At 62.6% G+C, this 41,098-nt stretch carries 33 protein-coding genes and 3 pseudogenes; 22 read left to right on the forward strand and 14 right to left on the reverse strand.

Annotation, left to right across the window (positions count from 1 at the left end; all coding sequences use genetic code 11):
* Positions 1 to 222 (forward strand): annotated as a pseudogene (locus M8523_RS30260) (transposase); the annotation flags it as partial.
* A gap of 93 nt (positions 223 to 315) precedes the next feature.
* On the opposite strand, the gene M8523_RS30265 reads toward M8523_RS30260, so the two are convergent.
* Positions 316 to 1,236: an aldo/keto reductase gene (locus M8523_RS30265; protein ID WP_282588575.1), complete on the reverse strand. Its 921-nt coding sequence runs from the start codon at positions 1,234 to 1,236 to the stop codon at positions 316 to 318.
* A 56-nt stretch (positions 1,237 to 1,292) separates the two neighbouring features.
* On the opposite strand from M8523_RS30265, the pseudogene M8523_RS36920 reads away from it, so the two are divergent.
* The 12 genes and pseudogenes from M8523_RS36920 to M8523_RS30325 form a co-directional block, all read left to right on the forward strand.
* Positions 1,293 to 1,511: pseudogene (locus M8523_RS36920) on the forward strand (helix-turn-helix domain-containing protein); the annotation flags it as partial.
* 585 nt (positions 1,512 to 2,096) lie between these two features.
* Positions 2,097 to 2,498 (forward strand): hypothetical protein, encoded by a 402-nt coding sequence (locus M8523_RS30275; RefSeq protein WP_282588576.1) that lies wholly within the window; start codon positions 2,097 to 2,099, stop codon positions 2,496 to 2,498.
* Positions 2,499 to 2,855: 357 nt separating this feature from the next.
* A complete protein-coding gene (locus M8523_RS30280) occupies positions 2,856 to 6,044 on the forward strand; it encodes an efflux RND transporter permease subunit (RefSeq protein ID WP_282588577.1) in 3,189 nt (1,062 codons plus the stop codon).
* Positions 6,041 to 7,354 carry an efflux RND transporter periplasmic adaptor subunit gene (locus M8523_RS30285; RefSeq protein ID WP_282588578.1) on the forward strand — a complete coding sequence of 438 codons (1,314 nt, stop codon included), beginning with the start codon at positions 6,041 to 6,043 and terminating at the stop codon, positions 7,352 to 7,354. Before M8523_RS30280 ends, M8523_RS30285 begins: the two co-directional genes overlap by 4 nt.
* A gap of 1,002 nt (positions 7,355 to 8,356) precedes the next feature.
* On the forward strand, positions 8,357 to 10,402 hold the full coding sequence (locus M8523_RS30290) for an APC family permease (RefSeq protein ID WP_282588579.1): 2,046 nt from the start codon (positions 8,357 to 8,359) through the stop codon (positions 10,400 to 10,402).
* Between the two features lie 77 nt (positions 10,403 to 10,479).
* Positions 10,480 to 11,424 (forward strand): cation diffusion facilitator family transporter, encoded by a 945-nt coding sequence (locus M8523_RS30295; RefSeq protein WP_282588580.1) that lies wholly within the window; start codon positions 10,480 to 10,482, stop codon positions 11,422 to 11,424.
* 77 nt (positions 11,425 to 11,501) lie between these two features.
* Complete coding sequence (locus M8523_RS30300) at positions 11,502 to 12,812, forward strand: cyclic nucleotide-binding domain-containing protein (RefSeq protein WP_282588581.1); 1,311 nt, start codon at positions 11,502 to 11,504, stop codon at positions 12,810 to 12,812.
* Between the two features lie 224 nt (positions 12,813 to 13,036).
* Positions 13,037 to 13,600 carry a hypothetical protein gene (locus tag M8523_RS30305; protein WP_282588582.1) on the forward strand — a complete coding sequence of 188 codons (564 nt, stop codon included), beginning with the start codon at positions 13,037 to 13,039 and terminating at the stop codon, positions 13,598 to 13,600.
* A gap of 340 nt (positions 13,601 to 13,940) precedes the next feature.
* On the forward strand, positions 13,941 to 15,293 hold the full coding sequence (gene hflX, locus M8523_RS30310) for a GTPase HflX (RefSeq protein WP_282588583.1): 1,353 nt from the start codon (positions 13,941 to 13,943) through the stop codon (positions 15,291 to 15,293).
* Positions 15,294 to 15,561: 268 nt separating this feature from the next.
* Positions 15,562 to 16,020: pseudogene (locus M8523_RS30315) on the forward strand (IS701 family transposase); the annotation flags it as partial.
* 262 nt (positions 16,021 to 16,282) lie between these two features.
* A complete protein-coding gene (locus M8523_RS30320) occupies positions 16,283 to 18,145 on the forward strand; it encodes a methyl-accepting chemotaxis protein (RefSeq protein WP_282588584.1) in 1,863 nt (620 codons plus the stop codon).
* Positions 18,146 to 18,213: 68 nt separating this feature from the next.
* Positions 18,214 to 18,675: a chemotaxis protein CheW gene (locus M8523_RS30325; protein ID WP_282588585.1), complete on the forward strand. Its 462-nt coding sequence runs from the start codon at positions 18,214 to 18,216 to the stop codon at positions 18,673 to 18,675.
* 385 nt (positions 18,676 to 19,060) lie between these two features.
* Here M8523_RS30325 and M8523_RS30330 read toward each other — a convergent pair whose 3' ends face one another.
* The 5 genes from M8523_RS30330 to M8523_RS30350 form a co-directional block, all read right to left on the reverse strand.
* A complete protein-coding gene (locus tag M8523_RS30330) occupies positions 19,061 to 20,131 on the reverse strand; it encodes a hypothetical protein (protein ID WP_282588586.1) in 1,071 nt (356 codons plus the stop codon).
* 70 nt (positions 20,132 to 20,201) lie between these two features.
* Positions 20,202 to 20,492, reverse strand: a complete 291-nt coding sequence (locus tag M8523_RS30335; RefSeq protein WP_282588587.1) for a substrate-binding domain-containing protein — start codon at positions 20,490 to 20,492, stop codon at positions 20,202 to 20,204.
* 30 nt (positions 20,493 to 20,522) lie between these two features.
* Positions 20,523 to 21,206 carry a GntR family transcriptional regulator gene (locus M8523_RS30340; RefSeq protein ID WP_282588588.1) on the reverse strand — a complete coding sequence of 228 codons (684 nt, stop codon included), beginning with the start codon at positions 21,204 to 21,206 and terminating at the stop codon, positions 20,523 to 20,525.
* 6 nt (positions 21,207 to 21,212) lie between these two features.
* Positions 21,213 to 21,767, reverse strand: a complete 555-nt coding sequence (locus M8523_RS30345) for a hypothetical protein (protein WP_282588589.1) — start codon at positions 21,765 to 21,767, stop codon at positions 21,213 to 21,215.
* A 74-nt stretch (positions 21,768 to 21,841) separates the two neighbouring features.
* On the reverse strand, positions 21,842 to 23,164 hold the full coding sequence (locus tag M8523_RS30350) for an MFS transporter (RefSeq protein ID WP_282588590.1): 1,323 nt from the start codon (positions 23,162 to 23,164) through the stop codon (positions 21,842 to 21,844).
* Between the two features lie 230 nt (positions 23,165 to 23,394).
* Here M8523_RS30350 and mdcA point away from each other — a divergent pair, with 230 nt between their 5' ends.
* The 7 genes from mdcA to M8523_RS30385 all read left to right on the forward strand — a co-directional run bounded on the left by mdcA (position 23,395) and on the right by M8523_RS30385 (position 29,465).
* Positions 23,395 to 25,041 carry a malonate decarboxylase subunit alpha gene (gene mdcA, locus M8523_RS30355; RefSeq protein ID WP_282588591.1) on the forward strand — a complete coding sequence of 549 codons (1,647 nt, stop codon included), beginning with the start codon at positions 23,395 to 23,397 and terminating at the stop codon, positions 25,039 to 25,041.
* 12 nt (positions 25,042 to 25,053) lie between these two features.
* A complete protein-coding gene (mdcC, locus tag M8523_RS30360) occupies positions 25,054 to 25,371 on the forward strand; it encodes a malonate decarboxylase acyl carrier protein (RefSeq protein ID WP_282588592.1) in 318 nt (105 codons plus the stop codon).
* Complete coding sequence (locus M8523_RS30365) at positions 25,368 to 26,306, forward strand: biotin-independent malonate decarboxylase subunit beta (RefSeq protein ID WP_282588593.1); 939 nt, start codon at positions 25,368 to 25,370, stop codon at positions 26,304 to 26,306. The genes mdcC and M8523_RS30365 overlap by 4 nt, the downstream gene beginning before the upstream one ends.
* Positions 26,293 to 27,021 (forward strand): biotin-independent malonate decarboxylase subunit gamma, encoded by a 729-nt coding sequence (locus M8523_RS30370; RefSeq protein WP_282588594.1) that lies wholly within the window; start codon positions 26,293 to 26,295, stop codon positions 27,019 to 27,021. The genes M8523_RS30365 and M8523_RS30370 overlap by 14 nt, the downstream gene beginning before the upstream one ends.
* Positions 27,014 to 27,676, forward strand: coding sequence for a malonate decarboxylase holo-[acyl-carrier-protein] synthase (gene mdcG / locus M8523_RS30375; RefSeq protein WP_282588595.1), 663 nt, complete (start codon positions 27,014 to 27,016; stop codon positions 27,674 to 27,676). The genes M8523_RS30370 and mdcG overlap by 8 nt, the downstream gene beginning before the upstream one ends.
* Positions 27,673 to 28,536, forward strand: coding sequence for a triphosphoribosyl-dephospho-CoA synthase MdcB (mdcB, locus tag M8523_RS30380; RefSeq protein ID WP_282588596.1), 864 nt, complete (start codon positions 27,673 to 27,675; stop codon positions 28,534 to 28,536). The genes mdcG and mdcB overlap by 4 nt, the downstream gene beginning before the upstream one ends.
* A 347-nt stretch (positions 28,537 to 28,883) precedes the next feature.
* A complete protein-coding gene (locus M8523_RS30385) occupies positions 28,884 to 29,465 on the forward strand; it encodes an ACP S-malonyltransferase (RefSeq protein WP_282588597.1) in 582 nt (193 codons plus the stop codon).
* Positions 29,466 to 29,870: 405 nt separating this feature from the next.
* Here the strand turns inward: M8523_RS30385 and M8523_RS30390 are convergent, their stop codons facing one another.
* The 8 genes from M8523_RS30390 to kdpF all read right to left on the reverse strand — a co-directional run bounded on the left by M8523_RS30390 (position 29,871) and on the right by kdpF (position 39,492).
* Positions 29,871 to 30,314, reverse strand: a complete 444-nt coding sequence (locus M8523_RS30390; protein ID WP_282588598.1) for a PTS sugar transporter subunit IIA — start codon at positions 30,312 to 30,314, stop codon at positions 29,871 to 29,873.
* A gap of 61 nt (positions 30,315 to 30,375) precedes the next feature.
* Positions 30,376 to 31,398, reverse strand: coding sequence for an SPFH domain-containing protein (locus M8523_RS30395; RefSeq protein WP_282588599.1), 1,023 nt, complete (start codon positions 31,396 to 31,398; stop codon positions 30,376 to 30,378).
* Positions 31,399 to 31,421: 23 nt separating this feature from the next.
* The gene (locus M8523_RS30400; protein ID WP_282588600.1) at positions 31,422 to 32,132 is read right to left on the reverse strand and encodes a response regulator; all 711 of its coding nucleotides are present in this window, start codon (positions 32,130 to 32,132) and stop codon (positions 31,422 to 31,424) included.
* Positions 32,101 to 34,851 carry a DUF4118 domain-containing protein gene (locus M8523_RS30405; RefSeq protein WP_282588601.1) on the reverse strand — a complete coding sequence of 917 codons (2,751 nt, stop codon included), beginning with the start codon at positions 34,849 to 34,851 and terminating at the stop codon, positions 32,101 to 32,103. Before M8523_RS30405 ends, M8523_RS30400 begins: the two co-directional genes overlap by 32 nt.
* 56 nt (positions 34,852 to 34,907) lie before the next feature.
* Entirely contained in the window at positions 34,908 to 35,585 is a 678-nt protein-coding gene (gene kdpC / locus M8523_RS30410; RefSeq protein ID WP_282588602.1) for a potassium-transporting ATPase subunit KdpC, read from the reverse strand.
* Positions 35,586 to 35,594: 9 nt separating this feature from the next.
* The gene (gene kdpB / locus M8523_RS30415) at positions 35,595 to 37,646 is read right to left on the reverse strand and encodes a potassium-transporting ATPase subunit KdpB (RefSeq protein WP_282588603.1); all 2,052 of its coding nucleotides are present in this window, start codon (positions 37,644 to 37,646) and stop codon (positions 35,595 to 35,597) included.
* Positions 37,647 to 37,657: 11 nt separating this feature from the next.
* Complete coding sequence (kdpA, locus tag M8523_RS30420) at positions 37,658 to 39,367, reverse strand: potassium-transporting ATPase subunit KdpA (RefSeq protein ID WP_282588604.1); 1,710 nt, start codon at positions 39,365 to 39,367, stop codon at positions 37,658 to 37,660.
* Positions 39,368 to 39,405: 38 nt separating this feature from the next.
* Entirely contained in the window at positions 39,406 to 39,492 is an 87-nt protein-coding gene (kdpF, locus tag M8523_RS36925; RefSeq protein ID WP_428351646.1) for a K(+)-transporting ATPase subunit F, read from the reverse strand.
* Between the two features lie 359 nt (positions 39,493 to 39,851).
* On the opposite strand from kdpF, the gene M8523_RS30425 reads away from it, so the two are divergent.
* On the forward strand, positions 39,852 to 40,079 hold the full coding sequence (locus tag M8523_RS30425) for a hypothetical protein (protein WP_282588605.1): 228 nt from the start codon (positions 39,852 to 39,854) through the stop codon (positions 40,077 to 40,079).
* A gap of 9 nt (positions 40,080 to 40,088) precedes the next feature.
* Positions 40,089 to 41,003 carry a hypothetical protein gene (locus M8523_RS30430; RefSeq protein ID WP_282588606.1) on the forward strand — a complete coding sequence of 305 codons (915 nt, stop codon included), beginning with the start codon at positions 40,089 to 40,091 and terminating at the stop codon, positions 41,001 to 41,003.
* The last annotated feature ends 95 nt before the right edge of the window (positions 41,004 to 41,098 follow it).

Here is a 41,098-nt window from a genome sequence, read left to right on the forward strand (position 1 = left end):
CAAAGCCAGTGGAAGTCGATCCGCACCTCGAATGCGATCGAACGGCTGCATGAGGAGTTCAAGCGACGGATCAAGACGCAAACCGTGCTGCCGGCCGCCGAGACCGCCGCCATGTTGTTCTGAGCATTGATGGCGTCAGGACAGATCACCATGCGGAAGGTCGACGGCTCGAAAACCCTCGCCGAAAAGCCATTCGATCAGCTCATTGACCTCGCCGCATGATCGGATAAGCCTCGTCACGCTGGAGATCGCGCCAAAAAGCAATTCCAACCAACTTCGCGACGGCACCTGTTGCGTTTGCGCAGATCGACTCCGCTAAACGGCAATGTCGCCTGGCGGGGGCGGATCAAAGGCGTCGAGTTTAGCAAGTACGTCAGGGGGAAGGTCCATCGCGGCCGCTGCGATGTTCTCCTCCAGGTGCCCGCGGTCGGCGGTGCCGGGGATGAGAAGGATGTTGGGCGCGTGAGCCAGCAGCCAGATCAGCCCGAGTTGGGTGGGCGTGACTCCGAGCTCTCCGGCGATCGCGACGATCTCGGGCTGTTCGACCACCTTGGGCATCCCTGGATACGCTCCGCCAAGCGGGAAGAAGGGGACCCAGGCGATATTCTCGCGGCGACATAGCGCCAGCACGTCCTCGAATTCCTGGTTCACCAGGCTGTAGGCGTTCTGGACGCAGGCGATGCGGGCCGGGATCGCCCGCTGGACAGTCGCCAGGCTCACCGCACTGAGCCCGATCGCGCCAATCTTGCCCTCGCTGCGAAGCGCGATCATCGCCGCGAGCTGGTCGTCGACATCGACCACCTGATCGCCCTCCGCGCGCAGGCCGGGTCCAACGTCGAGCCGCCGCAGGTTCACCACCGGGATATGGTCCAGCCCGAGGCTGCGCAGATTGTCCTCGACGCTGGCTCGCAGCTGCTCAGGTCTCTGCGCGGGCCGCATCGGCACCTTGCCGCCGGGGTTGGGATCGGCCCCAATCTTGCTCGCGACGGTGACACCCACATTCGATCGAGCCACGCGCCCGATCAGGGCATTGATCGCGCCGTCGCCGTAGAACTGCGCGGTGTCGAAATGGTCGACACCCAACGCGACGGCGCGCTCAAGCAGAGACGTGGCCTTCGCCGGTTCGGACGCGAGCTTGCGTAACTGCATCGCGCCGTAGCCCATCCGCGCGACAGATCGCTCACCCAGCTTATAGGTACCTGCGCGCGCAGCTGCTAACGGAGTCGGTGAGGTCATTGGACTTGCTCCTGTGATGGGAGTGAAACCGGAGGAGGCTCCGGCTGTTCCCTGAGGTGAAGAGACATCCCCAATTGTCAACTGCCGGGCCTCGTAGAGTCGATGCGCTCAAGAACCGCGAGCGGCTTGTGGCCGAGGCCGACGCGCTGTTCTCCCGCCTCGGCGGGCTGGTGACTCTGGACATGATTGCCAAGGCGGCCGGGGTCGGCATCGGCACGCTTTACCGCCATTTTGCGACGCGCGAGGCGCTGGTGGAGGCTGTGTATCGGCTAGAACCGCTCCGTCTTCCCTTGCCTCGCTGCTTGCCGTACGCGCCCCAGCGCCTGTGTCACGCGAGCCCGGCCCTGGGTCCGGTGCGTGCTTTGCCAGTTTGCGTTCCCCTTGGTTCCCGGCCTTGGCTCCGCCGGCTCCGCCTCCGGTTGCCCGGGTTTGTTCGTCGGCTTCGCAGCTACTATGCCGGGATCAGCCTTCTCCCGATCGTTCATTGGCGGCTACGGCTCCTCGCCTTCTCGCCACGGACTGACCGACCAGAACGGTCGTCGGCCGATCGGGAGATCTCCCGGTTCCCGTACAAGGAACGTCCGCACATGCCAGGGTATTCGACCACGCCGGGCCAGCCAGGCGCTCGCGTTGACGCGCCTGTCCGTCTCGCCTTCCGACTACTCAACGCCGTCGGCGCCCGGGATATGTAACTTTCGCGGCTCAATGGCTGGCCTGTACGCTCCCCTGCCGACGCTTCGCCGACGACCTCGCGGACGCCTGCGCACGGCTCGGGGCCGATGCGGTTCGCTAATGCTTCATCGTGACGGACTTTCACCATCTATTCCTCGCCAGTCTCCCGGCGCACTGGGTAATTACGTATGGATAGCCATACTCACAGTGTCCTGCCGAAACCATCAGCTCACAAGGCGGCCCACGGCGGATGGGTACGGAACGGCGCCAACTTCCCGGTCCAATACGCGGGGGCGAACGTGCCCCAGGCCTGGGCTGCCGGCAGCGTCTTTTTCCTCCTGCAGGCGATCGTCGGGTTTCAAACGCGGGCTGAGGACGGGTTGCTGTACCGCGACCCCTGGCTGCCGTCGTGGCTGCCCGACCTGACGCTGAAGGATCTGCGCATTGGTGCGGAGACCTTCGAGATCCGCATCGAGGGCAGCGGGGCGGACGTCGCGATCTCCGTCCTTGCAGGCGACGCCGGCAAGGTGCGGCGTCGGCCGATCGTCGACACGATGGTGCAGCTGCGGGTGGGCCGGCCGGTCGCTTAGCCGTTGTCAGAGGATGATGCGCGAGCCGATCGGCCTACCAGGGCATGTGGACTAAACGTCAATAGCGCCTATGCGCATTTGCAAGGCAGCCAAAGACGATGGCATGCGTTTCCAGTCGGAGCACTTGCCATTTAGTGGTTCGGGTGTCTGGTGAAACTTATATCAATGTCAATCGGCGCAAAGCTAATGTTTAGCCAGTAGAGCTTCCTTCAAGACAGATGGACGACTATTTTCGCTCAGCATAGAAGTTCTCGCACGCGTTTCTAATTTCCAAAATAGTTCGGAACACTCGGCGCTTTGTTGCCGACCGATAGGCGGCGGCTTTAGTACGCGCATGATAAGGCGCCGGGAGACTACATGAGTCTTGTCAAATTCGCCCTACGGTATCCCTATACGTTATATGTCCTCGCAGCGCTGATGGTGTTCTTGGGCGTAAGTGCCATCATCGTCACGCCGAAAGACATCTTTCCAGTCATCGACGTTCCGGTCGTCACCGTCATCTGGCAGTACACCGGGCTGACGCCGGAGGAAATGGAGCAGCGGGTCAGCACCTACAGCGAATATTCGATGAGTTCGAACGTCAGCGACATCAAGAATATCGAAAGCCAGACACTGGAGGGACTATCAGTCGAGAGGGTCTACTTCCAACCCAACGTGAACGTGAGCCTGGCGATCAGCCAGATCGTGTCGGCAACCAACGCGATCCGCGCCCTGATGCCAACCGGCATCGAACCTCCGATTATCGTCCAGTACAATGCGTCCAGCGTGCCCGTCCTCCAGATCAGCCTGACGTCCGACAAGCTCAACCAGCAGCAGCTCTACGATTACGGCCTCTACCAGATCCGTCAGGCCTTGGCGCCGATCCCCGGCCTGACTCTCCCGACCCCCTATGGCGGACAGTATCGCCAGATCATGGTCGACCTCGATCCCGACGCCATGCGGGCCAAGGGCGTGGCCCCGACCGACGTCGTCAACGCAGTCAACGCCCAGAGCCTGACGCTGCCCTCCGGCGACGCCAAGATGGGCGACAAGCAGATGATCGTCAGCCTCAACTCCTCCGCGAAATCGATCGAGTCGCTGAACGAGGTTCCAATACGCCAGGTGGGTGGCGTAACCGTCCTGTTGAGCGACGTGGCGCATGTGCGCGACGGTTGGGCGGTGCAGCAGAACGTTGTGCACGATAACGGCCACGCTTCTGTGCTGCTGACCATCATCAAGAATGGTGACGCCTCGACCCTGTCCGTCGTCAATGCCGTCAAGGCGGCCATCCCGGCGATCCAGAAGGCTGCGCCGGAGGGCATGAAAGTCAGCCTGCTGTTCGACCAGTCGATCTTCGTGAAGAACGCCATCACGGGCGTGCTGCGCGAGGGCGCGATCGCCGCCGGCTTGGCCGCGCTGATGATCCTGGTCTTCCTCGGCTCCTGGCGCTCCACCGTTGTCGTGATGGTCTCCATCCCGCTATCGATCCTCACCTCGATCGCCGTGCTCTCGGCCTTAGGGCAGACCCTCAACACCATGACGCTGGGGGGCCTCGCCCTGGCGGTCGGCATCCTGGTGGACGATTCTACAGTGACGATCGAGAACACGCACAGGCTTCTCGACGACAAGGTCCCCTTCGACGAGGCGGTGCTGGAAGGATCCGCCACCATCGCGATCCCGACCCTGATCTCGACTCTGGCGATCTGCTGCGTGTTCGTCGCGGTCTTCTTCCTGCAAGGCGCCGCCCGTTACCTGTTCACGCCGATGGCCATGGCCGTGGTGTTCGCCATGCTGACCTCCTACGGCCTTTCCCGCACGCTCACGCCAATCGTCATCCAGCTGATGGAGCGTTCGCAGTACACGGGTCCTGACGGGGGCAAGGCGCCGGGCTGGTTCGCACGATGGCATGCCGTCTTCAATCGCGGCTTCGACCGCTTCCGGGGTTTCTACGGCTACCTGCTCGCCACGATCCTGCGCCGCCGCATCGTCACGCCAATCGTGGCTTTGGTGCTGGTCGGCTTCGCCGGAGTCTTGAGCCTTCGGGTTGGCTCGGACTTCTTTCCGCCTGTCGATGCCGGTCTGATCCAGCTCCACGTCCGGGCGCCGGCGCGGACCCGCATCGAGCGGACCAGCAAGGACTTCGCCGCGATCGAGGACCGCATCCGCGAGATCATCCCGGCCAAGGATCTCGGCCTGGTGCTGGACGATATCGGCTTGCCCGCCATCGTCTACAACATGGCCTTCGGGGACGGCACGACCATCGGCGTGAACGACGGCGAGATCATGCTTCAGCTCAACGAGGGTCACCGCGAAACGGCGACCTACGTCAGCGCCTTGCGCCGCGAGCTGCCGATCGCCTTCCCCGAGATGTTGTTCTACTTTCAGCCGGCCGATCAGGTGACGCAGATCCTGAACTTCGGCGTGGCGTCGCAGGTCGACGTCCGCGTCGTCGGCAGGGATCGGCCCGGCAACCAGAAGGCGGCGGCAGAGATCAATCGCCGGCTCGCCGCGATCCCCGGCCTCGTCGACGTCCATGTCCAGCAGGAGCTGGATGCGCCGCAGCTCTTCTACACGGTCGACCGTACGCGTGCGCAGGAACTTGGGCTAACGGTGGGCCAGGTGACCAACAACCTCAACATCAGCCTGAGTTCGTCCAAGCAGGTCACCCCGAACTTCTGGACCGATCCCAAGAACGGCATTCCCTATTTCCTCGCCGTGCAGACCCCCGAGTACCGCATCCGGAACGTCAACGACGTCAACGAGACCCCGGTCACCAGTGCGATTGGAAGCACCGCGCCCATCCCCGGCCTGTTCGGCAACGTCGCCAGCTTCAAGCGGGTGGCCGTCCAGTCGGTCTTCAACCAGACCAACATCCAGTCGGTCTACGACGTCTACGGCAGCGTGCAGGATCGCGACCTCGGGGCCGTTTCGAAGGACATCAAGAAGGTGGTCGACGAGGTCCAGGCGAAGATGCAGGGCGGCAATCAGACCGTGGTCGCCGGTCAGATCCAGAGCATGAACGGCGCCTTCGCGAACCTGACCCTGGGGCTGCTCTTCGCCGCGGTGTTCGTCTACATGCTGATGGTCGTCAACTACCAGAGTTTCGTCGATCCGCTCGCGGTGGTGCTGGCGCTCCCCGGCGCCGGGTGTGGCATCATCCTGATGCTCTACGTCACAGGCACGACTTTCAGCGTGCCGTCGCTGATGGGCGCGATCATGTCGGTCGGCGTGGCCTCGGCGAACTCGATCCTGCTGGTCACCTTCGCGCGCGAGCAGCGCGAGAAGGGCATGTCCGCCGCCGAAGCGGCGCAGGCGGCCGGGATCACCCGGCTGCGTCCCGTGCTGATGACGGCGGCCGCGATGATGGTCGGGATGCTGCCGATGGCGATCGGCGGTCCCGGCGAGGAGCAAAACGCGGTGCTGGCCCGGGCCGTGATCGGCGGCATGCTGGTCGGCACGATCGCGACGCTGCTCTTTGTGCCGTACCTCTACTCCGTCTTCGGCGGCGTCAAGCGCGCGACGGCATCGGAGCCAGCTCGCACCCCCCAAGAAGGTCAAGCCGCATGAATGAGCACGTTCCGACCCCGGACACCGACGTCGCAAACGCACGGCAGGACCAGCGGCCAAACCCTGGCTCTTCGCCTGAGAAGCCTGCTAAGCTATCTTCAGGCGACGGGGATAGGCCGGATCCCCAGCAGGAGCGCGGCCGTTTCCGGATTGCGGTCAGTCTCGGCGTCGCCATGGTGATCCTGGTGGCCGGGCTGGTGGCCTGGGGCGTAAGAGGTCACGCGCTGACCGACGCGACTGCGCAGGAGGCACTCGGCCAGTTGCACGATGCGGTGCCGCAGGTGCGGATCGCGGCCGTCAAGATGCTGCCCGGCTCGCGCCGCATCGACCTTCCGGGAGACATGCAGCCCTTCAATGCCGCGACGATCTACGCGAGAGCCACCGGCTATATCAAGACGCGCTCCGTGGATATCGGCAGCAAGGTCCGCCAAGGTGACGTGCTGGCGGTGATCGCGGCGCCAGACCTCGACAAGCAGTTGGCCCAGGCCCAAGCGCAGCTGGACCAAGCCAGCAACTCTCATACGCAGGCGATGGCCAATCGAAAGCTGGCTGGGGCCACGGAAGGCCGCACGGCCGATCTCGTCGAGAAAGGCTGGGCCACGCGGCAGCAGGGCGACACCGATTCCGCTAACCTCGCTTCCAACAACGCCAATGTCGACGTGGCGAAGGCCACGATCAAGGCAGATAAGGCCAACGTTGGCCAGCTGACTGAACTTGTGGGATACGAGCAGGTCATGGCGCCGTTCGACGGGGTGATCACGGTCCGCGACATCGACGTCGGCAACCTCGTCGTGGCCAACAATCAGACGGGCACCCAAATGTTCTCGATCGCCAGCACGGATGTGCTGCGCGTCCAGATTTACGTGCCGCAGGAAGACTATTTTGGGGTCAAGGACGGCCAGGACGCGACCGTCACCGTGCCCGAGCTGCCTGGGCGGGAGTTCCATGGAAAGGTTACGCGCAACGCGAGCGCGCTTCAATCCGGGACCCGAACGCTCCTCGTCGAGGTCGACCTCGACAATCATGACGGCGCGCTGACGGCAGGGCTGTTTGGGATCGTCCACCTCGACGTGCCCCGCACGACGCCAGTAGCACTTGTCCCTTCGGAGGCCGTGATCTTCGACAAGGATGGCCTCAGCGCGGCGGTATTCGACAACGGCGTGCTGCGGCTGCGTCACCTCGACGTGCTGGTCGACAATGGCGCCGAGCTGGAGGCCAAGGCAGGGTTGAAGGAGGGAGACGAACTGATTCTCAACCCTCCGCGGCTCGCGACCGACGGGATGCGCGTAACGACGGTACCCGCGAAGTAGCGGGTCCCGCCTCTGTGCCGCCGCCATGCCGCGGCGCGGCGCGCGGGAACATCAGCAATCGCGAAGGAACTCAACTTAAGCGCGACTCCGCCTTTTAATTGAAAAACCATGGCTGAAATCTGACCACTCTGATCGACGGCCAGCAGATCCAGCCGCGCACCGGCCTCTTCGGCGTCGACCGCAGGCCACGGCGGGGCCCTGAGTGCCGACAATACCCGGCAGGGGCATTGGCCGCGAGCCTTTGGCCATCTTTTATACCTGCGATTCATTCGACACGCCCCCTACCACGCGGCCTCGGGCGCGACCTTCTTTACATTCATTTGCCATCCGGCAATGGTACAGAATTGGCGAAGACGTAGACCGAGCCCGGCCGATGCCCGGCCAAAGGCAGCAACCTTTCGAGCTTTCGATCTAGACCGTTCTGCCCTCATGATCGGGTGGAGGATTTTCACGAACGCCGAGCCTTTCGGACTGGCGAGATCCTCCGCGAAGGACCGTGCTCCGGGCGGTGACGACTGCCGTGTTGGAGCGAGCGTCTCGATAGGTCGCCCCGAACGTGGAGGCGGTCGGCTCGTCGTCGATGACCGGTGGAATGGTGCGAACCAAGAGCGTAACACCCGAGAGTTAAGACACCAGTCGAGGCTTGCCTTGAACGGTCGGAACGACGCTGGCGATATGACACTCACCTATTGAAGCGCCGGACCATTCCCTGCGTCATCAGCGGCTGCTCGGCCGAGAAGTTTGCGGCGCCGACGACGATCTCCAGGTTGAGAGCTCAATCGCGTTGCGCGCGCCCCCAGCGCCATCAGATCCTAACACCCCTCATCTATTTACGACATGTTTATGAAAAAACCGATCAACGCTCATGGAGAACATATGCCCCCAAGCCAATTCTGAGGTTGAATTGAGCGATTGAACGATGCGACCCTTGCTAAGCGGAGAGAGTGGATCGCGATCGTCCGAAGGCGCCCGACCAATTTCGGATGAGATTAGAGTGAACTCATGAGCGACCTGCGCCTCCGGCAGCCGGGCGAAACGCCCGCATTGGGTCGGTTTGTCGTTCCCGCGACCATCATGCTTTCGTTCGTTTCCTTCTGGCGCGCGTCCGCGATCGTGCTGAGCGATCTCGGGTCGTCCGCCTATTACGTCGGCGGCATCGCCGAGCAGAAGGTCGGCAAGGCCGCTCCGTGGTTTGTGCTCGGCATCATGCTGTTCTCCTACGCCGTGCGTGCGGTGTATATCGAGAGCTGCAGCATGTTCACGCGAGGCGGAGTCTACAAGGTCGTTCGCGAGGCGATGGGCGGAACGGCGGCGAAGTTCTCCGTCAGCGCCCTGATGTTCGACTACGTGCTGACTGGCCCCATCAGCGCGGTCAGCGCGGGGCTCTATCTCGCCAGCCTGCTCAACCAACTCGCCGGCGCTTTCGGAATGCCGCAGCTTCCCCTATCGCCGCCTTTGATAGCGGCCGCCTTCGCCATCTTGGTGATTTCATATTTCTGGTGGACCAACACGGTCGGCATTCCGTTTTCGAGCACCCGAGCTCTCAGGGTCATGCAGATCACGACCGTGATGGTCGTCATCCTGGTCTCCTGGTGCCTCCTGACGATCGCGATGAAGGGTTATCAGCCAGTCCCGGCGCCGACCCTGGCCAACCTCAAATTCAGCGACGATGCGCTGGGATGGTTGAAGGGGACGCCCTTTCCTGGCGTCGCTGTGATCGCGATCGGCATCGGCCTCGGTCATTCGCTTCTGGCCATGAGCGGCGAAGAAAGTCTGGCCCAGGTCTATCGCGAGATCGAGGCGCCAAAACGCAAGAACCTCATTCGCACGGGCCTGATCATCTTCGGCTACAGCCTGGTGTTCACGGCCCTCGTCTCGTTCTTCGCCGTCATGCTGATCCCCGACGATCAGCGGCAGCAAGTCCAGGACAACCTTATCAGCGGAATCGCAATGGTCCTAATCGGGCGGCACTGGCTGAAGCTGGCCTTCCAGTGCTTTGTCGTTCTCGTCGGGGTGCTGATCCTGTCCGCCGCGGTCAACACGTCGCTCATCGGATCGAATGGAGTCCTAAATCGCGTCGCCGAGGATGGGGTGTTGCCGGACTGGGTTTGTCAGCCACATAAAACCTACGGTACAAGCCACCGGCTCATCGCCATCGTCGCGGCGCTGCAGATCGCAACCGTTGTGCTCAGTCGCGGTGACGTGACGCTTCTGGGCGAAGCCTACGCGTTCGGCGTGGCTTGGAGCTTTGCCATGAAGGCGCTCGGGGTCACCGTCTTGCGCTTCACCCGGCCGGACGCCGAGCGCTGGCGTGTTCCGCTCAACATCAAGCTGGGCACGACCGAGCTGCCGCTAGGACTGATCATCATCACGACGATGCTGTTCATCCTCGCTGGCTTGAACCTATTCACCAAGGAAGCCGCCACCGTCGGCGGGGTCGCGTTCACGGTTGTCTTTTTCGTCCTGTTCACCGTGTCCGAGCACTATCACAAGCGCGGAGGCGAAGAAGGCAATACGGCGGATAATACCCTCGACCGGTTTCGCCTGGAGTGCCGAAGGAACCTGTCGCCCGAAGCCCTCGGAGTTCGTCCCGGTTCCATTCTTGTCGCCGTTCATGACGCGGATCAACTGGATCACCTGCAAAAGGCTCTCGCCCACCACGACCCCAGCGAAGCAGATGTCGTCGCGATTTCTGCAAGTGAAAGCGGACCGGGGGACAACGTCCCGGACGATCAAGCCGCACAGAAGATTGTCGATGCCTGGGAGACCCGTGTGTTCTCCCGCGCAGTTGCTGTTGCCGAGAAGGAGGGAAAGCCGATCTCGTTGATCGGGCTTGCCGCGGCCGATGGCTACTCCGCCCTTTTGGCGGCGGCAGCGACATTGCAGTGTTCCCGGCTGGTGCTCGCGGCCAGTACCAAAGAAAGCGTCCGTGAGCAGGAGCAGGATGTGCGGACGTCCTGGCGCAAACGCCAGATTCAAACGATGGAGCTTCCCGTCGAGATCATCTCCCGATCCGGGACGTTCACCAGTTTCACACTGGAACGATAAGCGTCGCTCGGACTTCAACAGAGCCAGTTAGCCAAGCAGGCCTTCGTCGTCCGCGCCCAAGCCTTTTTGGACCTCCTGTGGCCGAGTCTTCATCCAAGATCGTTATTTACGCTGCACTGGCCGGTAACATCCTTGTCACCGTCATGAAGTGTGTCGCGGCCAGCTTCACCGGGAGTTCCGCCATGCTGAGCGAGGCGGTGCATTCCGCCGTGGATTGCGGCAATCAACTCCTCATGCTGCTCGGGGTGCATCGGGCTGCCCGACCGGCCAGCGTGACTCACCCCTTCGGACATGGTCTGCAGCTCTACTTCTGGACCTTCGTCGTGGCGGTGCTGGTCTTCGATATCGGCGCGGGTGTGCCCGCGCTCGAAGGGATCGGAAAGATCTGGTCGCCGCAGCCGGTCGAGCATCCCTGGGCCAGCTACGTCGTCATCGCGCTCGGTCTGCTTTTCGGGGGAGTCACCTGGCTTGTCGCGGTGCGTGCTTTTAGAAAGGTCAAAGGCGACCGCGGCTGGATCGAGGCGGTACGCTTCAGCAACGACCCAACCGTCTTCACCGTACTGTTCGAGGACAGTGCGGCTCTTCTCGGCCTGGTCACGGCGCTCATAGGAATCTGGTGCAGCCAGGCATTAGGCATGCCCGTCCTCGACGGGGTCGCCTCGCTCATCATCGGCTTGATCTTGGCTGGAACAGCGGCCTTCCTGGCTTGGGAATGTCAGTCGCTTATGACCGGCGAGGCCGCTGCGCCCGAGGTCCGCAGAGGCATTCGCCAGATCGTCGGCGAAGCCGCCGCCGTTGCCCGCCCCAACGACATCTTGACCATGCATTTCGGCCCGCGCGACGTGTTGGCTGCGCTGAGCCTTGAATTCCAGCAGGATTGCCCTGCCGCAGAGGTCGAGGCCGCGGTCTCGCGCGTTAAGCAGCGGATCAAGGCCAACCATCCGGAAGTAACCCGCGTGTTCGTGGAAGCTCAGCGTGGCGAGGCGCACCGGCGCTCCCAAGACGCGCTCGTCCGCGAGTAGCGGGTTGAACGGGATCACCATGGCAAAGCCTTCTCTTTTGTTTAAGTCCATGCAGACAATGACGAGGGGCGACAAGCATGACCGGCATCGGTGAAATGCTAGCTGTCGCGCTTGTCGGCCTGGGCACCACCTCATCGTCAATGGCAGGGGCGGCGATCGGTCTCTACCTGCCGATCTCCAAGCGGCTGCTGGCGTGCATCCTGGCTTTCGCCGCCGGTGCGTTAATCAGTGCGCTTGCCATCGACCTCGGGTACGGAGGCGCCGTTGAGCTCCGGCACGCGAACTTTTCCAGCCGCTCAGCGTGGGGCTTCGTGGGCGGAGGCTTCGCAATCGGCGCGATTGTCTACTACCTCGCCTCTCTCTACCTCGAGAAGCGGGGAGCGGCCGTTCGCTTTCCGACCCGGTTCGAAGAATATGCACTCGGCCAGAAAAGGAAGAACAGCCGGGCGCTGATCAAGCTGCTCTCCACCTGCGATCTGCTTCGCCATCTCCCGGCTGAAGGGATCGAGGGAATCCTGCGCACGGTGAAAACCGTCCGGCTGCCAGCGGGCGAAGAGTTGTTTCATGTTGGCGATCCGGGCGATGCTCTGTTCATCGTCGCTGATGGGTCGGTGGAGATAACCTCGGAGACGGGAAGCCCTCTGGCCAGCCTTGGAGCGGGGCAAGCCTTTGGCGAAATGGCGCTTCTGAGCGGAGGCTTGCGCACTGCGACTGTGCGGGCAAAAGGCGCCACGGATCTGCTCAGGATTGATCGCGACGATTTCGAAGACATGATCGAGGCGGACCATCAGCTCGCGAGCGCCGCGCAACGCCTCAGCCACGAGCGGGCAATCAAGAACCTTGCCACGGGCGGCCCCAATCCCGGCAGATGGGCAAGGGTGGCACGAAGCAATCTGCACAACCTCAGCCGCGGCGAAGTCGCCAAGCTGCTGACCAAGACGGGTGATGGCGCCGGCATGGCGATCATCTTCGGAAACATTCTCGACACCATTCCGGGCTGCCTGGTCATAGGCGCGAAGTTCCACGGCTTCGCCAGCCTCTCGCTGACCCTGATGCTGGGGATGTTTTTCGGCGGCATACCGGAAGCGGCAGCGAGCGCCGCGATACTCGCGCGGGCGGGATACAAGCCCAGGAAGATCTTTGGGCTGTGGTCAACCGTGCTGGTTGCCGGGCTTCTGGCGGCAGTCGCCGGCAAGTTGTTCATCGGCAACCCGCACTCGCTTGCTGCGGTCTTCTGTCAAGCCATTGCCGGGGGTGCCGTGCTTGCACTGGTCGCCCACGCCATGATCCCGGAGGCTATCCACGAAGGCGGGTCTCTGGTGGTGCTGCCGACCGTCGCCGGCTTTCTGTTTGCGCTCTATCTCTCGCTTGCCGAGACGGTAACTTGATTGATCTTCGCTGACTGCAAAGGCTCGATAGCATACTGGACAGAACGAGCGGGAGTCATCGTAAAAGATTCAGATGCCAACATAAACGCGACGACAGTCCGATCTATATAAATTGATATGAATTGATCAGAACAAGTAAAAAAATTGATAATTTATGTTGAAACTGTCGTTCTATCTCCGCGTGACATTTCACACGCCTTCGCGCCACCGCATAGGAGATGTCATTGTTCAAGAAAATTGGAGTAGCTTTTCTGGTCGCGGCCGCAACACTCACCGCCGCTCCTGCTTTCGCTTTTGAGACCTTAGTTTCTCAGATCCATAAAAATCAGGATGGCTCACATACTTTCTATTTCGCCATCAAACTGGGGCCGGACGAGACACTGACACCGGGCGACAAGGCGAGCGCGGACTTCATGACTGTTTACAACTTCTACGGGCTCATCGATGGGTCGGCGAAATCGCCGGAAGGTTGGGAGTTCTCGTCCGAGCAGTTCGGCCGTACACCGACCATGAACGGGTATCCGACGGTAATGCCATTGGATGTTCCCAACACGCCCAATCTGACGTGGACGGTCACCAGCCGGTCGCGGCGGGCGCAGGTGGACGGCTTCACCGCAACGACCCGGGTGAACACGACGATCCAAGGGGAATACTCGGCGCAGGTTACGCGCAACCCATCGGCGGTCCAAGTCGAAGCCTCCAGCACACCTGCAGTGACCCGTCAGTCTTCGAAGCAGGCACTCATCGGAATGCTTCCGACGCCAAGCTTCCTCGCAGAGGTGAATTAGAAAACGTCATTGATCGCCGGGCAGCGCCTTCAAAGCTGCATTCTACGGCGGTCGTGCTGCAAGCGTGACGGTGAATGGCTGAGAGCGGACAGATTGAAAAAGGCCGACTTGCTGGTTCGACAGATCGTCCGACCTGCGGCTGCCGTTGTCAAAGACGGAATCTGTATCGTGGCATCGGGCAGGAACTCGTCCTCACGAGGGGCACCCATCCACTCGCTCCCCTCCGCGGCAGGACGGCTTCGTCAAGATGGCGTTCAACGCTGTTCGCAGAACGCAAACCGGTCAATGCTCAAGGCATTCTACTCGCCTTGCTGAGGCGGCACACGTGCTAGGGTGAGACATGGAAACTAAACCGCTTGTCCTGCGTGCGATCCTCGTCGGGATCCAGCTTCCTGGCGTCGACGACGTGACCCATGCCGCGAGCATCGAGGAACTGGGCCGTCTCGTGACGACGCTCGGCTACGAGGTCGGAGGCACCTTGTCTCAGAAGCGCGACGCCCTCGATAGTGCCACCGTACTCGGCAAGGGACGGCTTCACGAACTCGCGGCCATCACCGGCGGTACGGGCATGGTCGGAACCATGGCCACCGCGCCAAAATCGAAGGCTCGCGAGCGCTTCGAGGAGGGCAAGGGCAAGCCGGCCTCTGTTCAGATCGAGCCTGAGCCGGATGCGCTGCCGAGGGCGGATTTCGTCGTCGTTGACCACGAGATCTCCCCGAGCCAGGCCCGCAACCTGGAGCGAGCGACCGGGGCGGAAGTGCTTGATCGGACTGGCGTGATCGTGGAAATCTTCCATCGTCACGCCCGCAGCCGCGAGGCGCGGCTTCAGGTCGAGATGGCGAGGCTACAATATGTCTTTCCCCGCCTGCGGGAATCCTCGGCGGGCATTGGACGGCAGCGCGGCGTCGGCGCCGGTGAGTCCGACATCGATCTCGACCGTCGCAAGATCCGGGACCGCCGCGCGGAACTGAAGGGGCAACTGGACGAAATTCAACGAGGCGACGACCAGCGCCGGTCCGCGCGCAGGGATCAGCTCCGAGTTGCGCTGGTCGTCTACACCAACGCCGGAAAGTCCTCGCTCATGCGGGCTCTTACGGGCAGCGAAGTCTTGGTCGCTGACCAACTCTTCGCGACGCTCGACACGACGGTGCGGGTGATGCGGCCGGAAACGACGCCGCGGGTTCTCGTCTCGGACACGGTGGGTTTCATCAAGAAGCTCCCACACGACCTCGTTGCCTCGTTCCGGTCGACCTTGGCTGAAGCGCTCGACGCGTCGCTCTTGCTGTTTGTCGTCGACGCCTCCGATCCGACCTATGAGGCGCAGCTCGAAGTCACAAGGTCCGTTCTGGGCGAGATCGGAGCGGACGTCGTCTCCTCGCGCCTGCTCCTCAACAAGATCGACCGCGTAGGCGAGGTTGATCGCGCAGCGCTCCTGGCGAAGCACCCCGAGGCGATCTTCCTCTCGGCGAAGTCCGCCGAGGACGTGGCGGCGCTGCGCGAGACAATCGTCGCCTTCTTCGAGTCGGCGATGGTGGAGGAGCAGCTTACGTTGCCGTACGCCAAGCAGGGCTTCCTCGGCGATGTTTACGAGAACGCGCGCGTGCTTTCGGAGGACTTCGATGCGACCGGCCGAGTCCTGAACGTTCGCGGCCTGCCGGGAGGTATCGCGCGCCTGCGAAAACTCCTCGCTTGATCACCGACTCGGTGATTGTACCGGTGCTATGCCCACCTTCGTCCGCAACGCCCTGCGCGAGGACCACAAGCTCGGTCTGACCGAGGTCGAGGTCAGGCGCATGCGTCACCACCGCAAACTGCCAAACCGCATCTCGATCGCCAGCCAGATTGTGTCTCATGGCTGCGGCTGCAGGCTCAAAACAGCGACCAACGGGAGGGTGCAGATTTGCGCGGTCCACGAGATATCATTCTCATAAATCTCTGAGCGCCCCAACCCACAGGGCGGATGGCCCAACAGTGACGCCGATCCGATTAAGTATTGGCTCTCGACCATGCCCGTAGAGACATCGATCGACGACTTAGTCCAGACAACCAAGATGCGCTGGCGTATCGAACGAGACTATCAGGACCTCAAGCAAGACCTTGGATTGGGCCACTACGAGGGTCGAGGGTGGCGCGGCTACCACCATCATGCGAGCCTCTGCATCGCTGCCTATGGATTCTTGACCGCCCTTCGCGGGATGATTCCCCCCTCAGCTTCAGCCCGCACCAAGGGCGGCCCGATGCCTCACCTTCCCAGTGGTCGCCGACCCCGCGGCTCCCCCGGTCCGGCCCGAGCGCCACGTGCCCAACTCCATAACGACCATGCGGCGGCGGCTCACCCTCGCCCTCGTCCAGCGCCTCTCCGGATGTCCGTGCTGCAATCGACCCAACACACCCCATCATCTCATTTTATGACGCAGTAAGACTAGGTCATCATAGCCTGCCAGAACGCTACTGGTCTAATCGCTGTTCGCTTAAATAATCGTCCTCAAAATACCGGTGTTCCCGGACGCGGTTTGATGCACTTTCAAACGATATCTTAAGACGCGGCGCTCACAATCTCGTGATCATTTCGACGCTTCTCCTTTTGCTCCGAAATCAAAGGCTCGACCCAGCTTTACCTGTCGTGGATCGGGATCTGTCGATTGCAGTCTCAGGCGATCTTCGCTTGAAGAAAGGTCTTTCGTGTTCGCTTCTCTCGCCGCTTGGGCCACCGACGAAAAAGCTGTGCTCAAAGCTCTGGGCTGCTCGCTGGCCATCATCGAATTCGATCCTAGTGGGACCATCCTCACCGCCAACGAGAATTTTTGTAAGACCCTGGGTTACGATCTCGCCGAGATCAAAGGTCAGCATCACAGGATCTTTGTCGATCCTGCCGAGGCGAACGGCGGGGGCTACAAGGCGTTTTGGAGCAAGCTCGCTCGCGGCGAATTCCATGCGTGCGAGTACAAACGCAGCGCTAAAGGCGGTCGCGAAGTCTGGATCCAAGCCTCCTATAACCCCGTGATGAACGCCAAGGGCGTCGTGAACAAGGTGGTCAAGGTCGCAACCAATATTACGGCCGAGAAACTCAAGAACGCCGAGTTCGAAAGCAAGCTCAACGCGATCTCTCGTGTGCAAGCCGTCATCGAATTTAGCCCCGGCGGTGAGATCATCACCGCCAATGCGAATTTTCTGGCACTGCTCGGCTACCAGCTCGACGAGATCAAGGGTCAGCACCATCGGATGTTCGTCGCGCCGAGCGAGGGGCAGTCACCCGACTACGAGGCGTTCTGGCGTAAGCTGAACAGTGGCGAGGCTATCTCCGCCTCCTTCAAACGCATCGGCAAAGGCGGCAAGGAAGTCTGGATCCAGGCCTCCTACAATCCAATCTTCGACATGAACGGCAAGGTCACCAAGGTGGTAAAGTTCGCCAATGATATCACCGATCTCACGGAGATCGGTGCGGGCTTGGCCCGATTGGCGGATAACAAGATCGATCAGCGCATCGACAAGGCCTTTTCGCCAACCTTCGAGAAGCTTCGGGTCGACTTCAATATCGCCCATGACAAGCTGCAACAGGCTCTCCTGCATATTGCCGACGGTACGACGGCCATTCATGCCGGGGCTCTTCAGATTTCGACCGCAGCCGACGACCTGTCTCACCGAACGGAGCAACAGGCTGCAAGCCTTGAAGAAACCGCAGCGGCGCTCGATCAGATCACCGCAACGCTCAAGAAGTCAGCGGATGGGGCCACTCACGCCCGTGATGTCGTGAGCGCGGCCGACCGTGATGCAAAGACCAGCGCCATCGTTGTTCGTCAGGCGGTCGAAGCCATGGACGCGATCGCAACCTCCGCGCGTCAGATCAGCCAGATCATCGGTGTGATCGACGAGATCGCCTTCCAGACCAATCTCCTGGCGCTCAATGCCGGCGTCGAGGCGGCACGCGCAGGCGATGCGGGTCGCGGCTTTGCGGTTGTCGCCTCCGAAGTGCGGGCCTTGGCCCAGCGCTCAGCCGAGGCCGCCAAGGAGATCAAAAGCCTGATCTCAGCATCCTCCACGCAAGTCGACACCGGGGTCAAGCTGGTCGCAGAGACCGGCAAGTCGCTCGACCGCATCCTGGGCCAGGTCACCGAGATCAACGGCGTCATGGACGAGATCGCCTCAGGCGCCAAGGAACAGTCAGCAGGGCTCGCTGAGGTCAATATCGCGGTCAATCAGATGGATCAGGTGACACAGCAGAATGCAGCCATGGTCGAGGAAACCACGGCGGCAAGCCATTCTCTCTCTCAAGAGGCGATGCGACTATCAGGCCTGCTGGCAGAGTTTCAGATCGGCCGACCAGAAGGCGAACCATCGATCCGGAGCGCGCTTCAGAAGGCTGTACCTCACGCCTTTCGATCGACCGCAACGGGAATGAAGCCGAGTCGCGACGCTGGACCTGCAAAGAGAGCAGCGAGAGGCATCGCGAGCCGTAGCAACCCACAATCTGCTGCGACGTCCCAGACCAAGGTGGTCAATGGCGCCCCGCTCGAAAGCGGCAGTGGCGCATGGGAAGAGTTCTGAAGGCGAAACCGGTGGTTTGTGAACGGGATTGCGAGCTGCTTCGGTCTTGCAACAATGGGCATTGTCTAATGACGTCGAACGCTTCAAAAGAGACAGAACACCGGGAGCTGATCACCTTTCGATTCGACGCCCAGGAATTTTGTGTGGACGTGATGGTGGTGCGGGAAATCCGGGTGTGGACGCCGGCGACCCCGGTTGCGCATGCTCCGGACTTCATATGCGGCGTCATCAATCTCCGCGGGTCTGTCCTACCCATCATCGACTTCGGCGCACGGCTGGGCTTGCAACTCACAACACCCTCATCGCGACATGCGATTCTGGTCGTTGAAATCGGTTCTCAAATCGTCGGCCTGCTGGTCGAAGGGGTGTCAGAGATCCTCACCGTCCCGCCAAACCTGATCCAGCCTCTCCCAGACGTCGCGTTGCAGAGCGCGAAGGACTTCGTCAGCGGCATTGTGGCTGTCGAGGTGCGAATGATCAGTCTGATCGCGCTCGAAGCGATCCTGCCACCACTCGCAGAAGCGGCTTAAGGCTGGCCCGCGATGATGGGCTGATAACGTTCGGCAGCTTCATAAAAGGCTGAAACGTCTCACATTAGGCTCAAAGAGGATCTCTTGTCAGGATTTCGATTATGGCGACATGCTAAACAACTGTGCACCATCAAACGCAGCTGTCTTGCTTTGGACGGGTGATCAGACGGACTTATAATGCTCCCAAGGCGTGATCCGCTTATCGCCCGGCCGAACCCGCCGCATGCGGCTGGATGGAGCCTGGTTGACGAAGTGGCTCCTTGTCGCAAATTGACGACTTCTCCTCTGATGCTGCCCACTTGTCGGAAGAGTTCAAAGTGCCAAAGACATGCAGGACGAGCAGCGCGCCAAGCACTTAGAACCTCAGAATCATGATTATAGGCCGCTAGTTCGGCGCGAAGACATGGATGGTTCCATCTCCGCCGCCCACTGCACCGACCGGCACGTAGACGTGCCCGTTCGCCTCGCTCGATGTGACGGAATGCGGATTTCCGCCCTTCAGAGGAATGGTCTGGACCAGCTTGTTAGTCGTCGCGTCGATGACGCCCAATGCGGGGCCGCCGGGATTGTCGCGCGAGCCGGTATAGTACTGATTGTTGCGTGCATTGTAATTGACCATGTCGGCGCCGCCGATCCCTGCCACCGTAGCCACGACAGCCCCGCTCTCGGCATTCATCACGACAGTTTGGGCCGGTATGGTTTTACCATTTGCGTTGCATCCAAGCACAAAATTGCCGTCCGGTCCGAATGCGAGGCCGGCGGGATGGCAACCGTCCACCGGCAGCATTTTGACGAGCTTGCCGGACTTTGGATCAATCACCGCAACTGCACCCTTCTTCGGGTCTTTGCCGACCTGTGGGATCGACATGTAGAACATCCCGTCTTCTTTGTTGTAGGCGGGTTGCTCGGCGCCATCGCCCGCGTCGGCGAAGACAACCTTGCCGATCACCGCATGGTCGGCTTTGGTCGAAGTGACAGTGGCAAAAGGTGGATCCTCGGCATTGTTCACCGCGATGAAGGCTTGATCTTTGGGATCGTAGGCCATCTCGTCGACCCGTGTCTTGCCGCCCGAGCTCAAGGCTGCAGTGGTTTTACCGGACGCTGAGTCGATCACCTTTACGGTGCTATCTCCGTCGCCTGCCCAGATCTCAGGTCCCACCACCAAAACGCCGTCGGGACCTGATGTGTCGTTGTCAACCTTGCCATCCTTCACGACGGCACCGACGAAGCTTCCGACACGGCCCACATAGGCATCCTTGGAGGTGTCGAAGATGTCGATGGCCTTGTTGGATCGGTCTGCCAGATAGTAGAGGCCGGTCGTTGGATCGATGTAGCTTATATCGAAGTTCGAAAGCTTGGTTCCCGGGACGTCGATCGTCCCGATTTGTTTAAGCTCCGTCGCGTGGGCGACGCCCGCCAGTCCAATCGCTGCGCCGGCCAGCAAGGCGAGCCGCATTGTCCGATCTATCATCTAGTCCTCCCTTAGTTGCGTTTGTTGTAAAAGTTGCGACGGCACAGCCCCGCCGCTAACGCGGTATATCGAACCCGTTGGCTTTGAACGCAGCCTGAACCGGTCCACTGGGCTGCGTATCGAGAAGACGACGAGCGGCTTCTGGATGGGTAGAATGCGCGGCAAGCGCACCCGAATAGGTGGTCTTCAACTGCGCTGCGTCGGGCAGCGGAGCGAGCAACAGCCCCTTTACAGGCGCCGCTTCGCTGATCTGGCCAAGGCCGAGTGCTACTTCGTGCCGAGCGACGGCCTCCATGGCGAGCTTGGCCCGATCGGTTCCTAGCCGCGACCCTTTCGGATCCTGCAAGGCGAGGGTGCATGAGGGTAATCCTGCCTTTCAGGAGCCGGCGTGTTCGGCAATGTAGCGGCCCAGCGCGCTGGCCGCGTTCAGCATGTGTGCGCGCATCCGTCGCGCCGCGAGATCGCCATCGCCCTCCGCCATGGCGGCCAAGATGCCAGCGTGCTCGGCGCGCGATGAGTGGATCCGGTTGGATTGCATGAGCTGCGTCCGACGAAAGGCGCTTAAACGTGTGCGGATCGCGAGGACTTGCTCGGCCATGAAGCCATTGTGAGTGGCCGCGTAGATCGACTCGTGAAAGTTCCGGTTGAAGGCATCGTAAGCGTCAACGTCCTGAGCCTCCACCATCGCCAGCGAGGCATCATGCAGGTCGAGCAGGTGGCTGCGCTCAAGCGGAGTGATCCGAAAGGTGGCAAGGCGCACGCACATGGCCTCGACCTCGGCCGTGGTCTCGAACATGTCCATGACGCCCTCGGGCGTGAGCCGCGTAACCACGACGCCACGCCGTGGCCGCATGTCGACGAGGCCACTTGCTGCAAGCTGGCGTAGCGCTTCGCGCACCGGTGTGCGGGAGGCGCCGAAGCGGTCGGCGAGTTGCTGCTCGTCGAGCGCGGTTCCGGCTGCGAGACGGCCCGAGGCGATCTCATCGGCGAGCGCGTTTCGAATTTGCCCCGACAGAAGAACGCCATCGTCGATGATGTGCCCAGGGCGCTGGTGGTTCATCCTCGGTCAAGATTTGTCATTATGGCAGGGGAATAGGGCTGGTTGCCGACCCCAGTCACCGGGGCAATAAGGACTTTCTGCAGGAGATCCACAATTCAGAATGGCTTCGATCGCAACGATTGTGTCGTTGTTGGATAGACCGAGCGCTTTCTTAACATAAAGCACAGTCACAGCACCAGGGTAGCCGTGCGGCATTCCCGATTCTACGTCAACTGGACGAGAGATCCCGGCATGGTCAACCACATAGGCCTTCCCGCCGGCCGAGATGACAATGTTGTTGGATAGAGCGTCACCTGGCACATGGTTGACGCCAATGTATTTTGCATCCAAGCGCGAGGGGTCAATCGCGGGAACATCGGGCGTGATACGTATCCGACTGATGATCGCCTTCTGGGTCCCATCATTGGCAGGGTCAAGCGCCTTTGCAATGTCGATTACGATGACACGGGGATCGCGGCGTCCCGTAACTCGCGCAAAGGGGCCATCCGCGCAGGCCATGCTAGAGGATAGCACTGCTGTTCCCGTTACCAGGATCTGAATCAAGCGCATCATCACGATCATCTCCTCCTCTAGATCTTGTTATCTGAGAACCTGCGCCAGGGACCGCCAAGCGAATGGCTGCACCGGCACACTTATCATCCTGGCAGAACTTGGCCTCTGGTCTCGGTTGCAAAGGGGATGATTAGCAGCCCAAGCCCGAACGCGATGGCCGTCAAGGCGACCGGGGTACCAAGCGTGCCCATCCCGTGCACCGCGATACCGAGCCCAAAATTGACACCCGCGCCGATAAAGCGGCCAATCGAGGTACAGAACGCGAAGGCCGTGGCACGGACCTGCGTGCCGAACAGCTCGGGCAGCCACAGACTGAACATGGCGAAGTTGGCGCCAGAGAATCCGAGGAAGAACAAGATCGTCATGAATGTCGGCAAAGCGCGATCGGCAGGCAGATAGAACGCCCAGCCGAAGGCGAGCATTATGCACACCATCATGCCTGCAAAGTAGAGCGCCAGCGTCGGTCGGCGGCCAATCCGTTCAGCGAGCAAGGGAAGGACGAGGCAGCCCACAACCGTGCCGATGGAGAGCAGGCCGGTGCCATAGGAGGCCATGCGCACGGCGTCGGCCTGCTGGTAACCACTGTTCTTAGCAAGCGTGATGATCGCGGTGGGTTCGTAAACACTGCCCGCCCAGAGCCCAATGATGGCCACAGTCAGTAGCGCCGACATGACGAGGGTGCGTCTTCCATAGGGTGGCGCGAAGATCTGGCGCAATGGGCTGACCTGCCGAGTAACGTGGGCCTGAACCCGCTCCCAGCGCTCCGGCTCCTTAACCTTCATCAACGTTGCGATTGATACGATCACCGGCGCGAGGCCGCACAAGAACATGGCCCGCCAGCCGAAGGTGGCCCCGACTGTTGCATTGAGCGCTGCGGCAACGAAGAAGCCAAAATAATACCCGCTTTGAAGGTATCCGGCGCCCATCTTGCGCCTGTCCTCAGGCCAGGCCTCGGCAACATAGGTGCCAGCCATTGCCCATTCGCCGCCGATGCCGATGCCGGCGAGTAGGCGGAAGATGGCAAGCTCGTAGACGTTTTGCGACAGGGCGGCGGCGCCCGTGAACACCGAGTAGATCAGCACCGTGGCCGCCAACGTCCGCGTGCGGCCGAAGCGGTCACCGATTGGACCCCAAATGAAAGACAAGCCCCATCCCACCAGGAACAGCGCGAACAAGATGGACCCAGCATAGCCCACGTTGCCCGGCGTCGCCTCGATGCCCGAATGTGGGAGCAGTTCCGTCAAAGCCGGACCGAGCACCAGCGCATAGATCACGGAGTCCATCCCATCCAAGAGCCAGCCGGCCCAGGCAGCCCAGAATCCGAAGATCTGCTGACGGTTGAGTGGCGTGCGTACGCGCCCATTGAAATGGCCTGCAGCCGCCTTGGTGGCGTCGAGCCTCGACATTGTCCCTCCCCTGTCGTTCCGTGCCCTCGGCATTAACGCCAAGGCCCGGTCGCACGCTCTTGTGGCGGCTAACTTCAGTATGCACGCGCCTCGCAAACTAGCAACTGTGTATCCAAAGACGCAGAATTAGGCCTTTCAGTTATGCGGAATGGGATTGATCTAGCCGCGTAGGCGTTGGATGGTACGGGGCGGCAGCGTCAGCCGCTGCGTTAATAAACGGCGGGGCGGCAATGACCGACTGGACACGGGAGAGAGAGGCCCGGGATGCGCGCATTGCCGCTGGCAGAGCTTTTGCGGACGGTAAGGTGGTGGCGAGGGAGTCTGCCAAGGCGCTGCTCGAAGTGATTATCAGACCCGGCGACCGGGTTTGTCTTGAGGGCGACAATCAGAAACAGGCCGACCTGCTGGCAGAGGCGCTGGCCCGCGTCGATCCGGATAAGGTGCACGATCTCCACATGGTGCAGTCCGGGATCGTGCTGCCGGCGCATCTCGACGTGTTCGATCGCAAAATCGCGCGCCGGCTCGACTACGCCTATTCCGGTCCACAGGCGGGTCGAATCGCCAAGATGCTGTTCGGTGGACAGATCGCCCTCGGCGCGGTCCACACCTACCTCGAACTCTTCGCACGCTATTTTGTCGACCTAACCCCGCAGGTCGCGCTGATCGCTGCAGTGAGTGCCGACCGAGAAGGCAACCTCTATACGGGGCCGAACACCGAAGATACGCCAACAGTCGTCGAGGCCACGACTTTCAAGAACGGCTTAGTCGTGGCGCAGGTCAACGAGATCGTCGACCGCGTGCCGCGGGTCGATATCCCCGGCGACCGCGTGCACTTTGTAGTTGATGCCCGCAAGCCGTTCTACGTCGAGCCGCTGTTCACGCGCGATCCCGGCGCCATCACCGAGACCCAGATTCTGACCGCGATGCTGGCAATTCGCGGGATTTACGCCGAATACGGCGTCCAGAGGCTTAACCACGGCATCGGATTCAACACAGCAGCGATCGAGCTGCTACTGCCTACCTATGGTGAGCGCTTAGGACTTAAAGGTAAGATCGCCACGCGTTGGGCTTTGAACCCACATCCCACCTTGATCCCGGCGATCGAATCGGGCTGGGTCCAGCAAATCCATTGCTTTGGCTCCGAAGTGGGCATGGACGACTATATTCGAGCTCGTTCCGATATCTTCTTTACCGGCCCCGACGGCTCGCTGCGTTCGAACCGCGCCTTCTGCCAAACGGCCGGCCTTTATGCCTGTGACATGTTCATCGGCTCGACTCTCCAGATCGACTTGGAGGGTCATTCCTCCACTGTCACGACTTCGCGCATCGCCGGCTTTGGCGGCGCTCCCAACATGGGAAGCGACGCGCGCGGGCGTCGGCACCCCTCGGCTGCATGGCTGCAGGCCGGGCGGGAAGCCGATCCCGACAGGGCGCCGGCCTTGCGGCGCGGCCGCAAGCTGGTGGTGCAGATTGGCGAGACCTTCGGCGAGAAAAACGTACCGTTGTTCGTCGAGCAGCTCGACGCGCTGGCGCTGGCCGAAAAGCTCGATCTCGACCTCGCCCCGGTCATGGTCTACGCCGACGACGTGACACACATCGTCACTGAGGAAGGCATCGCCAACCTGCTACTATGCCGGAGCCGCGACGAGCGCGAGCAGGCGATCCGTGGTGTCGCTGGCTACACCGACGTCGGCCGTGGACGCGATGCCGGAATGGTGCGCCGCCTGCGCGAGCGCGGGGTTATTCGTCGGCCCGAGGACCTCGACATCGATCCGCTCGACGCGGACCGGAGCATGCTGGCCGCTCGGTCCATCAAAGAGCTGGTTCAATGGTCGGGCGGGCTCTATCGTCCGCCTTCGCAGTTCCGCAACTGGTAAGGGAGAAGCCGCATGGAGCGCTTGAGCTTTTTGCACAAGGCCGAGCGGCGCGCGGGGGGCCGCAGACCGATGGCGATCGTCGGTGTGGTGGCCTCCGGTAATCTCGAAGTATTGGTCGAGCGCGTGCTGCCAAGCACCGAGTGCGTCGTCGAAATCGCCACCACCGCGCACGGTTTTGGGGAAGTCTGGAGGGCTGTTGTCGCCGACTTCGTCGAGCGACGTTCGCCCGGCGGCCTGAAATTCTCGATCAACGACGGCGGGGCACGTCCTGACACCGTGGCGCTGCGGCTCGCGCAAGGCGCCCGGACCATCGAGATTGACACGTTGTGACCGAGGCCACTCTCAGCCCCCCGCTCGCCGGTGCCCCCTCGCTGATCAGCTGGTACGAGGCGACTGCGCGGCAGCGTCTCGCGGCGCTGCTTGACCCGCCTTCGTTCGACGAATTTCTTGGCCCGGATCAGCGCGAGGTCAGCCCGCACTTGCCGATCTTCGACCTGCCAGAGCAGTTTGATGACGGCATGATCGTGGGGCGTGGCCTGCTGGACGGGTGCCCCGTGCTCGTAGCCGCCCAGGAGGGTCGTTTCATGGGTGGAGCTTTTGGGGAGGTACATGGCGCCAAACTCACCGGCCTGCTGCGCGCTGCCCGCGACATTCCGGGCGTCACGGTTCTGATACTGTTCGATACCGGCGGCGTCCGCCTGCAGGAGGCCAATGCGGGCGAGCTCGCTATCGCCGAGATCATGCGGGCTATGATTGAGGCGCGCCGCGCGGGCACCCGCGTCGTGGGCCTCATCGGCGGGCGGGCCGGATGCTACGGCGGCGGCGGCCTCATCGCGGGCTGCTGCTCGGTCCTGGTCGTTTCCGAACAGGGGCGCATCAGCGTTTCGGGACCGGAAGTCATTGAGACCAATAGGGGCGTCGAGGAATTCGACGCCCGTGACCGTGCCCTTGTGTGGCGCACCATGGGCGGCAAACATCGGCGCTTGATCGGTGGTGCCGACCTTTTCGCGGGCGACTCGGTTGACAGCTTCAGGGCGGCTGCGATCACGGCAATCCAGCGGGCCGAACCTTTCAGCCAGGACGTTCTCGCAGCTGAGCAGGCGCGGTTGAAGGAGCGCCTCTCCCGATTTGGTGCCTGCACGGACGCGACCGAGGTGTGGGCGGCCCTTGGTATCGAGCGGCCAGAGTTGGTGCCGGCTATGGTCACAGATGATTTTATCACCCTCGCGAACTCGAAGCAGGAGGCACACCGTGGGGCTCGATGACATCCTCGTTTCCCTGTTTCCTTTCGGCCATGACGTGGTGGTCGCCGATGATGGCCTGATCCTCGGCTCGGGCTTCTTCGCCGCTGAGCGACTGGCTGAGGTGGTGGGACTCGCGAAACGAACCGCGCTCGGGGTGGAGGGCGCACTGGCACTTGCCGGCCGGTTGCTAGAAATTCTAGGTCGCTCCCCGGAAGGGCCAATCCTGGTTTTGCTGGACAGCGACAGCCAAAGGATGAGCAAGCGCGATGAATTGCTTGGTCTCAACGAATTTCTGGCGCATCTGGCCAAGGCCCTGATCCTGGCGGACCTGAATGGCATTCCCACCATAGGCGTGCTCTACGGCCATACCGCGGCGGGCGCCTTTATCGCCACTGCACTTGCGACCCGCATCCTTGTGGCCCTGCCCGACGCCGAGCCCGAAGTTATGGACCTTCCGTCCATGGCACGCATTACCAAGCTGCCGCTCGCGGTGTTGCAGGACAAGGCACGCGACACTCCGGTCTTCGCGCCGGGGCTGGCCAACTTGGCCCAGACCGGGGCCGTGCACAAAACCTGGAATCCCTCGGAAAGCTTGTCCGCGCAGTTGCAGGAGCTTCTGATGCAGCTCGATCCAGGCGGCGACCGACGCGATATCCTTGGGCGGGAGCGTAACGGCCGTCCCAAGGCGGCAGAGATCGCCAGCCGAGTAGAGGCGCTGGCCCGTTCGTATGCTTGAGCGACTGCGCCGGCACGACCTCGTGTTTGTCGATCCGGACGTCTGGGCAGCCCGGCTGTGCGATTATCCCGAGTTGCGCGCTGTCGATCTCGTCGTGGAATGGGCTGATGCCGGTCGTCCGTTGGTCGTCCGGCGGCGGAGCGCCGACGATCCAGACGGGGATTTGGCGCTCGGTCTGCCGCTACCGCCGGCGTATGGAAAGCGGCGCGTAGCTGTGTCGCTTGATCCTGCCGGCGCACTGTCCGCCGGGCACTTTCCCACCCTACGCGCCGCGCAAGTATCGGCCCCGGTCCGTTGGCTTCCGTCGATTAAGGCTTTGTTGGTACTGGCGGCGGAGGTTCAAATTGAGCCGCTCGTGTTTGGTAGCCTTGCTTGGTCGATCCTCACGCGGCTCGACTATGTCGTCCCAACCTCCGACCTTGACCTGCTTTGGCCACTGAACGTCGGAGCGAACGCGGCCGCTCTTCTCGATGGGCTCGCCCGCATCGCGTCTACATCGCCTATGCGGGTCGACGGCGAAATCATCGATGGCGACGGTCGTGGAGTGCAATGGCAAGAATTGGCATCCGATCGATCTGAAGTGCTGGCGAAGGGACTGTTGTCGATTGCGCTAGTGGCGCCTAGCGACTTTCTTCGTTTGCGGGTCGCCGAATGAATGCGCCGCTTGCCTTCATGGATCCAGCCGCCGCCGGACTACAGATCGGCGGCGCCGCGGCGCGAGCGCTTAGCCTGGAACTCGATACCTGGCCAAAACCCGGTCTCGTCAGCCCTTTCGACTGCGGCAGCCACGACGACATGGACGCGGCCATGCTGCTCCGGAGTATCGCGGTTCTCGAGCCTTTTCTGATCAACCTTGCCGAGGCCGGCGCGGCGGAGGCGGATATGGCCACCTTACGCAGGATCGGCATTGCGGCCGAAGCCGCAATGCTGCGCGCCACCCGCGGAGTGAACACGCATCGAGGCGCGATCTTCGGGCTGGGGTTGCTCTGCGCGGCCTGTGGCGCGACCGCGAATGGCCTAGAGCCGAAGGCCGCTCGTTTGGGCAACATCGTGCGCAGCCGCTGGGGCGCGGCCATCCGCCATATGCCCGTTGATTGCACGAGCCACGGTGCAGTTGCTGTCAGACGCTACGGAGCACGTGGCGCTCGACTCGAAGCGGCTTCCGGCTTTCCTAGTGTGTATGAGGTGGGGCTACCGGCCCTCAGAGCGGGTCTTGCCCTAAGCGGCGGGGATGCAGAGGCCGCCCGGGTGCAGGCCTGCTTCGCGTTGATCGCCGTTCTTGATGACACCAACCTGTTGCATCGGGGCGGCTCCGACGGACTGGCGTTTGCGCGGCGGGAGGCCCGACACTTTCTCGAGAGCGGCGGCGTCGGGCTGGCAGGTTGGCGCGACCGGGCAGCACAAACCCATCGCGCTTTCGTGGAGCGCCATCTCAGTCCCGGCGGAGCGGCGGACGTCCTAGCTATGGCTCTGTTCGTCTGCTCGGTCGAGGGAAGGCTGCAGGTCGCGGTATGAGGCTCACCCTTTTGTGCTCGGGCCAAGGCCGTCAACACGCAGCCATGTTTGCCCTTACAGGACCAGCCTCTGAAGCCGCGCCCGTGTTCGCCGCCGCAGCAGCAGCCCTAGATGGACAGGATCCGAGAGGCCTCTTCCGCAACGGAGCCGGGGCCACCGAGGCCAATTGGGTTGCCCAAATCCTGTGCTGCACTCAGGCGTTGGCGGCTTGCGCGGTCCTCGGCGACTTGATTGAGGGGCCGCTGACGATCGCCGGCTATAGCGTCGGTGAACTTGCCGCTTGGGGTTGCGCCGGCGTTCTGTCGGTCGAGGCGACGCTCCGCCTCGCCCGTCGGCGCGCCGTCGAAATGGACCGGGCTACAGGCCCGGGCTTCGGGCTTGCGTTCGTGCGCGGGCTGCGGCGCACTTTCGTCGATGCACTTTGCGCCAGATTTGACGCCGAGGTATCAATCATCAACCCAGGTGAAGCCTATGTGCTCGGCGGAGAACGACAGAGCCTCGAAGCCCTCTGCGAACAAGCGCGCCTGGGCGGAGCAAGCCGAGTGGGGCTGCTTCCCGTCCATGTCCCGTCTCACACGTCGAGGTTGGCCCCGGCATCGGTCGAGTTCCAGGCAGCGCTCGACGCCGAGCGCCTGGGGTTCATCCGGCCGGACACAGAGCTTCTCAGTGGTATCGACGGCAGCCGTGTGACTGACCTTCACGCCGGGACCAGAAAGCTTGCTGCCCAGGTCTCAAGAACAATACTCTGGTCAGATTGCATGTCTTCCTGCATTGAGGCAGGTTCCACCGTGTTCCTCGAGCTCGGTCCAGGAAGAGGCCTTGCTGATATCATCGTCGGCGCACACCCTGAAGTTCAGGCGCGAAGCCTTGACGAGTTTCGAACGCTCGCTGGCGTGCGTTCATGGGTGAGGAAAGCATTGGAGAAGTAGAGCCGGGGGTTGCCGATCTCTTAACCCCTACTCCGCGATTGGGATAGACATGCCGAATTCCTGAATGCCCTTGAACAAACCTGCCTTTCGGCTGCTCGACGCCGGGCTTTGGTGTTAGTCTAGGAGAGTGCGTTCCGACGCGCCACCATTCGTTATCTGAGGAATGCGGCGGCGCGTCGACCGGGTGACAATCCTGGATTCTGGTGGACGCGAGATGAATCGCCCCCGGATTGGGGTAGATCAATCTTGCACTCAATTAGGCTTGGTGACCTCGAGGCCAAGCCAACCCAATTTTTAGAAGGTTACCGCTTTGCGGGCCTGAACGACCCAGAAAGTGTCAGCATCATCAACCGCGTTCTCTTCGTGTTTTGTCCTCAGGCATGGAATCAGGTTGCCCGGCAACCTTCAGGTTTCGGTCAGCAATTTATGGAGCGACACGGCCCCCCGTGTGGCACGAAGCCGACCCGCGAGCACGGGATCACGAAGACACCGGGCGACGCAGGCCATCGATTTGAGTTGCCCCTCCGGGAGCTGTTCCGGAAGCAGGAGGAGGAACACGAGATCGACGGGCCGCTCGTCGATGGCATCGAACTGGACGGCCGGTTTGAGCAACGCAAAAAGCCCGAAAGGCTTCGCAATGTTGCCGATCCGTGCGTGTGGCAGGGCGATGCCGCCGCCCAGTCCCGTCGAACCCAGATCCTCGCGCTTGATGAGCGCCTTTGCGATCATCTCATAATCGAACTCCAGAAGGGCCGCCGCCCGACGAGCCAATTCCTTTAGGACGCGTCCCTTGTCGGCTTCCCGCAATTCAAACACGGCCTCAGGGCAGAGAAGATCCTTTATATCCATGGCCGGCACTCTTTATCGGTTCTTTGGAACATCCGGGACCCCCCTCCCTCATCCGCTCTCATTATTTTTGCGCCGGGGGCAGGTTCAACATCGCGAGCGGGCTGGTAGAGCTCCCGAGCACGGTCGAGGGCATTTGTCCGTTCCAGCGATGGGCGGTCTCGTAGGACACAACGACGGCATTGCCATTCACGGCCGCGCCGACTTGCTGGATGACCCTCGCTTGCGCTTCGCCGACCAAGCTTGCGGCTTGCGCGTCCCCCTCGGCCCTGAGGATCGAGGCCTCACGCTGCGAGCGCGCCTGCGCAATGGTCGCCTGCGCCTCGCCATTTGCCTGGGCGATGCGGACCGCCGCTTGCGCGTCGGCCTGCACCTTCTGCTGCTCGCCTTCGTAGCGGACCTTCACGACGGTGTTCTCAGCGCGGATGGCATCGTTCTTCGCCTGTACGGCCGCCTCCACAGAAGCTTGAAAGCTGGGACTATAGGCGATGCTGCTCAGTTGGAGATCAACGAGCTCGATGCCGAAGATGCCGCCGAGCGCTTCGCTCACCCCCTTGCGGATCTCGCCGGCAATCTGCTCGCGATTGGCCGAGATGCTCACCGTGTTCTGGGTGGAGAACACGCGGAGGACGCGGTCGGCGAGAACCGGGCGGATGTTCTCCGAGATGTCGACGTTGCCGCTACGGCCTACGCTGTAGAGGAGTTTCAGGACGGCGGCGGCAGGTATCTTGTAGGAGAGCCCGACGCCGACGTTCACGGCTTGGTTGTCGACTGTATAAACGGTCAGATTGCTGAGTTGAAACGTGTCGAGGCTCGTCTGGATCGTGTCGACAGTGTCGATGAACGGCACCTTGTAGTGCAGGCCGGGGCCGACTGGTTCGGCAGTCACGATGGTGCCGAGGCGGCGCACGCCGGCCATCTCGGTCGGCTGGACCGTGTAAAAGCTTCCGAAAGAGGCAGCGATCAGGGCGCCGACAGCGACGAGGACCGCGACTCCGCCCATCGGCACGGGGGGAAGGGTCAGTTTCGGCTTGCCCTGTTGAGGAGCGCCCCAGGGCTGCTGCTCGTTCGACGGAATGACGTTCATGGCGATAGCTTTCGTAGAGCGGCTCAGGTGTGGGTGGCAAGGTTGGCGGGGGCGGCAAGCCGGTAGCCGACGCCGGCTTCAGTCAGCAGAAGGCGCGGCTGGGCGGCATCGACCTCGATCTTCTGGCGAAGGCGGCTGACGAAGACCCGGAGATATTGAGCGTGCGCGCCGTGGGTTGGGCCCCAGACTTCGTGGAGGATGTGCTGATGGGTCAGCATGCGCCCGGCATGACGGGCGAGCAGGTGCAGCAGGTCGTATTCCCGTGGCGTGAGCTTGATAGGCTCGCCCTTGAGCGTGACGCGATGGGCGAGGGTGTCCACCCTCAGGTCGCCGGTCTCGAAGACCACGGTGGCGCCGGCCGAAGTGACCGCATGCCGAAGCGCAGTGTTGATGCGCGCGATCAATTCATCGACCCCAAACGGTTTGCTGACGTAATCATCCGCGCCGGCGTTCAGGAGCGCGACCTTCTCGGCCTCGTTGTCTCGGGCCGACAGGATGACGACGGGAACGCTGGACGTCTGGCGGATCGCGGCCAGCACGTCAGAACCATCCATGTCGGTCAGTCCGAGATCGAGGACGATTAATTCGGGTGGCGACACACGGATCTTCTCCAAGGCTTCGGCGCCCGTGAAGGCCGACGCGACGGTGAACCCCGCCGCGACAAGCGTCGGCCGGAGGAAGCGGTGAATCTGCGGCTCATCGTCAACGACGAGAATGTAACGCGACGCCGGCAAGGGCTTGCTCCTCTTCGGCAGCCGGGAATTTGGCTGCACTGGGTTCAGCGACGGGAAGGGCGATGGTGATCCGCGTGCCTCGGCCGGCCCGCGCGGGGCTCTCGGCCCGGATGGTGCCACCCATGGCCTCGACGACGCCCTTGGCGATGGCGAGACCCAGGCCGGTGCCGGCCGGACGTCCGTCGCCGGAACCGAGGCGCGTGAACTTTTCGAAGACGCGGTCGAGATCGGCCGCCGGAATGCCTCGACCCTCGTCCTCGATCGTGACGATAACACGCTCGGCCCTGGCTTCTGCCACGACGACGGTCGGTGTGCCGGGTTCGGCATACTTGTCGGCATTGTCGAGGATGTTAAAAAGAACCTGTTCGAACAGCATCGGATCGCCTCCGACCGGCAATTCCGTTGCCGGCACCCGCGTCTCCACGATCCGAGACGGGAAGGACTTCCTGCTGCGCGTGACGGCGGCCATGATCACATCGGCCGTCTCGATCCAGTCCCGACGCAATGCCAAACTACCAGATTCGACGCGCGTCATGTCGAGCAGGTTGGCAACGAAGCGGGTTAGGCGACGGGCTTCCTCCACGATGGTCAGGACGAGGTCGTCGCGGTCGGCCTGCTCCATCCGGCCGCCGTATTCACGCAGGCTCGTAGCGGATCCGAGGATCGAGGATAGCGGTGTGCGCAGGTCGTGGCTGATGGAGGACAGCAGGGTCGTCTGCAATCGCTCCCGCTCGGCGAGCGCCTCGCCTCGCCGCGCGTCGACGACCAGAATGGCCCGTTCGATCGCCAATGCGCCCTGATCGAGCAGAGCCGCGAACGCCCGCTCCTCCTCGGCCGATAACGGCTTGCCCCGATCGGACGGAGAAATGCCGATCGTGCCGATCGTACCGGATGATGTGCGGATCGGATGGAATTGGTAGAAAGCATTGGGGAGGGTGCCGGTGCGCCAGCCCGCGACCTCCGTCCGGCTGAACGCCCAGCGCGCGGCCGCCCACTCGCTTGGCTGAAGGGTGTCCTCGGGCGGAAATGCCGCCTTGATGGTCAGTTCGCCGGCCTCCGGTCCGTCGCTCTCGCACAGCAGCATGACGACCTGGCCTCGAATGGCGCCGGCGGTCTGACGGGCCAGGACCCACAGAACATCCTCCATGCTCACCGTGGCCGACAGCTTGCGGGAGACGTCGTAGAGCGACTGCATGGTTTTCATGCGCGCACGAGCGGCATTCGCCTGATCGCGCACCCGTCCGGCGAGCCCGCCCGTGACCATGCCGACGAGCAGGAAGATGATGAGCGTGAAGAATTCGTACGGCGTCGCGATCGAAAAGCTGAAGATCGGAGGGATGAAAAAGAAGTTGTAGGCCAGGAACGACAGGATGGCGGCTGCTATGGCCGGCCACTGGCCCACCGTGACGGCGCAGCCGAGCACGGCTGCGAGGAAGATCATCGAGAGGTTCGGCAGCGACAGATAGCGCGAGGCAAGCATGCCAACCAGGACGGCCGCGCCGACCGAGCCCAGCGCCGCTGTCAGCCCGATCGCCAGCGTGTTCCGGGCGGGCCACAACCGTCGCCTTGCAACCTTAGCGGTTCTCTCACCGACCACGACGTGCACCGCGATGTCGGACGCGCGCCGCAGCAGCATGCCGGACAGCGATCGGCCTCTCACGCGCGCCCAGAAGGTTGGGCTCGATCGACCGATCACGATCTGGGTTATGTTCTCCCGCCGGGCGAAGCGAAGGATCTCGTCCGGGAGATCGGGACCCGAGAGGCGGGCTGTGTCCGCTCCCAAGCGCTCGGCAAGCCGCATCGCTTCGTCGATCCGACCGAGCGCAACGGCGTCCGTCATTTCGAAATCGGATCTTTCCAGAGTGACGGCGACCCACGCCGCATTCAGGCCGTTGGCGAGCCGGCTGGCAGCGCGGACGACCCGCTCGGATGAGGGGTCGGACCCCACGCAGACCAGGATGCGTTCCGCGGTCGGCCATGCGCCTTCAATCGCGTTGCGGCGCAGGTGATCCACCATCTGGTGGTCGACGCTTTCTGCCGTGCGGCGGAGGGCGAGTTCGCGTAGCGCCGTAAGGTTGCCGGGCTTGAAGAAGCCGCCGGCAGCGCGCTTGGCGTTCTCCGGCAGGTAGATCCGTCCCTCGCTCAGCCGCGTGATGAGCTCGGCCGGAGTAATGTCGACGACCACCACCTCGTCGGCCTTGTCGATGACCGTGTCTGGCACCGTCTCCCGGACCAGCACGCCGGTGATGCGAGACACGACATCGGACAGGCTCTCGAGATGCTGGATATTGACCGCTGTCCAGACATCGATACCGGCGGCCAGAAGCTCCTCGACGTCGAGGTACCGTTTGGGATGCCGACATTCCTCAGCGTTGGTATGCGCGAGTTCGTCGACGATCAGCAGGGCCGGACGCCGCGCCAGGGCGGCGTCAAGATCGAACTCGCTGAGCTGCGTTCCTTTGTAGGCGACGCTCTGGCGGGGCAGAACTTCGAGCCCGTCCAATACGGCCTCGGTCTCGACTCTGCCATGGGTTTCGACGACGCCGACCACGACGTCGAAACGAGCGGCTTGGAGGCGGCGGGCGCCTGACAGCATGGCGTAGGTCTTCCCAACGCCGGGTGCCGCGCCGAGGAACACCTTGAGGCGGCCCCGACCCTCCTGGCGCGCGGCAGCCAGCAGGGAATCGGGGTTTGGCCGCGTGTGGCTTGCGGGCGTCATGATGCTCGCCAGGTTGTGAGCGGGCTAGGCCTAGGGGAGAGGGCGAAAGCGACCGTTCATTGTGCGGCTGGAGCCGCCGCTGCATTGGCGTTGTCTGCTGGCTTAGTGGTGGAAGACGCCGCTGGAGCCGCCGCCGCGGGCGTCGGGTCGAGGTCTTCGAGGGCGACGTTCAGCTGGAGGACCTGGACCCGACTATTGCCGAAGAGGGCGGAACCGACGGTATTGTTCGCGACGAGGGCCTGGATCTTGGCCGCGTCCAGCTTCCGGGCCGACGCGACGCGGCCGATTTGCATCGCCGCATAGGCCGGGGAGATATCCGGATCGAGCCCCGAGGCCGATGTGGTCACGGCATCCGCCGCGACGGACTTGGCCGGACTGCCGCCGAGAGCCGCCACGGAGGCCTTCACCCGATCGACCAGCTTCTGAGAGGTCGGACCGAGGTTGGAACCAGAGGAGTTCGCGGCATTGTAGGGCGCGTCCACCGTCTTGGTCGCGTCCTTCGGGTCGGGGGCGCTGGTGGCGGATGGGCGTCCCTGGAAGAACCGATCGGTGGCGAAGTTCTCGCCGATCAGCGCGGAGCCGACCACTGTACCGTTGCGGGTGATCATGCTGCCATCTGCAGGTCCCTTCATCGCGACCTGGGCGATGCCGGTGATGGCGAGAGGATAGGCGATCCCGGTGAGGGCTGTGAACAGCACGATCATCGCGATCGCGGGGCGAAGCTGGGAGAGCATGGAGCGACCTCAGGCCAGATGCAGCGTTGAGACGGCAAGATCGATGATCTTGATGCCGATGAATGGGACGACGATGCCGCCGAGCCCGTAGAGGAGGAGGTTGCGTCGCAGCAGCGCAGCCGCGCCGATCGGTTTGTAGGGCACGCCTTTCAGCGCGAGCGGGATCAGTGCGATGATGATCAGCGCATTGAAGATCACGGCCGAGAGGATGGCCGAACGCGGCGAGTGAAGCCCCATGACGTTGAGCGCGCCAAGCTCGGGATAGGTGGCGAGGAACAGGGCTGGAATGATCGCGAAGTATTTTGCGACGTCGTTGGCGATCGAGAAGGTCGTCAGCGAGCCGCGCGTCATCAGCAGTTGCTTGCCGATACCGACCACCTCGATGAGCTTGGTTGGATCGCTGTCCAGATCGACCATGTTTCCGGCCTCGCGCGCCGCTTGGGTGCCGGTCTGCATGGCGACTCCCACGTCGGCCTGAGCCAGCGCCGGCGCGTCGTTGGTGCCATCGCCGCACATGGCGATGAGGCGTCCACCCTGCTGCTCCTTACGGATATAGGCCAGCTTGTCTTCGGGAGTTGCCTTGGCGAGGAAGTCATCCACGCCCGCCTCGGACGCGATGGCGGCCGCCGTTACCGGGTTGTCGCCTGTCACCATGACGGTCTTGATGCCCATGGCGCGCAGGGCGGCGAAGCGCTCCTTGATGTCGGGCTTCACCGTGTCCTTGAGGTGGACGACGCCGAGCAGGCGCTGGTTCTCGGCGACCGCCAGCGGCGTGCCACCCGTGCGGGCGATCTTGTCAACCGCGGCGCGGAAGTCGGGGGGGCCCCCGCCGTCCCCCAAACCCACGCTGGCCAGCACTGAATCCACCGCGCCCTTGCGAAGCGAGCGGCCTTTCAGGTCGATGCCGGACATGCGAGTCTGAGCCGTGAAGGGCACGATGGTCGCGCCCGCTTGGGACAGATCCATTTCGGTCAGGCCGTAGCGGCTCTTGGCGAGCGCCACGATGGAACGACCTTCCGGCGTCTCGTCGGCGAGGCTCGACAACAGCACGGCTTCGGCCAGCGCCTGCTCGGGCACGCCGCTCACGGCAATGAATTCGCTCGGCATGCGATTGCCGAACGTGATCGTGCCGGTCTTGTCGAGCAGCAACGTGTCGACGTCGCCGGCCGCCTCGACGGCACGGCCCGATGTCGCCACCACGTTGAAGCGGATCAGGCGGTCCATGCCGGCGATGCCGATGGCCGACAACAGGCCACCGATGGTGGTCGGGATCAGACAGACCAGCAGCGCCACAAGCACGGTCACCGAAAGCGTGGCACCCGAGTAGAGCGCAACCGGCCACAGCGAAACGCAAACGATCAGGAAGATGATCGTAAGCCCCGAGAGCAGGATCGACAGGGCGAGTTCGTTCGGCGTCTTCTGCCGTTCTGCGCCCTCGACCAGAGCGATCATGCGATCGAGGAAGGTCGAGCCGGCCGCGGCGGTGACCCGCACCTTGATGCCGTCGGACAGCACCATGGTGCCGCCGGTGACAGCCGAGCGATCGCCGCCCGACTCTCGGATCACTGGCGCGGACTCACCGGTGATCGCGGATTCGTTGACCGAGGCGATGCCGGCCACGACCTCTCCGTCGGAAGGGATCAAATCGCCGGGCTCGACCAGGACGATGTCGCCGACCTTGAGGTCGAGGGCATTGACCTCCTCGAAGGCCCCGTCGAGGTGCTTGTGGTCAACGAGACGCTTGGCCCGCGTGTCGCTGCGGGTCCTGCGCATGGCATCTGCCTGCGCCTTGCCGCGCCCTTCCGCGACGGCTTCGGCGAAGTTGGCGAACAGCACCGTGAACCAGAGCCATGCCGCGATTTGGCCCGAGAACAGCGCTTCGCCGTTACCGGTGATGAGGTCGCGTAAGAACAGGATCGTGACGCCCAGTGAGACCACCTCGGTGACGAAGATGACCGGGTTCTTGGCGAGGGTTCTTGGATTGAGCTTGCGGAAAGCCTCGATCGCGGCTCGGCGCGCGATGGCCGGGTCGAACAGGCTTGTGGCTGAACGGGATGCCATGAAGGACGCTTTCAGTAGGCTTTGCCGGCCAGCATCGCGAAATGCTCGACGATCGGACCAAGAGCGAGGACGGGGAAATACTGGAGCAGGTAGAGGATCACGATGATGCCGAGCAGCAGGCCCACGAAAAGCGGGCCGTCGGTCGGAAAGGTGCCGACCGAAGCGGGCGCCTTCCGCTTAACGGCCACCGATCCCGCCAAGGCCAGGACCGGCACGACGTAGGCGAAGCGGCCGAAGAACATCGCGAGGCCGAGGGTCGTGTTGTACCAGAGCGTATTTCCGGTGAGACCGCCGAAAGCCGAGCCGTTATTGGCGGTGGTCGACGCGAAGGCGTAGAGGATCTCACTCAATCCGTGCGGGCCACTGTTGTTCAGGCTGTCCAGCCCCGTCTTCAGCATCACCGACACGCCGGTAAAGCCGAGCACCAGCAGCGGGTAGATCAGGATCGCGAGCATCGCGAGCTTCATCTCGCGGGTCTCGATCTTCTTGCCGAGATATTCCGGCGTGCGGCCCACCATTAGCCCGGCCACGAACACTGTGATCACGGCGAGCACCAGGATGCCGTAGATGCCGGCACCGACGCCGCCCGGCGTGATGCAGCCCATGAGCATGTTGAACAGCGGCACCAGCCCCCCAAGCGGGGTAAAACTGTCGTGCATGGCGACGACAGAGCCTGTGCTGGTCCCCGTCGTGCCGACGCTGAACAAGGCTGTCAGAGCCTGACCGAAACGCAGCTCCTTGCCTTCGAGGTTGCCGGCCGCGCCATCCACGCCAAGCGCCGTGAGGATCGGATTTCCGAAGGTCTCCGCGGCGTAGAGGACGGTGACGCCGAGAATGAGCACAATGCCCATCGTGGCGAGAAGGGAACGCCCCTCTCTCCAGTTCCCGACCAGACGACCGAAGGCGATGACGGATGCCACCGGGACGAGCAGCAAGCTGAACGCCTCCAACATCACGACCCAGGCGCTCGGACCTTCGAAAGGATGAGCCGAGTTCGCGTTGAAGAACCCACCGCCGTTGGTTCCGAGTTCCTTGATCGCTTCCTGGCTGGCCACGGGCCCGACCGAAATCACCTGCTTGGCGCCTTCGAGGGTCGTGGCCTCCACGGAGGCCAGCAGCGTCTGGGGAATACCGCCTGCCACCATGACCAGCGCAAGCACGATCGACAGGGGAAGCAGCAAATAGAGAACGCCCCGCGTGAGATCGACCCAGAAGTTACCGATCGTCTTGGCTTCCGAGCGGGTGAAGGCACGGATCAGCGCGAACGCCATGGCAAGGCCGGTCGCGGCCGATACGAAGTTGTGGACGGTGAGACCGGCCATCTGGGTCAGATGGCTCATCGTGGTCTCGCCGCCGTAGTTCTGCCAGTTCGTGTTGGTGATGAAGCTGACGGCGGAATTGAAGGCGAGGGCGGGATCGACGCCGTCAAAGCCCTGCGGATTGAGCGGCAGATAACCTTGCAGGCGTTGCAGCGCGTAGAGGCTGAACAGGCCGGCGGCGCTGAAAGCCAGCATGGCCAGCGTGTAGCTGCGCCAGCCTTGCTCGCGCTTCGCATCCACGCCTGACAAGGCATAGAAGACCCTCTCGACGGGCGCGATCACCGGAGTCATGAACGTCCGCTCGCCCGACATGACCTTGGCGATGTAGCGCCCAAGCGGAATGGCCGCGGCCACGACCGCGACGAGCACCAATAGAATCTGCAGCCAACCTAATACGGTCATGGCATCACCTTCGCGAACCGTCGCCGGTCTCGCGTCCTTCAGAAGCGTTCGGGGTGGATCAGCGTGTAAAGGAGGTAGAGGCCGAGCGCGGCGGCCACGACCAGTCCTGCGAAAGGTTCGAGCATGGCGGCCTCACATCCGGTCGCAGGCGGAGGCGTAGGCGACCGTCGTTCCGAAAAGGGCGATGCCAAGGACGATGAAGACAAGATCGAGCATGAGCGTGGTCCGAGCGGCCCGAGCGGGCGAAGCTGGTTTATCGCTCGAAATCGCGTGAACGTTCGATACGCAATGCGGCGCTCCGATGTAAACAATGCATAAAGAAAAGCGTGAGCCCACCAAAGCGACTGCAATCGGAAACTGATGAACTTCCGATTTCTTGGTTTTGTTATGAATTGTCTATGCGGCAGGTCGTTCTCACGTCTCGATTGGTAACGCCGAAGCGATGCATAGTCAGCGAACGCCACGGCGGCGCTGGATTACCTCGATGTTGCGACTTGCATGCGAACCTGCTGAGGCCAAGACCACGCGCGCCGAGCCGCGCTTCGTGGTCGGTCAGGACGCCAGCGGCTGCTGGCTGGCAATCGAGACCCGCAACCTTGGCGGCGGCATCTTCAAGAGCCGAGAGGACGCGCTTCACTTCGTCGACTTCGAGACGGGGCATCGCCCGGGTTCCATCGAACTGTCAACCGAGCCGTTGAAACTCATGTTCTGAGGAACCGGTATGTCCGACCTCGACGTCTTCCGGCGGGATTTTTCGGGGATTTTGACCGGGTGTGCCAACGCCCGCCGGGCGTCGCTATGCGGCGGCAGTGGGAGCGGCGAGGATCTCAAGATCATGGCGCTCTTCGAGCGGCTCGCTCGGGAAGCGGAGACCATCGATCCGGCCGTGTTCGCAGGCTTGCGCGCCGTGACTGAACAGGGTCTCGCCACGCGGCACTTCATCCCCCGACGCGAAGCGCTGCTGGCGCAGGTCGGCGTTCTCTACTGGCCGAAGGATGTCGTGGACCTCGTCCGATGGATCGCCGTTCAATCCTCGGAAGACCTCGACCTTTGTCGAAAGCCGGTCCCGATCCTGTCACCGGCGACACAACCTCGCCGGCACGCCGGCTTGGATCCCGCCAGAAGACGCCGTGACATTTCCTACGGCCGGGCAAATGACTTCTACGCAGGGTTCGGCATCGTTGCCCTGCTGCTGTCGCTCTGGAACGTAACGCTTGCGTTCGGACAAATGCACGATCGCGCCTTCGTGGCCGGGCACGCGACCGTGCCGGCGACCATCGTCTCCATCGAGCCCACGAGCGTCGGCAAAAGCAGCGGCTTGGCCCGCGACGTCGTTCTCACCTTCCAGCAGCCCCATGGCGAGATCTGCCGCGTGGTGTGGCACGCCGCCTTGCCGTCGTTCGAAGGGGCGCCGGGAGCATCACTGCCGGTGGTGCCCCGATCCTCGGCTTGCGAGGTGCCAATAATCCCCTCCCGTATCGGCGATCCCATGCAGACGTTCACCCTCGCGGCGGTGCTGATGGCGGGCGGCTTGGTGTCCCTGCATATGTGGGGTTGGCTGTTGCGGCATCCGCCGCGACCGTTTTTTCAGTCGTTGTGGCTGCCTCCTGAAAGTCGACGCCATGATCCCGCTTAGGAAGCGTCGATAAATTTCTGAATCGCGACGAGGATTTTTGAGGGATTCCCTGCTGCGTCTTTACTTTGTAGATGGGGGCTGTGATCGATGTTGCC

Origin of the sequence: Lichenifustis flavocetrariae (assembly GCF_026130545.1) — a bacterium.
In the GTDB taxonomy this organism is placed as follows: domain Bacteria; phylum Pseudomonadota; class Alphaproteobacteria; order Rhizobiales; family Beijerinckiaceae; genus Lichenihabitans; species Lichenihabitans flavocetrariae.

What these genes read in the sequence shown, in the direction of transcription:
- M8523_RS30265 (WP_282588575.1), bottom strand. Translation starts at nt 1,236, where the DNA reads ATGACCTCACCGACTCCGTTAGCAGCTGCGCGCGCAGGTACCTATAAG.
- M8523_RS30275 (WP_282588576.1), top strand. Translation starts at nt 2,097, where the DNA reads ATGGATAGCCATACTCACAGTGTCCTGCCGAAACCATCAGCTCACAAG.
- M8523_RS30280 (WP_282588577.1), top strand. Translation starts at nt 2,856, where the DNA reads ATGAGTCTTGTCAAATTCGCCCTACGGTATCCCTATACGTTATATGTC.
- M8523_RS30285 (WP_282588578.1), top strand. Translation starts at nt 6,041, where the DNA reads ATGAATGAGCACGTTCCGACCCCGGACACCGACGTCGCAAACGCACGG.
- M8523_RS30290 (WP_282588579.1), top strand. Translation starts at nt 8,357, where the DNA reads ATGAGCGACCTGCGCCTCCGGCAGCCGGGCGAAACGCCCGCATTGGGT.
- M8523_RS30300 (WP_282588581.1), top strand. Translation starts at nt 11,502, where the DNA reads ATGACCGGCATCGGTGAAATGCTAGCTGTCGCGCTTGTCGGCCTGGGC.
- hflX (WP_282588583.1), top strand. Translation starts at nt 13,941, where the DNA reads ATGGAAACTAAACCGCTTGTCCTGCGTGCGATCCTCGTCGGGATCCAG.
- M8523_RS30325 (WP_282588585.1), top strand. Translation starts at nt 18,214, where the DNA reads ATGACGTCGAACGCTTCAAAAGAGACAGAACACCGGGAGCTGATCACC.
- M8523_RS30330 (WP_282588586.1), bottom strand. Translation starts at nt 20,131, where the DNA reads ATGCGGCTCGCCTTGCTGGCCGGCGCAGCGATTGGACTGGCGGGCGTC.
- M8523_RS30340 (WP_282588588.1), bottom strand. Translation starts at nt 21,206, where the DNA reads ATGAACCACCAGCGCCCTGGGCACATCATCGACGATGGCGTTCTTCTG.
- M8523_RS30345 (WP_282588589.1), bottom strand. Translation starts at nt 21,767, where the DNA reads ATGATCGTGATGATGCGCTTGATTCAGATCCTGGTAACGGGAACAGCA.
- M8523_RS30350 (WP_282588590.1), bottom strand. Translation starts at nt 23,164, where the DNA reads ATGTCGAGGCTCGACGCCACCAAGGCGGCTGCAGGCCATTTCAATGGG.
- mdcA (WP_282588591.1), top strand. Translation starts at nt 23,395, where the DNA reads ATGACCGACTGGACACGGGAGAGAGAGGCCCGGGATGCGCGCATTGCC.
- mdcC (WP_282588592.1), top strand. Translation starts at nt 25,054, where the DNA reads ATGGAGCGCTTGAGCTTTTTGCACAAGGCCGAGCGGCGCGCGGGGGGC.
- mdcG (WP_282588595.1), top strand. Translation starts at nt 27,014, where the DNA reads ATGCTTGAGCGACTGCGCCGGCACGACCTCGTGTTTGTCGATCCGGAC.
- mdcB (WP_282588596.1), top strand. Translation starts at nt 27,673, where the DNA reads ATGAATGCGCCGCTTGCCTTCATGGATCCAGCCGCCGCCGGACTACAG.
- M8523_RS30385 (WP_282588597.1), top strand. Translation starts at nt 28,884, where the DNA reads ATGGACCGGGCTACAGGCCCGGGCTTCGGGCTTGCGTTCGTGCGCGGG.
- M8523_RS30390 (WP_282588598.1), bottom strand. Translation starts at nt 30,314, where the DNA reads ATGGATATAAAGGATCTTCTCTGCCCTGAGGCCGTGTTTGAATTGCGG.
- M8523_RS30395 (WP_282588599.1), bottom strand. Translation starts at nt 31,398, where the DNA reads ATGAACGTCATTCCGTCGAACGAGCAGCAGCCCTGGGGCGCTCCTCAA.
- M8523_RS30405 (WP_282588601.1), bottom strand. Translation starts at nt 34,851, where the DNA reads ATGACGCCCGCAAGCCACACGCGGCCAAACCCCGATTCCCTGCTGGCT.
- kdpC (WP_282588602.1), bottom strand. Translation starts at nt 35,585, where the DNA reads ATGCTCTCCCAGCTTCGCCCCGCGATCGCGATGATCGTGCTGTTCACA.
- kdpB (WP_282588603.1), bottom strand. Translation starts at nt 37,646, where the DNA reads ATGGCATCCCGTTCAGCCACAAGCCTGTTCGACCCGGCCATCGCGCGC.
- kdpA (WP_282588604.1), bottom strand. Translation starts at nt 39,367, where the DNA reads ATGACCGTATTAGGTTGGCTGCAGATTCTATTGGTGCTCGTCGCGGTC.
- kdpF (WP_428351646.1), bottom strand. Translation starts at nt 39,492, where the DNA reads ATGCTCGAACCTTTCGCAGGACTGGTCGTGGCCGCCGCGCTCGGCCTC.
- M8523_RS30425 (WP_282588605.1), top strand. Translation starts at nt 39,852, where the DNA reads ATGTTGCGACTTGCATGCGAACCTGCTGAGGCCAAGACCACGCGCGCC.
- M8523_RS30430 (WP_282588606.1), top strand. Translation starts at nt 40,089, where the DNA reads ATGTCCGACCTCGACGTCTTCCGGCGGGATTTTTCGGGGATTTTGACC.